The 57,671-nt window shown below is 39.5% G+C and carries 49 protein-coding genes (2 of these 49 cut by a window edge); 22 read left to right on the top strand and 27 right to left on the bottom strand.

What is annotated here, in order from left to right; genetic code table 11:
* A protein-coding gene (gene katE / locus ACINWC141_RS11120) for a catalase HPII (protein WP_081400112.1) crosses the window boundary here: on the bottom strand, positions 1 to 1,557 show its 5' portion. Its footprint begins 588 nt before the window's first position; only the first 1,557 of its 2,145 coding nucleotides appear in the window; the start codon lies at positions 1,555 to 1,557; its stop codon lies beyond the left edge, outside the window.
* A gap of 49 nt (positions 1,558 to 1,606) precedes the next feature.
* Positions 1,607 to 3,019 (bottom strand): iron-containing redox enzyme family protein, encoded by a 1,413-nt coding sequence (locus tag ACINWC141_RS11115; RefSeq protein WP_009391112.1) that lies wholly within the window; start codon positions 3,017 to 3,019, stop codon positions 1,607 to 1,609.
* Between the two features lie 314 nt (positions 3,020 to 3,333).
* Here ACINWC141_RS11115 and ACINWC141_RS11110 point away from each other — a divergent pair, with 314 nt between their 5' ends.
* The 3 genes from ACINWC141_RS11110 to ACINWC141_RS11100 all read left to right on the top strand — a co-directional run bounded on the left by ACINWC141_RS11110 (position 3,334) and on the right by ACINWC141_RS11100 (position 4,761).
* Positions 3,334 to 3,810: a CinA family protein gene (locus ACINWC141_RS11110; protein WP_009391128.1), complete on the top strand. Its 477-nt coding sequence runs from the start codon at positions 3,334 to 3,336 to the stop codon at positions 3,808 to 3,810.
* Between the two features lie 281 nt (positions 3,811 to 4,091).
* Complete coding sequence (locus tag ACINWC141_RS11105; RefSeq protein ID WP_009391048.1) at positions 4,092 to 4,328, top strand: hypothetical protein; 237 nt, start codon at positions 4,092 to 4,094, stop codon at positions 4,326 to 4,328.
* A gap of 115 nt (positions 4,329 to 4,443) precedes the next feature.
* Complete coding sequence (locus ACINWC141_RS11100) at positions 4,444 to 4,761, top strand: hypothetical protein (protein ID WP_009391023.1); 318 nt, start codon at positions 4,444 to 4,446, stop codon at positions 4,759 to 4,761.
* Positions 4,762 to 4,850: 89 nt separating this feature from the next.
* On the opposite strand, the gene ACINWC141_RS11095 is transcribed toward ACINWC141_RS11100, so the two are convergent.
* A complete protein-coding gene (locus ACINWC141_RS11095) occupies positions 4,851 to 5,279 on the bottom strand; it encodes a hypothetical protein (protein WP_034678372.1) in 429 nt (142 codons plus the stop codon).
* 265 nt (positions 5,280 to 5,544) lie between these two features.
* The gene (locus ACINWC141_RS20300) at positions 5,545 to 5,691 is read right to left on the bottom strand and encodes a hypothetical protein (RefSeq protein WP_009391121.1); all 147 of its coding nucleotides are present in this window, start codon (positions 5,689 to 5,691) and stop codon (positions 5,545 to 5,547) included.
* Positions 5,692 to 6,596: 905 nt separating this feature from the next.
* On the opposite strand from ACINWC141_RS20300, the gene ACINWC141_RS20505 reads away from it, so the two are divergent.
* Positions 6,597 to 6,899: a hypothetical protein gene (locus ACINWC141_RS20505; RefSeq protein WP_009391118.1), complete on the top strand. Its 303-nt coding sequence runs from the start codon at positions 6,597 to 6,599 to the stop codon at positions 6,897 to 6,899.
* Here the strand turns inward: ACINWC141_RS20505 and ACINWC141_RS11085 are convergent.
* On the bottom strand, positions 6,892 to 7,797 hold the full coding sequence (locus ACINWC141_RS11085) for a LysR family transcriptional regulator (protein ID WP_009391015.1): 906 nt from the start codon (positions 7,795 to 7,797) through the stop codon (positions 6,892 to 6,894). The two genes, ACINWC141_RS20505 and ACINWC141_RS11085, sit on opposite strands and share 8 nt — an antisense overlap.
* Positions 7,798 to 7,908: 111 nt before the next feature.
* On the opposite strand from ACINWC141_RS11085, the gene ACINWC141_RS11080 reads away from it, so the two are divergent.
* Positions 7,909 to 9,147 carry an SGNH/GDSL hydrolase family protein gene (locus tag ACINWC141_RS11080; protein ID WP_009391066.1) on the top strand — a complete coding sequence of 413 codons (1,239 nt, stop codon included), beginning with the start codon at positions 7,909 to 7,911 and terminating at the stop codon, positions 9,145 to 9,147.
* Positions 9,148 to 9,193: 46 nt separating this feature from the next.
* Here ACINWC141_RS11080 and ACINWC141_RS11075 read toward each other — a convergent pair whose 3' ends face one another.
* The 4 genes from ACINWC141_RS11075 to ACINWC141_RS11060 all read right to left on the bottom strand — a co-directional run bounded on the left by ACINWC141_RS11075 (position 9,194) and on the right by ACINWC141_RS11060 (position 13,886).
* Positions 9,194 to 10,477 (bottom strand): DcaP family trimeric outer membrane transporter, encoded by a 1,284-nt coding sequence (locus tag ACINWC141_RS11075; RefSeq protein WP_155757894.1) that lies wholly within the window; start codon positions 10,475 to 10,477, stop codon positions 9,194 to 9,196.
* Positions 10,478 to 10,720: 243 nt separating this feature from the next.
* Positions 10,721 to 11,392, bottom strand: a complete 672-nt coding sequence (locus ACINWC141_RS11070; protein ID WP_009391103.1) for a class I SAM-dependent methyltransferase — start codon at positions 11,390 to 11,392, stop codon at positions 10,721 to 10,723.
* Positions 11,393 to 11,463: 71 nt separating this feature from the next.
* Positions 11,464 to 13,158: an AMP-binding protein gene (locus tag ACINWC141_RS11065; protein WP_009391098.1), complete on the bottom strand. Its 1,695-nt coding sequence runs from the start codon at positions 13,156 to 13,158 to the stop codon at positions 11,464 to 11,466.
* Between the two features lie 110 nt (positions 13,159 to 13,268).
* Positions 13,269 to 13,886, bottom strand: a complete 618-nt coding sequence (locus ACINWC141_RS11060; protein ID WP_002114305.1) for a TetR/AcrR family transcriptional regulator — start codon at positions 13,884 to 13,886, stop codon at positions 13,269 to 13,271.
* Between the two features lie 144 nt (positions 13,887 to 14,030).
* Between ACINWC141_RS11060 and ACINWC141_RS11055 the strand changes: the two genes are divergently transcribed.
* From ACINWC141_RS11055 to ACINWC141_RS11035, 5 genes are read left to right on the top strand one after another with little or no spacing between them, the layout of a single operon-like run.
* Positions 14,031 to 15,203 (top strand): isovaleryl-CoA dehydrogenase, encoded by a 1,173-nt coding sequence (locus ACINWC141_RS11055; protein WP_009390963.1) that lies wholly within the window; start codon positions 14,031 to 14,033, stop codon positions 15,201 to 15,203.
* A gap of 24 nt (positions 15,204 to 15,227) precedes the next feature.
* Positions 15,228 to 16,829 carry a carboxyl transferase domain-containing protein gene (locus ACINWC141_RS11050; protein WP_009390945.1) on the top strand — a complete coding sequence of 534 codons (1,602 nt, stop codon included), beginning with the start codon at positions 15,228 to 15,230 and terminating at the stop codon, positions 16,827 to 16,829.
* A gap of 9 nt (positions 16,830 to 16,838) precedes the next feature.
* Positions 16,839 to 17,642 carry an enoyl-CoA hydratase/isomerase family protein gene (locus tag ACINWC141_RS11045; protein WP_009390947.1) on the top strand — a complete coding sequence of 268 codons (804 nt, stop codon included), beginning with the start codon at positions 16,839 to 16,841 and terminating at the stop codon, positions 17,640 to 17,642.
* Positions 17,643 to 17,653: 11 nt separating this feature from the next.
* The gene (locus ACINWC141_RS11040; RefSeq protein WP_009391124.1) at positions 17,654 to 19,645 is read left to right on the top strand and encodes an acetyl/propionyl/methylcrotonyl-CoA carboxylase subunit alpha; all 1,992 of its coding nucleotides are present in this window, start codon (positions 17,654 to 17,656) and stop codon (positions 19,643 to 19,645) included.
* Positions 19,642 to 20,544: a hydroxymethylglutaryl-CoA lyase gene (locus tag ACINWC141_RS11035; RefSeq protein ID WP_009391119.1), complete on the top strand. Its 903-nt coding sequence runs from the start codon at positions 19,642 to 19,644 to the stop codon at positions 20,542 to 20,544. Before ACINWC141_RS11040 ends, ACINWC141_RS11035 begins: the two co-directional genes overlap by 4 nt.
* A 251-nt stretch (positions 20,545 to 20,795) precedes the next feature.
* On the opposite strand, the gene ACINWC141_RS11030 is transcribed toward ACINWC141_RS11035, so the two are convergent.
* The gene (locus ACINWC141_RS11030; protein ID WP_009391016.1) at positions 20,796 to 21,737 is read right to left on the bottom strand and encodes a LysR family transcriptional regulator; all 942 of its coding nucleotides are present in this window, start codon (positions 21,735 to 21,737) and stop codon (positions 20,796 to 20,798) included.
* Positions 21,738 to 21,941: 204 nt separating this feature from the next.
* On the opposite strand from ACINWC141_RS11030, the gene ACINWC141_RS11025 reads away from it, so the two are divergent.
* Entirely contained in the window at positions 21,942 to 25,424 is a 3,483-nt protein-coding gene (locus ACINWC141_RS11025) for an indolepyruvate ferredoxin oxidoreductase family protein (protein WP_009390990.1), read from the top strand.
* A gap of 61 nt (positions 25,425 to 25,485) precedes the next feature.
* On the opposite strand, the gene ACINWC141_RS11020 is transcribed toward ACINWC141_RS11025, so the two are convergent.
* Positions 25,486 to 26,289 (bottom strand): thioesterase family protein, encoded by an 804-nt coding sequence (locus ACINWC141_RS11020; RefSeq protein ID WP_009390949.1) that lies wholly within the window; start codon positions 26,287 to 26,289, stop codon positions 25,486 to 25,488.
* Positions 26,290 to 26,485: 196 nt separating this feature from the next.
* Positions 26,486 to 28,288, bottom strand: a complete 1,803-nt coding sequence (locus ACINWC141_RS11015) for an acyl-CoA dehydrogenase C-terminal domain-containing protein (protein WP_009391067.1) — start codon at positions 28,286 to 28,288, stop codon at positions 26,486 to 26,488.
* Between the two features lie 305 nt (positions 28,289 to 28,593).
* Between ACINWC141_RS11015 and ACINWC141_RS11010 the strand changes: the two genes are divergently transcribed.
* Positions 28,594 to 29,043: a PaaI family thioesterase gene (locus ACINWC141_RS11010; RefSeq protein ID WP_079284144.1), complete on the top strand. Its 450-nt coding sequence runs from the start codon at positions 28,594 to 28,596 to the stop codon at positions 29,041 to 29,043.
* A 20-nt stretch (positions 29,044 to 29,063) separates the two neighbouring features.
* Here ACINWC141_RS11010 and ACINWC141_RS11005 read toward each other — a convergent pair whose 3' ends face one another.
* Genes ACINWC141_RS11005 through ACINWC141_RS10980 form a run of 6 tightly spaced genes read right to left on the bottom strand, consistent with a single transcriptional unit; the run spans position 29,064 to position 35,518 of the window.
* A complete protein-coding gene (locus ACINWC141_RS11005; protein ID WP_009391037.1) occupies positions 29,064 to 30,281 on the bottom strand; it encodes an MFS transporter in 1,218 nt (405 codons plus the stop codon).
* A gap of 18 nt (positions 30,282 to 30,299) precedes the next feature.
* Positions 30,300 to 31,616 carry an outer membrane trimeric porin-like protein DcaP gene (gene dcaP, locus ACINWC141_RS11000; protein ID WP_009391113.1) on the bottom strand — a complete coding sequence of 439 codons (1,317 nt, stop codon included), beginning with the start codon at positions 31,614 to 31,616 and terminating at the stop codon, positions 30,300 to 30,302.
* Between the two features lie 37 nt (positions 31,617 to 31,653).
* On the bottom strand, positions 31,654 to 32,307 hold the full coding sequence (locus tag ACINWC141_RS10995) for a 3-oxoacid CoA-transferase subunit B (protein ID WP_009391049.1): 654 nt from the start codon (positions 32,305 to 32,307) through the stop codon (positions 31,654 to 31,656).
* Positions 32,307 to 32,975: a 3-oxoacid CoA-transferase subunit A gene (locus tag ACINWC141_RS10990; protein ID WP_009391065.1), complete on the bottom strand. Its 669-nt coding sequence runs from the start codon at positions 32,973 to 32,975 to the stop codon at positions 32,307 to 32,309. The genes ACINWC141_RS10995 and ACINWC141_RS10990 overlap by 1 nt, the downstream gene beginning before the upstream one ends.
* 47 nt (positions 32,976 to 33,022) lie before the next feature.
* Positions 33,023 to 34,306 carry an MFS transporter gene (locus tag ACINWC141_RS10985; protein WP_204389116.1) on the bottom strand — a complete coding sequence of 428 codons (1,284 nt, stop codon included), beginning with the start codon at positions 34,304 to 34,306 and terminating at the stop codon, positions 33,023 to 33,025.
* A 57-nt stretch (positions 34,307 to 34,363) separates the two neighbouring features.
* Positions 34,364 to 35,518 carry an acyl-CoA dehydrogenase family protein gene (locus tag ACINWC141_RS10980; RefSeq protein ID WP_009391114.1) on the bottom strand — a complete coding sequence of 385 codons (1,155 nt, stop codon included), beginning with the start codon at positions 35,516 to 35,518 and terminating at the stop codon, positions 34,364 to 34,366.
* Between the two features lie 311 nt (positions 35,519 to 35,829).
* On the opposite strand from ACINWC141_RS10980, the gene ACINWC141_RS10975 reads away from it, so the two are divergent.
* From ACINWC141_RS10975 to ACINWC141_RS10945, 7 genes are all read left to right on the top strand, one after another.
* Positions 35,830 to 36,618, top strand: a complete 789-nt coding sequence (locus tag ACINWC141_RS10975) for an enoyl-CoA hydratase (protein WP_009391125.1) — start codon at positions 35,830 to 35,832, stop codon at positions 36,616 to 36,618.
* 29 nt (positions 36,619 to 36,647) lie between these two features.
* The gene (locus ACINWC141_RS10970; protein ID WP_009391122.1) at positions 36,648 to 37,409 is read left to right on the top strand and encodes an SDR family oxidoreductase; all 762 of its coding nucleotides are present in this window, start codon (positions 36,648 to 36,650) and stop codon (positions 37,407 to 37,409) included.
* A 61-nt stretch (positions 37,410 to 37,470) separates the two neighbouring features.
* Positions 37,471 to 38,994 carry a 3-hydroxyacyl-CoA dehydrogenase gene (locus tag ACINWC141_RS10965; protein ID WP_009391120.1) on the top strand — a complete coding sequence of 508 codons (1,524 nt, stop codon included), beginning with the start codon at positions 37,471 to 37,473 and terminating at the stop codon, positions 38,992 to 38,994.
* 14 nt (positions 38,995 to 39,008) lie between these two features.
* Positions 39,009 to 40,214, top strand: coding sequence for a 3-oxoadipyl-CoA thiolase (locus ACINWC141_RS10960; RefSeq protein ID WP_009390969.1), 1,206 nt, complete (start codon positions 39,009 to 39,011; stop codon positions 40,212 to 40,214).
* A gap of 111 nt (positions 40,215 to 40,325) precedes the next feature.
* A complete protein-coding gene (locus tag ACINWC141_RS10955; protein ID WP_009391028.1) occupies positions 40,326 to 41,168 on the top strand; it encodes an IclR family transcriptional regulator in 843 nt (280 codons plus the stop codon).
* Between the two features lie 64 nt (positions 41,169 to 41,232).
* Positions 41,233 to 42,405 carry an MFS transporter gene (locus tag ACINWC141_RS10950; RefSeq protein ID WP_081400111.1) on the top strand — a complete coding sequence of 391 codons (1,173 nt, stop codon included), beginning with the start codon at positions 41,233 to 41,235 and terminating at the stop codon, positions 42,403 to 42,405.
* A 261-nt stretch (positions 42,406 to 42,666) separates the two neighbouring features.
* The gene (locus tag ACINWC141_RS10945; protein WP_009391132.1) at positions 42,667 to 43,260 is read left to right on the top strand and encodes an RDD family protein; all 594 of its coding nucleotides are present in this window, start codon (positions 42,667 to 42,669) and stop codon (positions 43,258 to 43,260) included.
* A 122-nt stretch (positions 43,261 to 43,382) separates the two neighbouring features.
* Here the strand turns inward: ACINWC141_RS10945 and ACINWC141_RS10940 are convergent, their stop codons facing one another.
* On the bottom strand, positions 43,383 to 44,354 hold the full coding sequence (locus ACINWC141_RS10940; protein WP_009391063.1) for an NAD(P)H-dependent flavin oxidoreductase: 972 nt from the start codon (positions 44,352 to 44,354) through the stop codon (positions 43,383 to 43,385).
* A 288-nt stretch (positions 44,355 to 44,642) separates the two neighbouring features.
* Between ACINWC141_RS10940 and ACINWC141_RS10935 the strand changes: the two genes are divergently transcribed.
* Positions 44,643 to 45,452: an enoyl-CoA hydratase gene (locus tag ACINWC141_RS10935; protein ID WP_009390991.1), complete on the top strand. Its 810-nt coding sequence runs from the start codon at positions 44,643 to 44,645 to the stop codon at positions 45,450 to 45,452.
* A gap of 69 nt (positions 45,453 to 45,521) precedes the next feature.
* Here ACINWC141_RS10935 and ACINWC141_RS10930 read toward each other — a convergent pair whose 3' ends face one another.
* Both ACINWC141_RS10930 and ACINWC141_RS10925 read right to left on the bottom strand, forming a co-directional pair.
* Positions 45,522 to 46,367 (bottom strand): IclR family transcriptional regulator, encoded by an 846-nt coding sequence (locus ACINWC141_RS10930; protein WP_034678384.1) that lies wholly within the window; start codon positions 46,365 to 46,367, stop codon positions 45,522 to 45,524.
* A gap of 186 nt (positions 46,368 to 46,553) precedes the next feature.
* Positions 46,554 to 47,771 carry a CaiB/BaiF CoA transferase family protein gene (locus ACINWC141_RS10925; protein ID WP_009391126.1) on the bottom strand — a complete coding sequence of 406 codons (1,218 nt, stop codon included), beginning with the start codon at positions 47,769 to 47,771 and terminating at the stop codon, positions 46,554 to 46,556.
* A gap of 331 nt (positions 47,772 to 48,102) precedes the next feature.
* On the opposite strand from ACINWC141_RS10925, the gene ACINWC141_RS10920 reads away from it, so the two are divergent.
* Together ACINWC141_RS10920 and ACINWC141_RS10915 are read left to right on the top strand one after the other, a co-directional pair.
* Positions 48,103 to 49,254, top strand: coding sequence for an acyl-CoA dehydrogenase family protein (locus ACINWC141_RS10920; RefSeq protein ID WP_009391050.1), 1,152 nt, complete (start codon positions 48,103 to 48,105; stop codon positions 49,252 to 49,254).
* A gap of 61 nt (positions 49,255 to 49,315) precedes the next feature.
* Complete coding sequence (locus tag ACINWC141_RS10915) at positions 49,316 to 50,566, top strand: MFS transporter (protein WP_009391056.1); 1,251 nt, start codon at positions 49,316 to 49,318, stop codon at positions 50,564 to 50,566.
* 225 nt (positions 50,567 to 50,791) lie between these two features.
* Here ACINWC141_RS10915 and phnX read toward each other — a convergent pair whose 3' ends face one another.
* The 6 genes from phnX to ACINWC141_RS10885 all read right to left on the bottom strand — a co-directional run.
* The gene (gene phnX, locus ACINWC141_RS10910) at positions 50,792 to 51,607 is read right to left on the bottom strand and encodes a phosphonoacetaldehyde hydrolase (RefSeq protein WP_009391129.1); all 816 of its coding nucleotides are present in this window, start codon (positions 51,605 to 51,607) and stop codon (positions 50,792 to 50,794) included.
* Positions 51,608 to 51,643: 36 nt separating this feature from the next.
* Positions 51,644 to 52,831 (bottom strand): 2-aminoethylphosphonate--pyruvate transaminase, encoded by a 1,188-nt coding sequence (phnW, locus tag ACINWC141_RS10905; protein ID WP_009391018.1) that lies wholly within the window; start codon positions 52,829 to 52,831, stop codon positions 51,644 to 51,646.
* A gap of 26 nt (positions 52,832 to 52,857) precedes the next feature.
* A complete protein-coding gene (locus ACINWC141_RS10900; protein WP_009391039.1) occupies positions 52,858 to 54,012 on the bottom strand; it encodes a TIGR03364 family FAD-dependent oxidoreductase in 1,155 nt (384 codons plus the stop codon).
* A 105-nt stretch (positions 54,013 to 54,117) separates the two neighbouring features.
* On the bottom strand, positions 54,118 to 55,827 hold the full coding sequence (locus ACINWC141_RS10895) for a putative 2-aminoethylphosphonate ABC transporter permease subunit (RefSeq protein ID WP_009391068.1): 1,710 nt from the start codon (positions 55,825 to 55,827) through the stop codon (positions 54,118 to 54,120).
* Positions 55,821 to 57,023: an ABC transporter ATP-binding protein gene (locus ACINWC141_RS10890; RefSeq protein WP_009391131.1), complete on the bottom strand. Its 1,203-nt coding sequence runs from the start codon at positions 57,021 to 57,023 to the stop codon at positions 55,821 to 55,823. The genes ACINWC141_RS10895 and ACINWC141_RS10890 overlap by 7 nt, the downstream gene beginning before the upstream one ends.
* 21 nt (positions 57,024 to 57,044) lie before the next feature.
* On the bottom strand, positions 57,045 to 57,671 hold the 3' portion of the coding sequence (locus ACINWC141_RS10885; protein WP_009391053.1) for a putative 2-aminoethylphosphonate ABC transporter substrate-binding protein. The gene runs 411 nt beyond the window's last position; 627 of the gene's 1,038 nt are visible here — the last part of the coding sequence; the start codon falls outside the window, past its right edge; it ends in the stop codon at positions 57,045 to 57,047.

The raw sequence follows: 57,671 nt of genomic DNA, 5'->3' as shown, positions 1-57,671 counted from the left end.
GAGATCAATATTTGCCAAAATTTGTTGAACTTGACGCTCACGGATGTGTTTTCTTTGCACTTTACTCAATTCAAACGTATAGGCATCGACCACATGTTTTTGCTCATGAGGCGCAAGGCTCTTGTAATAAAGGCGCGGTTGTGAAAAATGATCAGAAAAAGTCTCACTTCTTTGACGAAGTTTAACTCCGCTAATCTTTTCAGGATAGCTTTCAAAGCCCCCATTTGAAGCAGCTGGTGGTGTTTCTGCTGGCCAATCGCCATCAATTGAATTTGGTTGATATGATGCCTGTCCTTTGTGAATCGTGTGCTGGTGAATACCATCACGTTGATTATTGTGGAATGGACATACAGGTTTATTGATCGGAATTTGATGGAAGTTCGGTCCACCCAAGCGACTTAATTGAGTATCGGTGTATGAAAATAGGCGTGCTTGTAAAAGTGGATCATTTGTAAAATCAATCCCTGGCACAATATGGCCCGGGCAGAAAGCCACCTGCTCTGTTTCTGCAAAGAAATTATCTACATTTCTATTCAAAACAAAACGGCCAATTGGTGTCACGGGAACCAGCTCTTCAGGAATAATTTTGGTTGGGTCCAGCAAATCGAAGTCAAAGTTCATTTCGTCGTCTTCTTCGACAATTTGAACTCCCAATTCCCATTCAGGATAAACCCCGTTCTCAATCGCTTCATAAAGATCGCGACGGTGGAAATCTGGATCTTTACCAGCAAGTTTTTGAGCTTCATCCCACACTAACGCACTTAAACCTTGTTTAGGCGTCCAGTGAAACTTCACAAAATGAGATTTGCCTTGAGCATTAATTAAACGGAAGGTATGCACGCCAAAACCTTGGATTGAGCGTAGGTTACGTGGGATAGCCCGATCTGACATGGCCCAAATTACCGCATGTGCTGACTCAGGTACTAATGACACAAAATCCCAAAACGTATCGTGTGCAGTTGCTCCAGTTGGCATTTCTGTATCTGGTTCAGGTTTTACTGCATGCACAAAGTCGGGAAACTTAATACCATCTTGCACAAAAAACACTGGTGCATTATTACCGACTAAATCGAAGTTACCTTCTTGGGTATAAAATTTAATCGCAAAGCCACGGATATCACGAACGGTATCGGCAGATCCACGTGGCCCTTGCACTGTCGAGAAACGTACAAAAATTGGCGTTTGAATGCTTGGGTCAGTTAAAAAGCCTGCTTTTGTTAAACGCTCATTTCCTTCATAGGCCTGAAAGTAACCATGAGCCCCTACACCACGCGCATGCACAATACGCTCAGGAATACGTTCGTGGTCAAAATGAGTAATCTTTTCTCTTAAAATGAAATCTTCTAGTAGCGTTGAACCACGAATACCTGCTCTTAAGCTATTTTCGTTGTCCGCTATTTTAACCCCTTGGTTAGTGGTTAATGCTTCATTGGTTGCATCATCTCTGACCGTGTCTAACTGTTCAGTCTTTTGAGTGGTATTGGCTTTATTTGCAGCATCAGCACCAGCCATTTCACTTGTTTTATTTGTTGATTTAACATTATCAGTCATGTTCATTACCTATGTTTTAAAGTTAAACGTGGGGTGAGTTAAAAAACTTCAATAATTAGTTTTTATTAAAAGAACTTAAATATGGGAAAAGGAGTTCAACATATTTACGTGTACTCCAAAGCCCAATGCTTTTATGATGACAATCTGGCCCCAAAAACGGAGTCAGCTTGCATATTTTTATAGCCAGATCATGTGATTTCTGCACGCGCTCTTGCAATGCATCAAGCTCGCCATCTGAGATATAGCTAAATAAATAATCTTGAATACGCTGGCTAGTATTTAATGCTCTGCTATATGCTAAGAAATTAGAAGAATGGTCATCGCCAGCAATCCAGTCATGAATAATCTGACGTTCTACAGGGTTAAATACCCCAAACATTTTTCCATTTTCTTCATTAATCATTCGCCAGAACACGCTCTGTTCAGGGTCTGTATTAAATTTAATCCATTTATGATCAATGAGGTGTGTAACCAGCCCTTTAACGTCTTCTGGATTTGATAACCATTGGTTAATCGTTTTACATCCAAACTGTCTAGTTTCGTTATGAATTAACTGGCCCACCAGTGCTTTTCTTTTTAAAATTTTAAGAACTAAATCTTCAAGATTTAAATTTTTAATAATTTTAGACGAGGATACACCGCGATTATTCAGCGCAAAACCACGCTTCAATTTACTCAAGAAAAGTTCTTTATCTCTATATTTATCATAAATATTTTCTATAACTTTAATTGCTTTATTTGCATGTCCGTTATCAATGTTATCGATAGTGATATGCAAATTAAAATATTTAGAATCAATACCTAGCTCTGCAAGCTCATAATTACTAATGAGTAGATGAAGGGGTAATTGCTCATAGCCTAGATTAAAGCCAACGATCTCGGGAATAAACTCAGGTGGAGCATAGCCAAGCGCAAGCTGAATCACGGCATTATGATAATAATCATCTTCTAAAAGCAGATCAAAACTATCAAGTCCCAAACTACGTAGCAAGTCATCATAAATACATACGTGGTTGGCCTTAGGTTCGCCTAAACCAAGCTCTTCCAAATAAGTGATAATGAGGTCATGAAAAATCGGATCATTCCAATAATGAACTGAACTATATAACCACGCACCATCTACTTTTTTAGTTGGAGAAACTTTAATTAAAAATTCAAACGCCTGGCCGACATTCTTAAAGTACTCTCTCTCACCTCCGCTTTGTCTGCGGTTTAAATAAGACTGAAATAGCTCACAATTTTCTTTATTATCGTTCTCGCACCATGCTTTAATCATATTTACATTTGAAAGAAAATCTATTTCATTTTGATCTAATTTATCTATTTCTTTAATCAAAAAATCTCTTGCTTTCTTTTCTTTTTCAAAACTAGAAATATCAGGATCAAGGAAAAAAACAAATAATTCGTAATAGTTTTGTTGATTATCTTGTATTAGGTTTAATAATCTTTCTTTCACTACAACAGGCATTTCTATTCTCCTTTAGTGAGATATAAATTACCATACTTTAATTAAACTATAATCCCATTATCCCTTTGTTATATTACGTTATTAAGAAACAACTATTTTAATTAAATCCCTTTAAATTCAATAACATAAGAATTAACACAACATTACATTCTCAACTTTAGAATAAATTAACCCTTGTTTCTATAAAAAATATATAAATTTTAAACTTAAATTACACTTGGATTACTTTAAAAAGTATAACTATCAAAAAATTAACAAAAAGAAATTAAAAATAATTTTATAACTAAATTAAAAAACAAGGAAGGAGAAAACAAATGTTTAATTCATGTTGCAAATTACTAGCTCAAGAAAAAATTAAAATTGCACTTTTTGAAAGTGCTTCAGCCGGCTACCTTGCCTATCGTTTTTCTTTAAGCCCTTATTCAGGGGATATTCTTATTGGAAGCTTAGTCAGTTATGACTTACGCGTCAAAGAAAACACACTTCACATCTCTTCGGAACTTATTGAAAAATATACAGCTGAATCTATGCAAGTCACGATAGAGATGATCAAAAAAGGCAAAGACCTCTTACATGCCGATCTGTATATTGCTTGCACAGGCCTCTTAAAAAAAGGAGGTTCTGAGACTAAAGAAAAACCTGTAGGCACTTTCTTTTATTCTATTTACTATAAAAATCAGTTCTATAATTTTAGACGCGTATTTAAAGGTCCACCCTGCCTTAAAATAAGACAACTTATTTACTATATTTCTCAAGATATCGAATATATAATATTAGATAATAAGAAATAGATATTCCTAAATATAAAATAACAAATACACATTTAGAAATGATCATAGTGTTTCTTTAACACCAATGTACTTAAATGTAATTTAATTAACTTTCATATTAATTATGTTTATTTATTAAAGAATGCATTTTATAAAAATCAATGTTTTATTTAATTTTAAAAGTTACAGTTAAATATGGGGTAACACCCTTGGGCTTCACATTATAGATTTTCATGCTTAAATAAACCTATCTGAAGCTCTCAGATAAAACACACATCATGAATGATATGAGGTAATTAAAGATGAGCACTACTAATAATCAAAGCAATCAACGTAATAATGAGCAGCAACAACAACAGCAACAGCAAAATGACAACCGTAATAATCAGCAACAGCCAAACGGCAACCAACAGCAAAATGATCAACAGCAACAAAACAATCAGCAACAACAGCAAAATGACAGCCGCCGTCAACAACAAGGCTCTAATCAAAAAGATTCAGGCCAACAAAACTCAAATAACAACAATCAGCAACGTTAATCCTTTGCTGACTTGAATGTCATTTGATGCGGTCATTCATTTTATTTAGGAAGGTGAATTCACCTTCCTAAATTTAACATAAGCATAAAATTAAATAATAGATGAGGAAAAACTGATGACAGATCAAAATAGTGATCACGCACGACTGCCAGCCGGCGACCATAATTATTCTGACACTTATTGGCGCGAAAGTTACCTTACTCGTCCTTATTATCAAGAAGCTCAGCTTACTACTCCAGATCTAGATTATGATCGAGATTTTTCAGCAGCCTATGAGTTAGGTCATCGTGCCCGTACCGAAGCAGAGCAAGGTACTCAATTTGAAGATGTTGAAGGCGGCCTAGAACAAAAGTGGGAAGAGCTTAAAGCTGAGTCTCGCTTAAAATGGGAACATGCTAAACAAGCCATTAAAGACGCTTGGAATGGAAGATAATTTCTTTTTATAAGATTTTCTATTCGTCAAAAACTATGAGCTTATTTCCTATTGGCCCTCGGAAATAAGCTCTTTTTATTCGTTCCTATTTAACTTTCTTTTTTCTTAAAATATTCAATAATCTCTTCTCCGTTATTTACAGGAGTTACTGAAGAAGGATAAGTTTCTTCATAAGCATAGGTAGGTAAAGCCACCTTGGCTCGAATTGGCGGTAATTTTTCTTGCCCGCCCGTTGTAATCCTCTCAATAAAACCTGCAAGCCATAATACGAATTCTTGAGTATTCTTACTCTTCGGAATAATACTTAAATCCAATTTAATTTTAGATTCCTGTAGAGGTTTAATAAGTAATTCAGCAAAATCAATATAATTGTATAAAAGCTTAAGCTTTGTCCCCTTAAGCTCATGTCTGAGTTCAATCATCAAATTGTTAAGATCTTCCATAGGCTCATCTGTGAAGCCTTTCTTTTCTTTAACATTTTGATATATTTTCTCAGCTATTCTTAAGTACTGGGGCATATCCTTACCTTTATAAAATTGTGATCACTAAAAGAATTTTGGATGAATATAAGTAATTTATTGTGTTTATTTTATTAATTTTTTGAAACTATAATCTTCTCTCGAAACAATTCAGTAACAACAAATTCATAGAAAGCCAATAACCCACTAATTTATTGATTAATTTTATATTTTCATATAATTATCTTTTTTATTATGTTACATATTTTATAGGAAATAAAGATAAGAAAACTCACCTAAAAGTGAGTTTTCTTAGATGAAATAATTATGAGTTTTTATTCATTTGTTGAGGAACAGTTGGATCATTAGAGCCATGTGTTCCATCATCATCTGTTGAATGTCGGTCTTGGCAAGCACTCATACCCAGTGCGATCGAAACTACCATACTCACTGCACAAAAAATTCTTAACATTGAGATCACCCTTATAATTTTTTAAGATGTAGGATTATGAATAACATTATCTTATGTTGCCCTACTGCTGTGGTTCTCTTAACTTTTGTAGGTTGTGCAAGCTTTTGTAAAAATCTAAATTAAATAAATGATTAAAAAATACCATTCTTGCAATTGATATTTTAATTAAATTTTGGCATTAGCTAATTATTTAAGATTGCCATATTCATAAAAGTAAAATTTCTCATCCTTTCTAAGTTTGTGTCTAATTAAGTCAATGATTGCAAACAATATATAAATAAACAATTAATAAATATTTGATATATAAACATTAAAAATTAATTATTAAGATTAGGTTTAATAATTAATCAGTCGTTTAAATTCCAAATAATACGTTATTTTATTAAAGAAAATTTAAAAATATTAATATTTGTTTATATAAACCAATATTTTATTTTTGCAATTGACCCGCTTTCATGCGCAGCTTATGATGCTTCGGCTGACCTATTTTGTCAGTCGGTTTTAGCAGATCGTCTACCTAAGTGCACTAAAAACACGTTTTTTGGTGTGGAGCCCCTCGTGCCTTTGACGGAGGAACGGGAGTGGGACACCTTCGGGTGTGCTGGTTTCTTAGGTATCAGTCTGCTAACCCTCTTTCGTTTCACCACCATAATTAATAGCAGTGATTGGGCGCAACTTCTTTTATCAAGGAGTCTCTAATGACTATTATTTTATACCATTTTGTTTTTATTACTCTTCATTATTTTATCGTCCAGCTTAAGACACTTTTAAAGAATTCCTCGCACCTTTTCACCTATCCGCACTTTTATCTTTACACAGAAAAAATCTCAAGATTTAACGTCAGTTAAAGATGAGAGTATCTATAAGCATAACTTAACGATAACAACAACCAACGAAGAGCAATAATGATGATTTTTTCATATCGTATTGTTTTAGTGTGCATCCTATTAATAAGTTCTATCAGTTTATTAGGTTGCAGACCTATTAGTAAAAACGAATTCAATACTCATTGTGTTTGGTCAGGCCATGCGCTCTCACAATGTAATTGTATTTATAACGCTTTAGAAGAACGTTATTCGCCACAATTTGTAGAAGATCTAGAAAAAGTAAGCTTACAAAATATTGATGCGAATATGAACTTTGTGGAAACAATGAATGAAACAATTCAACAATGTCAGTTAAGTGCAAGAAAAGACCACATTAACTGACATTTGCATGCTCCACCAAGAAATCTAAAAACACTCTTACACGTTTAGGAACATATTTATCATGACCGATCCAGACAGCATGAAATTCTTCAGAAGCATTAATATTCCAGTCTTCGAGAACTTTAATTAACTGCTTTTGTTCTAGTGCTTTTCGAACTTGAAATTCATTGAGCTGTGCAATACCCACATCGGAAAGTGCTAACTGTAAAATTGCTTCTCCATGATTTACTCTTAAAACTTGAGGAGGTACGAGTGCGATTTCTTGCCCCTCTTTTTTAAACAGCCATGTTTTATTCTGGCGCTGATAACTTACGTCTAAAAGTTGATGCTGGTGTAGTTCATGCGGATGCTTTGGACAGCCATACCGAACAATATATTCAGATGAACACACATAATGCTTTGTCGTACTTCCTAGTGAACGAGCAACCAAATTTGAGTTTTTTAATGGCCCAGTCCGAATTGCCACATCAATTCTTTGCTCAACTAAATTAATCACTTCATCACTCAAATGAGCCTCTAATTCAATTTGTGGATAGCGCTGATTAAATAAAGAAATACACGGCAACAAAAAATGCGTCCAATATGTAAGACTGGTATGTATTCTTATTCGTCCTTTAGGTGTGTGGTTTGCAGTAACAGATTGTTCGAGTTCATCTAGCTCACTGAGTATTTGAAGGCCTTGTTCATAAAACTGGCATCCTTCACTGGTGAGCTGAAATTGGCGTGTTGAACGGTTAAGTAACCTGACACCAAGTCTTTTTTCGAGCCGAGCAATTAATTTACTAACAGCAGACGGCGTCATGTCGCATGCTCTGGCTACAGCAGAAAAGCTTCCTAACTCAACTACTCGAATAAAAATTGCCAACTCGCCAGATCGATTAATATCAAAATAGGACATAACGAAATCTATTTATGAATCCAATTCACAAATCTTATTCCGCTTAGACCGCTATAACAAGCCACCAATTTGTTTCAAGATGACTCTAATTCGTTTTAAAGAGTTCATGAGATGAAACTTTATCAATCTACCCTGTTGTCATTCATTTTATTTTCTACAGGCGTTCAAGCAGAAGTACAAAAGAGTCAATGGATTACTAGTTGGTCTGCCAGCCCACAAAAAGTCTGGAATAAAGATTTTGTTTTCCCAACCCATATTCCCGAGCAGATATCTAACCAAACGATTAAACAGGTTAGTCAAATTAGTTTGGGAGGTGACGCAGTTAGACTGGTTTTCACAAATCAATATGGTGAACAACCGCTTTATATTGATAAAACTACTGTGGGGCTAGTCAAAGGACAAAGTCTTAAATTAAAGAGTACTTATCCAGTTTATTTTTCTGGAAAACTAAAAGCACAAATTTTACCAGGCAAACAATTGATTAGTGACCCAATTCATCTTTCTGTTCCAAATCATAGCCAATTAATGGTAAATAGCTTTATTCAAAAACCAACGACCTTTAAAACATTCCATTGGGATGCCAAACAAACCAGTTGGATTATTGCTGGCAATCAGACAGCAAATTTAAATGTTCCTACGAAAGCCCAGACAACAACAGCGAGATTATTACTGTCTGCAATAGAAGTAAAACCAAAACATAAAGCCCATGTTGTTGCAGTCATTGGAGACTCCATTACCGATGGGGCTACGGCAACTTTAGATGCAAATGCTCGATGGACTGATTTTTTAGCTAAACGACTATCCCCTCATCAGGCGGCTGTCATTAATAGTGGTATTTCGGGAAATCGATTACTTAACGATGGCATGGGCGACAGTGCTTTAAAACGCTTAAAAAGTGAGGTGTTTCAATATTCAGGTGTTAAAACTTTAATTGTGCTGGTTGGTATTAATGATATTTCATGGCCCGGTACAGCTTTTGCACCTAAACAACAAATACCTTCTTTTGAAGCCTTAACTGAGGGATATCAACGTGTTGTAAAAGAAGCTCACAAACAAGGTATTCAAGTGATTGGAGCAACGTTATTGCCATTTTCAGGTGCCTTACCCAATACACCTTTAGACAACTATTACCAACCCAATAAAGATGAATTACGTCAGCGCATTAATCAGTGGATGAGAACCAGCCATACCTTTGATGGCGTACTTGACCTTGATGAAGGCTTAAAAGATCCAAAACATCCTGATCGTTTGAATCCAATTTATGATTCTGGTGATCATTTACATCCAAATGATCGTGGCAATCAGCACATGGCAAATCTGGTTCATTTAGATCAAATGATTAAAAATTAATTGTACCCCCATCAGGTGAGCCTTCCGCCTGATGGGAATAGCTATTTTAGAAATCATAGCTCGCTATCATGTTGAAACGGTTATCAATGCCGTTGCGGCCATCGAAAGTTTCTCGTTCGCCATAAACATATTCCACACCAAAGGTAATGGGTTTGTATGGGTTATACATCGTATTTACCCAGCCCTGCCAAAGCTCTTTATTTTGGGTGGTGCTATTACGCTGTAACTCAGCAAAACGGTTATCATCTTTGGCTTTCATGTAACCATAAGCTAAAGTCGAGCGAATTTTTGGCGTAAATTGATGAGTGATACCCAAAGACACCGTATCAAATTCATTGCTATGCATATTGTTTTGATCATCTATTGCATAGCCACTATTACTCCATAGCAAGAAGCGCCCATCCCCTTTGACATGGTAATAATCAGCCTTGAGTAAAGTATCGGGGGTCATTTGGTATTTACCGCCGAAACCTACACCCCACGCCCACTCACTATCATCATTAGTTCTTTTTTCAGCAACAAAACTACGGCCCGATAACATCGAACCATTGGTAAATTTATGATTTAAGCGCCCTACCAAAGCAGGTAAACGCATTTTGTTATCTGGGTCTGTTGCCGCAGTATATTTCGGGTCTTCAACGGATACCGCAAAGCTTGTATTAGCAGTTAAATTATCGCTATAGCGAACCATGGGCGATCTAAGTAAAGCACTACCTACAAATGTACCTGCATCAACAGTTTCTGGGTAATATTCAGGTGCAATAAATGTTGACCAAGTTTGGCCGATGAGCCATTTATCAAAAGTTAAATAAGCATGGCGTATACGAAACTGATCACGAGTAGCTGCCCCAAAGAAGTCCATTTCCAGTTTTCCGCCTACATCGCCAGCGGCTGTGGGTGTCTTAAAATTTAAACCAAACCGCGTTACATAGACCGTACTGTGCAACTGGTCCTTTTGAGCAGATTCTTCTGGCGTATTTTCAAGTGGCACCCCACTAATATTGTTATACATCGTAGATGCTCCCTTAATTTGATAAGAAGCATCTGCTCGTATATATCCATATAAGTTAAATTCTGTACCAGATTTAGTTAATACTTGTTGTACAGATTGTGGAGTTTGAGCGACTACTGGCGTTGTTTGCTCTACTCTTTCTTGCGATAAAGATTTTTGAGCTTGTATATCTGCCTGTAGCATTGCCTTTAGCTCTTTTACCTCTTGGCGAAGTTGCTCTATTTCAGGGTTTACTTGACCCGCAAAAGTAGAAGACATAAGTAAAGATACACAAACTGCCAATAAGCTTTTTTGAACCGTTGTATTTAAAGCATTTATCATAAAACTTTCCTTTTTTGATCTTTAAATAGACTTAAAGATCTCGACATCCTTTTTGTTATTTACCTATTTAAATAGGTCCTTGAAAATTTGACTTCCTTTCTCAAGAAAGACCTTCCTTCATATTTTTAGCCCCATCCTCCCGAAAGCAGAAAAAACGACTTTTTAATTTTTCATTTTTTATATTCTCTTCCTCGTTGAGAATATTCGGTTTTAAATCCTTATTTATCTCCCCCAATACAATTATTTTTTTGCAATAAATCCCTGATAAGTCAAAATTTGTGTATAAGGCTGTACACTTTCAAAACCAGTTTTTTCTAAAAGTTTGATATACCCTTCAGTGGTTAGGCTAAAAAAATCTTGTGCCATACGCTCCAGCATTTTTTGGCATTGCTCTTCCGTTAAACCTTGTGCCAAACACACGTAACGTAAAGCTTGAAGCTGCTGCGGGTTTACACACGTCATTAAGTCATAGGTCAGCAAAACTGCTTTTTCTTTTAAGCGATCATAAATATCCTTAAAGAAAACAGGTTTTATGTCATCTGCAATGAAATGCGCCACAAGAATAGAAAGTGCAGCATCGAAACATAGTTCCAAAGGCAGTGCTGAAGTATCACCATGTACAAAAGCCACTTGAGACGATTTACCTAAAAGTTCAACCTGTTGCTGTGCTTTTTGCAGCATGGTCAAAGATGGATCAACGGCTGTAAATTTCCAGTTCGGATGTCGTTTAAGTAAATATTCGAGTTCATACCCCGTACCACAGCCCACAATTAAGATATGAGCATTTTGCGGTAATACCGATTGCAAAATGGCATCCACCTGTAGATGGATGACTTCATAACCCGGAATTAATTTACGAATATGTTCGTCATATCCTTCGACTACTTTAGGGCTATTAAAGTCTTTTGCCATTTTGTTTTATCCTCTATTTAAACTGCCTTTCACTTTATACTTTGCTTCACTTTGACCTGACTTTAGACTTCTTAGTCAAAGACATTGCCCGTTAAATTAAGTTCAGCTCGCATAATTTCTTGCAATTTAAACTTTTGTGCTTTGCCTGAAGCAGTCATTGGAAACTCATTAAAGAATCGGACATAACGCGGCACTTTATTATGAGAAATATGCTCTTTGCAGAATTGGCGAATGGCGTCTTCATCAATTTGATGATGTTCATGCAAAATAATACAGGCACAGAGTTCTTCACCATATCTTGCGTCTGGTAAGCCAATGACTTGGACATCGCTTACATCGGGATGAGTGTATAAGAAATCTTCAATTTCTTTTGGAAAGAGATTTTCCCCGCCGCGAATCACCACATCTTTAATACGGCCTTTAATTTTAATAAAACCGTCTTGATCCATTTCGGCAATATCACCCGTGTGCATCCATCCAGCAGCATCAATCACTTCACGGGTCTTTTCTTCTTCACCCCAATAACCCGCCATCACTGAATAACCGCGAACGCATAGCTCACCTAAAGTCCCTTGCGGAACAATCTGCCCTTCTAAATCGACAATTTTAATTTCAACATGCGGATGAACATGCCCAACTGTGCTTACCCGTTTATCAATCGAATCATTCACCGAACTTTGTACACTAACTGGCGAGGTTTCAGTCATACCATAGCAGATGGTGATTTCAGACATATGCATGCGGTCTATAACCCGCTGCATAATTTCACGTGGACAAGGACTACCTGCCATAATGCCTGTTCTTAAGCTCGACAGGTCAAACTCATTAAACTGTTCATGTTCTAAGGTGGCAATAAACATGGTTGGCACGCCATAAGCTGCCGTACAACGCTCTTGATGAATCGCTTTTAAAGTTTCTAAAGGATTAAATACCGCTGATGGATAGACCATGGTTGATCCATGCGTAACACACGCCAAATTTCCCATCACCATACCAAAACAATGAAACAATGGCACAGAAATACAGACTTTATCTTGAGGGGTTAAACGAATACCTTCACCCACAAAATAGCCATTATTTAAAATATTATGGTGGGTCAACATGGTCCCTTTTGGGTTACCTGTTGTACCAGAAGTAAACTGGATATTAATGGTTTCATCAAACTGAAGTTGCTTGGTTAATAGTTTTAATTGTTCTAACTGTTCTGATGTTGGCGTAGTGACTAAATCACTAAAGCGATGAATACCCGTATGTTGTTGGTCATCAATTTTAATGACAAATTTCAAATGTGGCAGTCGTGCTGAACTGAGCACTTTATCTGGACTGTTAGTTAATTCAGGGGCAATTTTTGTCAGTAATTCTTGGTAATCAGTGGTTTTGAATTGAGAAGCAATAATCAATCCTTTGCATGAGACTTTATTCAACACATATTCAAGTTCATGGCTTTTATAAGCTGTATTTAGATTGACTAAAATAATCCCTGCTTTAAAAGCTGCAAATTGGGTAACTGTCCATTCGACACAGTTAGGCGACCAGATGGCTAATCGATCTCCTTTTTTTAATCCCAATTTTAAAAGGCTACAAGCAAAAGCGTTTACTTCATCTTGTAAAGCTTTATAGGTTAATCGTCTGTTTTGATGGAAACTAACGATTGCTTCCTTTTCAGCATATTGCCGACAGGCCTGATCAAATTGTTCACCAATGGTCATACCCAATAAGGGCTGTGTGCTTGGTCCCGAGGCGTAGCTTAACCGTTCTTGTTGCATTGAATCATTCTCCTTGATTCTTCTAATTCTCTTCTTACCTGATCTAATTGTTGTTACTGCAACTATTTTTCTAAACCGCCTTCTTTGTGTTGTTTTATCCTTTATATGCCCTATTTCCTCTGCACAGCATCTACACAAAAGTCAGCAATCTGTTTTGAAAAATAGTCTTTGTGCGCATGATCAAACTTTGTATTTTGAGCTGGGTCTAGGGGTTCAACCACCACATAGGTCATGGCACCGACAACACAAAGTGCTGCTGTGTTTAAATCATCCAAGACAAACTCACCACTTGCATTTCCATCCGCAAGTATTTTTTTAATACTTTGTTTAATCAATTGCTTCACACGAAAACGCTCATGTTCAACTGTTGAATCGACAGGTTCAAACATGAGTGAATATGCAAGCTGAGGACTATTCAGTGCCCGTTTTACAAAGGTTGCCACAGCCTTATGTAATTTCTGCTTTGCCGATAAGTCACTTTCGGTAATTGAATCAATCACCAATAGTTCTGTATTAATAGCCTCGGACAAAACTTCAATCAGTACTTGGCTTTTATTATCAAAGTAGCGATAAACCAGACCACTTGATACGCCCGCTTGCTCTGCAATTGTTTGTATTTGCGCGTCTTTAAACCCTCCCTCTGAAATTAACTTTCTGGCTGAACTCAAAATCGACTTACGATTTTGCTCCATCCGCTCTTGCATTAAAGATGATCGTTTATAGCTCATAATTTATTCTCTAACAAATAAAATGAATTGTAAATCATTTTATGAATCTGTATTCACTTTTTTGAAAAATCATTGTATGGTACATATCAAATACCCACAAAATATTTTATGGACAACAAATATAACCAATAGGATGAAAATATCATGAACCTACGCAGCTTGAATTTCGGTCTAGATGAAACTTTAATTGCGCTCCAAGATTCAGTGGCAGCATTTTGTGCAAAGGAAATTGCGCCAATTGCTCAACAAGTTGATCAAGACAACAAATTCCCTGCACATCTCTGGAAAAAGTTCGGAGATATGGGCCTTTTGGGCATGACGGTTTCTGAAGAATATGGTGGTGCCGATATGGGTTATCTGGCTCATATTATTGCGATGCAAGAAATTTCCCGTGCTTCGGCATCTATTGGCCTGTCATACGGCGCTCATTCTAATTTATGTGTAAACCAAATTAACCGTAACGGTAACGAACAGCAAAAGCAGAAATATTTACCAAAACTGATTTCTGGTGAATATGTAGGTGCCCTTGCGATGTCTGAACCGAATGCGGGTTCTGATGTGGTGAGCATGAAATTACGTGCCGAACAGAAAGGTGATCACTTCGTTTTAAACGGTTCAAAAATGTGGATCACTAACGGCGGTGATGCAGATGTATTGGTGGTTTACGCTAAAACTGATCCGCAAGCTGGTGCGAAAGGCATGACTGCTTTTTTAGTTGAAAAAGGCATGAAAGGCTTTAGCCATGGTAATCATTTAGACAAACTCGGTATGCGTGGCTCTAACACTTACCCACTGTTTTTTGACAATGTAGAAGTGCCTGCTGAAAACGTACTCGGTGGTGTTGGTAACGGCACAAAAGTACTCATGAGTGGTTTGGACTATGAACGTGCAGTTTTAAGTGCTGGGCCTTTAGGCATTATGGATGCCTGTTTAGATGTTGTGATTCCATACTTGCATCAACGTGAACAGTTTGGTCAGGCTTTAGGTGAATTCCAGCTTATGCAAGGCAAACTTGCCGATATGTATTCAAATTGGTTGGCATGTAAAGCTCTCGTTTATGCTGTTGGTGCTGCATGTGATAAAGCTGACCATGACCGCAGTCTACGTAAAGATGCTGCAAGTGCCATTTTATATGCTGCCGAAAAAGCGACATGGATGGCAGGTGAAGCAATCCAAACTTTAGGCGGCAACGGTTATATCAATGAATTCCCTGCTGGTCGTTTATGGCGCGATGCCAAACTTTATGAAATTGGCGCTGGAACTTCTGAAATTCGCCGCATGCTGATTGGCCGCGAACTTTTCAATGAAACCAAATAATAATTATAAATAAGGACGCATCTTATGAACCAATTACAAAGCAAGATTAATGTTCGAAGTGAAGACTTCAAAACAAACCAGCAAGCCATGCAAACATTGGTCACAGATCTAAAACAAGTTGCCCAGCGTATTGCTTTAGGCGGTGGTGAAAATGCCCGTCAAAAACATTTGGCTCGAGGTAAACTTTTACCCCGTGAACGTATTGATCAACTGATTGATGTCGGCACGGCATTTTTAGAAATTGGTCAATTGGCAGCGTACAACGTTTATGAAGATGATGTTCCTGCCGCAGGTGTGATTGCAGGTATTGGTCAAGTCAACGGCATCACTTGCATGATCGTTGCCAACGATGCAACGGTTAAAGGCGGAACATATTATCCCCTTACGGTTAAAAAGCATTTACGCGCACAAGAAATTGCTGAACAAAATCACTTGCCTTGTATTTATTTGGTAGACTCAGGCGGTGCCTATTTACCAATGCAAGATGAAGTCTTCCCAGACCGCGATCACTTTGGGCGTATTTTCTATAATCAAGCGCGCATGTCGAGCTTAGGTATTGCCCAAATTGCTGTAGTGATGGGTAGCTGTACCGCAGGTGGTGCTTATGTTCCTGCCATGTCTGATGAGACCATCATTGTACGTAATCAAGGTACGATTTTCTTAGGTGGCCCTCCTCTGGTAAAAGCTGCAACTGGCGAAGTCGTCAGCAGTGAAGATTTAGGCGGTGGTGATGTTCACACACGTCTTTCGGGTGTGGCTGACCATTTAGCTGAAAATGATGAACATGCGATTGCGATTGCACGGAACATTGTTGCGAACTTAAATAAAAAGCCAAACGACTTAAATAAACAAGTTGATGAACCGCTATTTGATGCATCGGAACTGTATGGTGTGGTGCCAAGTGATGCGCGTAAACCTTTTGATGTGCGTGAAGTGATTGCCCGTATTGTAGACGGCTCTCGTTTTGATGAGTTTAAAGCACGTTTTGGTTCAACACTGATTACTGGTTTCGCTTCACTCTACGGTATGCCAGTCGGCATTATTGCCAATAACGGGATTTTATTTTCCGAGTCTGCACAAAAAGGTGCGCACTTTATTGAGCTATGTACACAGCGCAATATTCCATTGTTATTCCTACAAAACATTACGGGCTTTATGGTTGGTCGCCAGTATGAAAATGAAGGGATTGCAAAAAACGGCGCTAAATTGGTTATGGCAGTTGCAACCGCAAATGTACCAAAACTTACCCTAATTATTGGCGGTTCGTTTGGTGCAGGCAACTACGGGATGTGCGGACGTGCTTATTCACCACGCTTTTTATGGACATGGCCGAACTCTCGTATTTCAGTGATGGGCGGCGAGCAAGCAGCAAGCGTGCTGTCAACTTTAAAACGTGATCAGATTGAGCAAAAAGGTGCCGAGTGGTCAGCTCAACAAGAAGATGAATTTAAACAACCAATTCGTGAACAATACGAGCGCCAAGGCCATCCGTATTATGCTTCTGCCCGACTTTGGGATGACGGTGTAATCGACCCAGCTCAAACTCGCCAAGTACTTGGTTTAAGTCTTGCAGCTGCTATGAATGCCCCAATCCAGCCAACCAAATTTGGCGTGTTCCGCATGTAAGAGGTGTATATGAGCTATCAATTTTTACAACTCGAACAACAAGGTCAGGTTGCCTATGTTTGGCTGAACCGCCCTGAATTACACAACGCATTCAATACTACAGTCATTGAAGAGCTGCATGCTTGCTTTAAGCAAATCAATACACGTAATGATATTCGCGTTGTGGTTTTAGCAGGTCGCGGCAAAAGCTTTTCAGCAGGTGCCGACCTCAACTGGATGAAACAGGCAGGTCAAGCATCTTCAGCAGAAAATGAAGCAGATGCATTAAAACTTGCGCAAATGTTGGATGCACTTGCAACGCTAAAACAACCGACTATTGCTCGTGTACATGGTATTGCCTTTGGTGGCGGTATGGGCTTGGCGTCGGCATGTGATATTTGCATTGCCAGCACGGATGCCAAGTTTGCAACATCGGAGGTTCGTTTAGGGCTTGCTCCATCTACCATTAGTCCCTATGTAATTCGTGCAATTGGCGCAAGACAAGCCTCTCGTTACTTCTTAACTGCCGAGCGAATTTCAGCACGTGAAGCCAAACACATTGGTTTGGCACACGAAGTTGCAGATGCTGAAGACTTAGATAAAAAAGTTCAAGAAATTATTGATGCTCTATTACTTGGTGGCCCACATGCTCAAGCGGCCTCAAAACAACTGATCCAAATGGTGAGCAACCAGACTATGAGCAATGATTTGCTACAACAGACAGCTCATCATATTGCTCAAGTTCGTCAAGGTAGCGAGGCAAAAGAAGGTCTGAGTGCCTTTTTAAATAAACAGCAGCCTGCTTGGGTTTCTAACTCGAATAACAACAATTAAGGACGATCATCATGTTTGAAAAGATTTTAATTGCGAACCGTGGCGAAATTGCCTGCCGTGTAATTCGTACAGCTAAAAAATTAGGTATTAGAACGGTTGCCGTTTACTCCGATGCAGACGCAAACGCACAACATGTCAAACTTGCAGATGAAGCGGTTTATATTGGTCAGTCCCCTGCAACGCAAAGCTATTTACAGGTTGATCGTATTATTCAAGCAGCGATTGATACGGGCAGCCAAGCGGTTCACCCGGGCTACGGCTTCCTTTCTGAAAATGATCAGTTTGCACTCGCTTGTCAACAACACAACATTTGCTTTATTGGCCCACCAGTGGATGCCATTTTAGCGATGGGCTTAAAAGCGACCTCTAAAGCTTTAATGGAAAAAGCAGGTGTTCCTTTAACACCGGGTTATCACGGAACCAACCAAGATGCTGACTTTTTAAAACAGCAAGCAGACCGAATTGGCTATCCTGTTTTAATTAAAGCCAGTGCGGGCGGCGGTGGTAAAGGCATGAGTCTGGTTGAACGCAGTGAAGACTTTCTGCATGCCTTAGCCTCGTGTAAACGTGAAGCTAAATCGAGCTTTGGCAATGATGACGTCTTAATTGAGCGTTATGTGATTCAACCACGTCATATTGAAGTGCAAGTGTTTGGTGATACACATGGCAACTATGTGCATTTGTTTGAGCGTGATTGTTCAGTACAACGCCGTCACCAAAAAGTATTAGAAGAAGCCCCTGCTCCACAAATGCTAAGCGAGAAGCTCGATGCAATGCGTCAAGCGGCAATTGATGCTGCACGTGCGGTAAATTATGTCGGTGCTGGTACGGTTGAGTTTATTGTGGAACAAGATGGTACGGCGTATTTCATGGAAATGAATACCCGTCTACAAGTCGAACACCCTGTCACTGAAATGATTACAGGTGAAGACTTGGTAGAATGGCAACTTCGTGTGGCTTATGGCGAACCATTGCCTAAACTACAAAACGAATTGCAGATTCATGGACATGCACTCGAAGCACGTATTTACGCCGAAGAACCAGAAAAAGGCTTTTTACCTGCAATCGGAAAAATTGACTATTTACGTTACCCAACTCAAAACCAATATGTACGTGTAGACAGCGGTATTGTTGAAGGCGATGAAATCACGACGTATTACGACCCAATGATTGCCAAACTGATCGTATGGGGTAAAAACCGTGAAGCTGCGCTCATTCAAATGCAACACGCTTTAAGCCAATTCCATGTCGATGGTTTAGGCAACAATATTGCTTTCCTTGAAAAAATTGTTCGTAGCGAATCGTTTAAACAAGCCAAGCTTGATACTAACTTGATTCAACGTGAACAAAACTTCTTGTTTAGTCCTGAAGAAATTAAACCAGAACTAGTGGTAGCAGCGGCATTTATTGAGTTTTTAAGTAAACTTAATAACAACAGCTCAAGCCAAAAACAGCTTTGGCAAGCTCAACCTCTATGGCGTTTAAATATTGCTTATCAGCACACTATTAAACTGAATTATTTAAACCAAAATATTCAAATCAAGTTTGCCTCAAATGAAGGTGGCTTCACCGCAGAATATAACGGTCAAAGCTACCCGATTTCTGGTCAATTGATTGATGCGCATACGGCGTCTGTTCAAATTGGTGGAACTCAGCAAAAGCTGTCTTTTAACCAAAGTCAGCAAGGCATTACCTTGTTCCAAAATGGACAAAGTTATAAGTTTGCTTATATTCGCCAAGACTTCAATCAAGCAGATAGCCAAGCCGATGAAGGTCACTTAAAAGCACCAATGCCGGGTGTGGTCACTCAAGTTTTGGTGAGTGCAAATCATAGCGTTAAAAAAGACGATATTTTAATGACCCTTGAAGCAATGAAAATGGAATACACCATTCGTGCCCCTAAAGATGGGGTGATTGTAGATTCCTATTTCCAAGTCGGTGATCAAGTCAAAGCTGGCGATGAGCTTGTGGAATTTCAGCCTGCTCAGGAGGAAGTTGCATGAGTGAGTTTGTCAAAATCGTGGAGGTCGGTCCCAGAGATGGTCTCCAAAACGAAAAGCAGGCTTTAACCGTCGAACAGCGTTTAAACTTCATTAATGACCTGATTAATGCAGGTCTGAAATCAATTGAAGTCGGTTCATGCGTTTCGGCAAAGTGGGTACCGCAAATGGCTCAAAGTGACGAGCTGTTTAAGCTGTTACCCCAGACCACAGATGTGCAATTTAGCTTGCTCACCCCCAATATCAAAGGCTTTGAAACTGCTCAAGCAGTAGGATGCAAAGAAGTTGCGGTGTTTACCGCAGCTTCTGAGAGTTTTACTCGTAAAAATATTAACTGCTCTATTGACGAAAGCTTTGAAAAATTTAGCGATGTCATGAGCGCTGCAAAAGCACATAACATCCGTGTACGCGGTTATGTCTCTTGTATTGTCGATTGTCCCTATGAAGGCGCAATTGCCCCTGAGCAAGTCGTAAAAGTTGTTAAACGACTCTATGACATGGGGTGCTATGAAGTGTCTTTAGGTGAAACCATTGGCACAGCAACACCAGATCGCGTTCAAAAGGTTTGGCAAGCATGCCTCGCTGAACTGGACAGCAAGGTTTTGGCTGGGCATTTCCACAATACCTACGGCATGGCAATTGCCAATATTTACCAGTCTTTACAGCAAGGCATTCGTGTTTTTGATTCATCCCTTGCAGGTCTTGGCGGTTGTCCTTATGCCAAAGGTGCCTCGGGTAATGTATCGACCGAAGATCTGTTTTATTTGCTGTCACACATGGGCTTTGAAACTGGCATTGACTTAGAGAAACTGATGCAAGCCAGCCAAAATATTAGCAATGTATTAAACCGAAAAAGCTTGTCGAATTATGCAAATGCTTATTGGCAAACCCAATGTGCATAGTTATAAATTAAAATAGCTCAGCATCTGGTATAAGGCTTAATATTAGGCGGAGTACCAGATCATCATGTCTCATCTTTATCTCATTTCGTTCAGGAATTGGGACTAAATCCCTCATGCAATTTTTTTAAAATCTATTATTTATCTCTGTATCAACTGCCTCTCTCAACAGAAGCATTCTCTACCCTCTTTTTATTCTAATCCGTATTATTTTTCATCCCTTTTCTAGCTTAATCCTTAAAAAATTTATCTCATTATTTATAAAAATAAGATGCATCCATTTCAATTCTTGGAGAAATATATTCTTCCACCCAATCTAACCATGCACGTGTTTTGGCATCGATAAAATGGCGTGAAGGCAATAAGGTATAAACCCCGATATCGGGCGAACGCCACTCTGGCAAGATATGACATAATCTTCCATTCTGAACCGCATCTAAAGCTGAAAACATCGGCAATAACGCCACGCCCATATCTTGTTGCACCACATCTAACAATAACTCTGGGTTATCTGCAATAAGTTGCCCGCCAGTATCAATCTGGTAAGACTCACCCTTTGCATTTAACAAGTGCCAATCTGGTGTAATAGACGGGTTTACTAAGCGTAAACAGGCATGGTTTTTTAATTCTTCTGGGGACTTAGGTACTCCATGTTTTTCTAAATACGCAGGTGAAGCACATAAAACAGAAAAAATAGTGCCAATTCTGCGTGCAACAAACCGAGAGTCAGTTAATGATTCAGTGAGATACAGACTGACATCGACCCCTTTTGCCAATAGGTCTGGAACGTATTGTGAAGTCGTATATTCCACGGTTAGTTCAGGATAATGCTTACAAAACTCGGCCATTACTGGAAAAACATAATGATGCCCAAAGCTTCCCATGCTTAATACACGTAAACGTCCTTTGGGTTTAGATGCCGTTCCTGTTACTTCTGATTCTGCTTCATCCACCATTGAAATGACTTGGCGACAGCGCTCTGCATAAGTCGCACCAATATCGGTCAGTGCCTGCTGGCGCGTTGAGCGTTGTATTAATTTTGTACCTAAGCGTGTTTCTAGCTCGCTGATAAGACGTGAAACCTGTGCTGTGGTCAGATCCATCTGCTCAGCTGCTGCTGTGAAACTCCCGCTATCAATCACTTTCAGGAATGCATGCATTGCATGCAATAGTCCACCATCGAGATTTTTGCGCATAACGTAAATATGTTTTCCTAAATTACGGATTGTTGCACCAGTTTAGTTCAACCACAATGACTAAATGTACATACATTGGCACTAATTCTTTTTAAGAAGAGGAACCGATCTTTTTTTATTTCGTATGTCACTTGCTCCAAATATTCAACTGGATGTTGAAAAAAGAAAGTAGTCCGAGCTACTAAAAATTCTAAGGAGATATAAATGAATATAGCTACAAAAGTCACTCCAAATATTATTGCAACAAAGGATGTGTCACTTGAAGATAAATATGTAAGTGATAACGGTACAGCATATATGACCGGCATTCAGGCACTTGTTCGGTTGCCTCTTGCCCAAACTCGCCGTGACGCGATGAATGGTTATCATACTGCTGGTTTTATTTCTGGTTATCGCGGTTCTCCTGTTGGTAACTATGATAGTTTCCTTTGGCAAGTTCAAGGATTACTTAAATCCCATAATGTTGTATTTCAACCTGGTGTAAACGAAGACTTGGCTGCTACCGCAATTTGGGGTACCCAACAAGTTAACCTTTCAGGCCAAGGCAAATATGATGGAGTGTCTTCATGGTGGTATGGTAAAGGCCCGGGTGTTGACCGTTCAGGCGATGTACTCCGCCATGCTAACTTAGCTGGTACCTCTGAACGTGGTGGTGTCGTTGCTTTATTTGGTGATGACCACTCATGTAAATCTTCTACAATTCCTCACCAGTCTGAACATGTCATGATTGGTTGTGGCATTCCAATTTTCTACCCAACATCCGTTCAACAAATTTTAGACTTTGGTGTTCACGCCATTGCAGTTTCACGTTTTTCTGGCCTTTGGTCTTCAATGAAGCTCGTCAGTGAAATTGTAGAAACCTCTGCTTCTGTTCATGTCGACCTAGACCGTGTTACTCCGGTTATACCTGAAGATATTAATTTCCCTGCCGACGGCGTTAATATTCGTTGGCCAGACCACGGTATCCAACAAGAAGAACGTCTTTATAAATATCGCTTACCTGCTGTTTTGGCCTATGCCCGTGCCAACAAAATCAACACCGTTACATGGCCTTGTGAAAATGCCCGTGTCGGTATTGCCGCAAGTGGTAAAGGTTATTTAGATACGATTGAAGCCTTACGCATTTTAGGTATTGAAGATGAAACTGCCCAACAGCTTGGGCTACGTGTTTATCAAGTTGGATTGATTTGGCCTTTAGAACCTCAAGGTGTTCGTGAATTTGCCGAAGGTTTACAAGAGCTGATTGTTATTGAAGAAAAACGTCCAATTATTGAAACACAAATTAAAGATGAGCTGTACTCACTGCCTGATGACAAACGTCCTCGTGTGATTGGTAAAGCAACTGACGGCAAAGGCGAATGGAGTACTTCTATTGAAGAAGCACCGCTCATTGGTCACTATGAGTATCAGCCTGAACCTATTGCAAAAATGCTGGCTGCTCGCTTCTTAAAACTCGATATTCCAGAAAGCTTAAAAACACAAATTCAAAGCAGAATCGATTTACTGCTAAAAGCAGAGCAAGAATCAAAACGTGTTATTGATCTTGCAGAACGTAAACCTTATTTCTGTAGTGGTTGCCCTCATAACTCTTCAACCGTAGTTCCTGAAGGTAGCCGTGCATTAGGCGGTATCGGTTGTCACTATATTGCCGTTTCACTTGACCGCGGTACTGAAACGTTCTCTCAAATGGGCGGTGAAGGTGTAAGTTGGGTGGGTGCATCACCATTTACCAATGAAAAACATATTTTTGCCAACCTTGGTGACGGAACTTACTTCCACTCTGGTTACTTAGCAATTCGCCAATCTATCGCTGCAAAAACTAATATCACCTACAAAATCCTCTACAACGATGCAGTCGCTATGACAGGCGGTCAGCATGTAGATGGACATTTAAGCGTTGCACAGTTAACTCGTCAGCTTGCTGCTGAAGGGATTAAAAAACAAGTCATCGTGACGGATGAAGTTAAATTATTAAACGAAGAAGATGGCATTGCACCGGGTGTAGAAATTCGCCACCGTAATGAACTCGATACAGTTCAACGCGAGCTCCGTGAAGTTACAGGTGTAACCGCTTTAATTTATGTACAAACCTGTGCCAGTGAAAAACGCCGTCGCCGTAAACGCGATGTCTACCCTGACCCAGCTGAGCGTTTATACATTAACAGTGATATTTGTGAAGGCTGTGGCGACTGTTCGAAAAAATCAAACTGTTTATCTATCGAACCAGTAGAGACTGCCTTAGGTACTAAACGTCAAATTAACCAAAGTAGCTGTAATAAAGACTTCACTTGTGCTGAAGGTTTCTGCCCAAGTTTTGTGACTGTTCATACACGTGATATGAAACGTCCAGCTAAATTTGAAGGCATTGGCGCAGGCTGGCCAACATCCCCAATCATTCCTCAGTTATATGACGTGCCAAGTCGTATTATGGTCGGCGGTATTGGTGGTACGGGTGTTGTGACTATTGGTGCACTCCTTGGTATGGCAGCTCACCTAGAAGGCAAAGCAACTCGTGTTATGGACATGGCAGGTCTTGCTCAAAAAGGTGGTACGGTTTATTCATACGTTCAACTTGCAGCAAGTGATGAGCAAATTTCTTCTACTAAAATTCCAGCAGGTCAATGTGAATTATTGATTGGTGCCGATGCCGTCGTCGCTGGTGGTAGCGCTGCTTTATCTCGCTTAAAAGATGATGCTTTGGTTATTGTGAATGAAGACAGCACTCCTACTTCTGAGTTTATTAAATCTCGTGACTGGTATGCGCCTATTAGCGATTTAATTGATCGTCTTCGTGGTCGTGTTCGTCAAGGTCAACTGGTTTCTCTGCCAGCGGCTCGAATTGCAACTCAGCTCTTAGGTGATTCAATCTATACCAACCAGTTATTACTCGGTATGGCATGGCAATCTGGACGTATTCCATTACTGCGTGAAAGCATTGAAAAAGCAATTCGCTTAAATGGTACTGCTGTTGAAAAGAACCTCGAAGCTTTCCGTGTGGGTTGTCATCTTGCAAGTGACCCAACTTTAGCTGCACGCTTAGTTGCGGCAATGCCAAAAACTAAAACTCCGCAAACTTTGGCTGAACTTGTTGAAGATCGTTCTGCTCGTTTAACAGACTACTGGAATGAAGCTTATGCAGCTAAATACCGTACGCTTGTAGAATTGGCCGCTAAAAAACTACCAGAAGAGTTAACGGGTACGATTGCGACTCAGCTTTATAGAGTTATGGCTTATAAAGATGAATATGAAGTTGCACGTCTGTTAACAGGTAAGAGCTTCAAAGAATCGATTGAAACCCAATTCGGTAAAGGCTTACGTTTAACGTATCACCTTGCTCCACCAGCGTTACTCGGTGGTCTGAAAAATGTTCGTAAACGTGCGTTTGGTTACTGGATGCGCTTCCCAATGATGATGCTTGCGCGCTTACAATGGCTTCGTGAAACTTTCCTTGACCCATTTGCGCGTCAAGAAGAACGTCAACATGAACAAGCGTGGCGTGACCGTTACATCGCATTTGTTGAAGCACTCGTTGAAGCACCAGACAATCATAACCTGGCAGTCGCTGAGCAAATTGCAAAATTACCAGCAGAAGTTCGTGGTTATGGTCATATTAAAATGAAAGCAATGGATGCTGCAAAACAACGTTGGGATGAACTTACACCAACATTGCTCAAAGTCCGTAACTAAAAATTAAATCTCAAAATAAAAAAGTCATCCTTAGAGATGACTTTTTTATTGGCTCAAAAATTTATTTAGTCATTTTACGTAACGTTAAAATCTGTTCACTTCGACCAAATGGACCATACACATCATGTAAAACTGCACTGGTTAAACCAATACCATCTGAGCCATATTGCTGAACAGTTTCCAAACCTAGCCATTGACCTTTTGGATAACGGTGCATGTGGATTTGCAAATCAAGATTTGGAAAGCCCCACGTAAATTCACCTTCTTGTCTGGGTACAATTCCGTTTGCGGTATCTATCATGCCAATCAAATGTGCAAAATCTGTCGTCGGCAGCCCTTCCACGATTTCTTTATCATTATTGAGCCAAACAATACCTTTGCCCGCACGGTGCTGATCATCAGTTTTAGTCACTAGCGTTTGAATAAAACCACCCGGCCATCTTTTCATACCCGTCCATTCTGTAAAGGTATCGTGATGATGAATGGGCTGATCTTCAAGCCCAGCAATATCGGAACTATCTTGAATACACATGCGCCATGCTCTAGCCACAATGCAGGTTTTACCTTGTGCTTGCATTTCAGCTTCAATCAGTTCAATGGTTTTACCCGCACGAATCACATGCGTCTTAATCGTAAACTCACCAAATGCAATTAATCCAAAAATATCAAAACTAATTCGAGCAATTCGCATATCTTGTCGTGGTGAAAATTGCTCTAACTCTGCTGCGATGACACCACTTGCAGGTGCCATGTGCTGTTCATGAGGATTCCAAGCTCCTTGTGCATGAACAGTTGAGCAATAATGAGCAATAACTTCACCTTGAGGACCAATTGTTCTATTCAGTAATTGATAATAAGCATTCATGATTTTCTTTCCTTAGTCCTTGTCCAACATCAATATTTGATGAAAATTCACGTTTTAATGCTTATGTTAACCCTCTATTTCTTTGACTCAACTGGTTTTTCCTACCAAAAACTGATGAGTCTAAAATTACAAATTTAATCACTCGGTAAAATTCAATATATAAATCTTACCGAGTGATTCTAAAAATGACTATTCACTAAAATGCAAAAGCATCTTGATCAAGTTCCATCACTGATTCTGCGCCAGACTCAATAGAAGCAGCATGACTTTGCGTACGATGTAAAAGTTTTTGATAGAAAAACTTAGCTGTTGTTAACTTCGCTTTATAAAAAGCTTGCTCTTGTGTACCTGATTCTAATTTTTCATGGGCAACTTGTGCCATTCGCGCCCATAAATAAGCGAACACCACGTAACTAGAAAAATAAAGATAATCTACCGAAGCTGCGCCAACTTCTTCAGGGTTGTGCTTCGCTTTCTCTGCAATCGATTTGGTCAGTGACAACCATTGTTGCTTAAGCTCAGCTAATTTTTCTAGATAAGGTTTCAGCACTTCATTGGATTGGTGCTGGCTAATAAACTGATTAATTAAATCAGTCATGTTCTTTAAAAGTTTGCCTTCCGACTTGAGAACTTTACGTGCAAGCAGATCTAGAGACTGAATCTCGGTTGTTCCTTCATACAATGTTGAGATACGCGCATCACGTACAATTTGCTCCATGCCATGCTCAACAATAAAGCCGTGGCCGCCAAATACTTGAACGCCATGCTTTGCAGATTCATTGCCTGATTCTGTTAAAAAAGCTTTGGCAATTGGCGTTAAAAAAGCCAGTAATTCATCAGAGTGTTTTTGCTGTTCCTGATCATTTGAACTTTCTACAATATCAACATGCTGAGCCAGAAAATAAGCCAGTGCACGACCACCTTCAGAAAAAGCTTTTTGTGTCATTAGCATCGAGCGTACAGCTGGATGGACAATAATTGGATCGGCATTTTTGTCAGGATATTTAGGACCAGATAACGATCGCATGGCGAGTCGCTCTTTGGCATAACTTAATGCGCCTTGAAATGAAATTTCAGAAGCAGCAAGCCCTTGTACTGCCGTTCCAATGCGTGCGGTATTCATAAAGGTAAACATACAATTGAGCCCGCGATTTTCCGGGCCAATCAAATAACCTTTTGCGCCATCAAAATTAAGAACACAGGTGGCATTACCATGAATACCCATTTTATGTTCAATTGCGCTACACACGACTTTATTACGGTCTTCTAAATTACCTTCATCATCTACATTAAATTTAGGCACAATAAATAAAGAAATCCCTTTAGTCCCTGCGGGTGCCTGAGGCAAACGGGCTAAAACAATATGAATAATATTTTCAGAAAGATCATGCTCACCTGCCGAGATAAAAATCTTTTCACCCGTAATTGAGTAACTACCGTCCGGATTTGGTTCTGCTTTAGTTCTAATTAATCCAAGATCCGAACCCGCATGTGATTCAGTTAAACACATCGTTCCCGTCCAGATACCGCTAATGAGTTTAGTTAAAAACTTCTGTTTTTGTTGTTCAGTACCATGATGTTCAATGGTTCTCATTGCACCATGAGATAAACCCGGATACATAGCCCAAGCCCAATTAGAACCACATAACATTTCAGAAATAGCAATTCGCAGCAATGTCGGCAAGCCTTGCCCACCATATTCAGTGTCGGCGGTTAAAGAGGTAAATCCAAGCTCAGCATATTTTTGGTAGGCTTCTTTAAAACCTTTCGGGGTTGTGACTACGCCTTGATTTAAATGGCACCCTTCCTGATCCCCATTTTGATTTATGGGCGCCAATTCATTTTCACAAAAATCTGCTGCTGCCTCTAAGTATTGATCAATTAATTCTCGATTTACGCTTTCCTGATATTTGCTTAAACCTTGATAGTTCTGTTCTGTTTGAAGCATTTCATGCAGCACAAATTGCATATCGCGTAATGGAGCTTTGTATAAAGGCATATTTTTTTTCCTTTCACCTTACTGCCTGTGTCATGGGCAGATATGATTTTTCCTTAAAATGGACTTTTATTGTTTCAATCTCACCAAAATATCAAAAAATTTCTTATAACAAAATATATTTTCACCAATTTAATAAAATTATCGTAATTTAGCTATAGAGATAAAACATAAAGATATGTTTTTAAATACAAATATAAGATAGAAAGTAATTAGTTCCGTTTAACTAGAATAAATTTATATTTTGTATTGCAAAATTTTATTCCGTAAAAAATCAATTTATAGTATCTTGATTAGACTGCTTAATCATCCAAGGACGATTTATGGAAAGCCCGAAATACACAGGTCTTGAGTTTTTAACCGCTTTAAAAAATGGTGAAGTTTCTCCATCACCTATGGCTCACACCATACCGATGGAACTCGTTGAAGTATCCGAAGGTAAAGCAACTTATAAAGTTACTCCTCGCAAAGAACATAGAAATATACAAGGCGGTGTACACGGCGGCTTTTGTGCCACAGCTTTAGATACAGCAACTGGCAGCGCAGCTCACACTTTACTTGAACATGGCGTTGGCTATGGAACTATTGATTTAAATGTAAAAATGATCCGCCCCATGCAGGTTGATACATCTTACTATGCGACAGCCGAGTTGATTAATGCGGGCCGTAATATTATTAGTACCGAAGGTAAAATCGTAGATGAAAACGGCAAAGTCTATGCATTTGCCTCAGCAACCTTAATGATTATTCGCAAATAATAAAATTTTAAAGCTCCTGTTTATGGAGCTTTTTCTTGCTTTGTAATCTTGCCCATTTCATAAAAATCTAAGCGATCAATCATGAAACTTAACATTGCCATCGCTAAACCTAAAGCAGCACACGCCTCCCATCCCCAATCTTTCCAAGCATACACTGCAATAAAAGAACCCAAGGCAGCTCCACCAAAATATAGAGTCATATAAATTGAATTAATACGGGAACGCGCCTCGGCAGAAATTCGGTAGACCAGATTTTGGTTCAAAACATGAAATGCTGACAAACCGAAATAAGCCATAACAACCCCTACAGCGTAGGCCACCAAAGACTGCTGCGCAAAAAATAGTGGTATCCATGCACTTATTAATAGCCCCATGCAAATTACCGCAATTTTATTTTCAAGTCCTGCTGCAATTTTCTTACCTGCCCATGGGGTCGCAAATACGCCTGCCAAGCCAACAATTCCAAATAAGCCAATCTGGAAATCATTAAAGTGATAAGGCTCATTCGCCAAAATAAAAGTCATAGTAGTAAAAATGAGGGCTAAAATTCCAAAGCCAATTCCCCCTGCAAAACCACGGCGTAGTAAATGAGGCTGATGAACAGCTAATGAAAAGAGTGAACCATAAATCTGTAGAATACTGAGTTGGTGAGACTTACGCGCAATTGGCAACTTCACCCACATGACCCAAGCAAACACTAAAATGACAATTCCGCTAATTAAATAAACCGCATGCCAAGACCAAACTGTAGAAAGTAAGCCTGCAATAGAGCGCGCCAATAATATTCCCAAAAACAAACCACTCATGAGAGTACCTACAACTTGAGGGCTTTTTTTCGGGCTGGCTAAACCTGCGGCGAAAGGAACTAAAACTTGAGTCGCAATTGAAAAGAATGTGGCTAAAAAGGTAAAGCCATATAAAGCTGGCAAGGTTTGACTTAAGGATAGCCCTACTTGTGCAAGCCCCGTACAGCACATGAGCAAGCAAATATAACTGCGCTTTTCAAAAAAGTCGCCTAGGGGAACCAATATAAAAAGGCCAACTGCATATGACAGTTGGCTAATCACAATTGTTAAAGCAACTTGATCAGCATTGACTTTTAATGCTTCAGCAATTGAATAGATTAAGGGCTGGTTATAATAGTTTGAACCCGCACAAATTCCACATGTCATTGCCATGATAAAAATAAAGCTTTTTGACAGTATATTTTCTGCATTGGGCCCAACTATTTTTTCCATTTTTAATTACGCCCCATTTTAGAATTTATACATCGATACAAAGTTTACACGTGATACATCAGCGGTTCTGCCATCAAACACTTCTCGTTTGCCTTGATGATATTCCATACCAATATCCATTTGCTCAATTGGTGAATAAAAGACGTTAGCTGCGTAGTCCGTTAAGCGTTTATTGGCATCTGGGTTGAGTTTGGCATAAGCCGTGTCGTCATCATAATCAAACATTGAAGCCGATAAGTTTGCACGCCATTGCTCATTAAATTTATATGAATAACCAATATTGATGCTATTCAACTTATTCATAAGCAAATCTGTTTTGTCTTCGTTTAAAGAGAAATCACCCGCGGCATTTAAACTTGCTGAATTTGCCAATCCACTTTGGGTGGTGTACGGCATAAATTTTTGATCGCCGACAATATATTGATAATTTGCCTGCACCGATTGTTGTGGCGTGAGTTGATATTTTAAGCCGCCTCCTGCACCCCAACTTACTTTCTTCACCGTGGCAGTTGCGACATCTGTAGACTTTTCATTAATAAAGCCTTGCGCAAGTGCTGTTAAAGGACCTTTTTTAAAGGTATAGCGACCCGTTAAAGTTGGAAATGCCGAGACTCTCGAACCTGTATATTCCAAAGCTACTTTTAAATCATTATTGGCATCGATTTTCCAGTCATAGCGAATTTGAGGAGTCCGCGTATAAGAGGTTCCCACAAATTGGGTGTAATCGACAGCTTCGGTACGAGTTTCCATGTTAGACATGAGTGACCATGTTTGGCCAAAGGTCCAGTCTTTATAGGTAAAAAAAGCATGACGGATACGGAATTTACCATCTCCCGTTCCCATGTTAGAGCTATCAAAGAAATCGGCTTCAATATTTCCAGTCACTGCTTTATTTGGACTATTAAAATAAACACCGAGTCGGCTTGCATTAATCATGGCATCGGAACGTGCATGGTTTGAACGTTTTTCACTTTCAAAAGGTGTTCGGTACAAACTGCTGGTCGTTCTACCGCCCGAGTCTGGTGATGATTTAAAATCGACCGCCGCATCAATACGGGCAATACCGTAAACCTTTACATTATCGGTCCACGTCACCCATGAGGGAGCAACAGGCTTCTCTGTTACAGTCGCTTTAGTTTTTTCAATGTTCTCTTCAATCTTTACCTGTTTGACTTGTAAATTATTTTGAGTTTGTTTTTGAGCTGCAAGTTCTGCTTTTAATTTTTGCAGCTCGGTTTCTAGCAAATTAATTCTTTGTTCTGTGGTATCTGAAGAATTTGCAAAAATAGTCCCTGAAGCCGCAGCGCAAGCTGCAGCTAAAATTAATTTTTTCATCTTTTAATCCTTAAAGAAGCGTTTTTCCATGTGTAATTTAGGCTACACGTGCATCTATCAATTCACAGTCTGTGACTGCCTGTAATTCTTCGAAACTTAAGCCTTTGACCATTTCCGTGACATAAGCTTTTTGGTCTTTGAGTTCAATAATGCATAAATCTGTATAAATACGATCTACACACTGCTCACCCGTCATTGGATATGTAATTTCCTTTACAATTTTAGGCTCACCTTTTTTCGTGACATGTTCCATATAGACATAAATGGTTTTAGCACCGACCGCCAAATCCATGGCGCCGCCTACTGCTGGTACATCGTCTGCTTTGCCGGTATGCCAATTTGCCAAATCACCGTTTACAGCAACTTGGAATGCACCAATCACACAAATGTCCAGATGGCCACCACGCATAATGTCAAACGAGTCACCATGATGCATAAAGCATCCACCGTCTAACAAAGAGACAAGTTCTTTTCCGGCATTAACTAAATCTTGGTCTTCTTCGCCAGGTTGCGGCGGAGGACCAAAAGCCAAGACACCGTTTTCCGAATGTAAAAAGATTTCTTTGTCTTTTGGCAAAAATTTAGCAACGTTGGTCGGTAAGCCAATCCCTAAATTAACATAGGAACCTTCAGGAATGTCATTGGCAATGAGTTTGGCAATATCTTCACGAGAACGCTTTTGAACTGACATTAGATATCTCCTACTTTTACAACGTGCTGAACAAAAATTCCCGGTGTAATAATGCACTCAGGGTCAAGCGTTCCTAGCTCTACGGTGTCATTCACTTGAACAATCGTGGTCTTGGCGGCTTTTGCCATAATTGGCCCAAAATTACGGGCTGCTTTACGGTAAGTTAAATTGCCCCAACGATCTGCTTTATCGGCATAAATCAATGCAAAGTCAGCTTCAAGTGGATATTCAAGTACATAGTTTTTACCATTAATGGTTCGGGTTTCTTTGCCCTCGGCAACTTTGGTGCCATAACCAGTCGGCGTAAAAATAGCGCCTAACCCTGCTCCTGCGGCCTGAATACGACAAGCCAAATTCCCTTGTGGAACCAGTTCTAACTCGATTTTTCCCGCTCGATATAAGTCTTGAAAAACAGTTGATCCCGCAGATTTCGGAAATGAACAAATCATTTTTTTAACACAACCCGCAATAATCAGATTTGTTAAACCACGATCACCAGAAGCCGCATTATTATTTATAATGGTGAGTTCTTTTTTTCCTAAATCAATTAAGGCCTCAATTAATTCAGCAGGTTGCCCCGTCACACCAAACCCGCCTGTCATGATGGTTGCTCCATCAGGAATCGCTTTTAAAATCGGTTCAATGTCACTGGTGATTTTATTTATCATCTCACTTGTCCCTTTTCATCCTTAATTTAAGGTGACAGATTGATCTGTCACTCTGCCTTTTGCGGGTTAAATAGTCGGTCTTTAATAAATAACAATGGAATCACGCCACAGATAAAGTACGCAGCAGCCATCACCAAAAGCCCTAAGCCAATAGAACCGTTTTGAGATAGATAACCAATTGTTAATGGAGAGAAAATCGAAAGAACTTTACCAATGTTATAGGCTCCACCCACTGCCGAACCTCGAATTGAAGTCGGGAAACTTTCTGTCATATAGGTAGCATTAATTGCGTATGGAATACCGTAAAGGAAACCGAAGAACAGCATCATCCATAAAATGTTGGTTGGTGTATTTAAATAGACAATGACCGGAATAAACAGTGCTGTACCAATGGTTCCAAATGCAAATACGGCACGGCGCCCCAATTTATCTGCAACAATCCCTGCAATCACTTTGGCAAACATCATAATCAGGAAAGTACCGACCATATACATGGCCATTTCTTTAAACTTGATGCCAAGATCTGACTCTAAATAAGCGGGTAACCAGTTACTTACGCCGTAATAACCAAACTGCAATGCACCAGTACTGATAATCCACAGCACAAACATGGTGCCATGTTTCTTATCTCTTAAAATTTCAAGATATGGGTTTTGACGTTTTTTAGGCTGGCTACTTTGAGCGACTTCTAACGCTTTTAATTGACGCGCTTTTTTCCATGATTCAGGTTCAGGTACACAAAAGTGCATCAAAATTGACAACACCACAGGTGTAATTGCAATCCAGTATAAGAAACGCCAGCCATGTTCAGGAATAATATGTCCTGCCAATAAGGTGGCGAGCAAAGAACCCAAGGTATAACCTGTCATGAGAGTCGCCAAAACAGTCGAGCGATGTTTGGTTGGCACCATTTCTGACATTAAAATATTACAAGCAATATAGAGCGCACCTAAACCCATCGCTCCAAAAGTTCTTAAAACTGCAAATTGCATATAAGAATCAGTAAAACCCAGTGCGCTGGTTAAAACTGAAGAATAAGCAATAAAGAACACAATAATGCGGACCCGTCCAAAACGGTCACAAGCCCAACCACCAATCAGGCCACCAATTGCTGAACCTAAAAGTGTTAAGCTACCTAATGTTCCGGCTTGAAGGCCAGTTAAATGAAATTCTGTTTTAAGACTGGTCAGGCTCAATGCCAAAAAACCTAAGTCTGCCCCATCACATAACAATGTTAAAAAAGCGAATATAAATGCGGTAATCCAAATTTTTTTTGGTGTCTGGATAGCTTCACTGCTAGCCGTATTTTGTGCAACTGTTTCTGTTGTCATGTTCATATCCTCAGAAGGAACATGAGGCATCCAATGCCTCATGGCATTTGTTTTTTATTAGGTAGTAGCTTCCCTAATCATGTTTTTGGCAATAATAATTTGTTGAACTTGCGTGGTTCCTTCATATAAACGGAACAAACGGACATCGCGATAAAAACGCTCAATGGCATATTCACTGATGTAACCTGCACCACCGTGAATTTGTACACAGCGATCAGCAACGCGTCCGCACATTTCGGTTGCAAACATTTTGGCGCACGATGCTTCTGTACTAATGTTTTCACCATTATCACGGCGACGGGCTGCATCTAAAACCATACATTTAGCTGCATAAATCTCGGCTTTTGAGTCGGCGAGCATCGCTTGAATAAGCTGAAAATTAGCAATAGGCTGACCAAACTGTTTGCGCTCAATTGCATAATGAAGTGCGTCATTTAACATGCGTTCAGCAACACCCACGCTATATGCGCCAATGTGTAAACGCCCTTTATCAAGCACTTTCATCGCCGTTTTAAAACCCACACCTTCCACACCACCAATGAGTGCAGAGGCAGGCACACGGCAGTTATCAAAAATCACGTCGCACGTATGTGAACCCTTTTGCCCCATTTTTTGGTCAATTTTTCCCAATGTAACGCCCGGTGTATTCGCTTCAACTAAAAAAGCTGAAATGCCACCAGACCCTTTAATTTCAGGATTCGTTCGAGCCATTACAGTGAAAGTTGCAGCATGAGGTGCATTGGTAATAAAACGTTTGGTGCCGTTTAATACATAAAAATCGCCATCTTTTACTGCACTGGTTTTTAAAGATGCAGCATCAGAACCAGATTCAGGCTCAGTTAAACAAAATGAACCAATAATTTCGCCACTTGCATAACGCGGTAAATATTTTTGCTTTTGCTCTTCTGTGCCATCAATCAAAATTGCACTTGAGCCAATACCATTATTAGTACCAATTAAAGAACGAAAAGCTGGTGAAGTTTGCCCAAGTTCAAATGCAACTCTGACTTCTTCTTCCATGGTGATGCCTAGGCCACCATATTCTTCGGGAATTGTGAGGCCGAACAAACCTAGCTCACGCATTTGCTGCACAATGTCATCCGGAATTTTATCTTTCTCTACCACTTCGTTTTCACGAGGGATCAATTCATTTTTTACAAAATCTCGAATTGTTGAAAGTAATTGCTCCAACATCCCTTCATCACGGATCATCTGTGATCTCCCTTTTTATGTATTTCCATCGTACCCACCCGCCATCTCCAGCTTGTCTGGATACCATGTTTTAAATCTTGTTTACTGCGGATGTGTTTCATAGTACGAGAACGAAAATATAAATTTCAAGCTTTTTTGAAAATTAATTTCGTTAAACGAAATTTAAAAATGAGTCACCACGAAATATCAAAGACTTATAATTCAATTAAGCTTTTAATAGCTCTATCCAACCAAATAAGACTTGAAATAAATTCCAAAATAAGCATCATAAAAGGAATATAGTTTTGATATGCGAAACAAGGAATTCAAAAATGAGTGGAATAACAGGGAACAATTTCGTAGAAATCGACTTTTCTATTCAAAAAATAGCGATTGTAAAAATAAACAGACCTGAAGCTAAAAATGCACTCAATACAGAAGTTCGCAAACAATTAGCACAAGCTTTTACCGAATTAAGTTTTAACGATGACATCAATGCAGTTGTGCTCACAGGTGGTGAAGAAGTCTTTGCCGCAGGTGCAGATTTAAAAGAAATGGCAACCGCAACTTCAACAGAAATGCTATTGCGTCATACCGAACGTTATTGGAACGCAATTGCCCAGTGTCCTAAACCTGTGATTGCTGCTGTAAATGGTTATGCATTGGGTGGCGGATGTGAATTGGCAATGCATGCTGACATTATTATTGCGGGTAAAGGTGCGACTTTTGGTCAACCAGAAATTAAAGTCGGGTTAATGCCGGGTGCTGGTGGCACACAACGTTTGTTCCGTGCGGTTGGTAAATTTCATGCCATGCGCATGATTATGACAGGTGCCATGGTGAAAGCCGAAGAAGCTTATATCATTGGTCTTGTTTCACAAGTCACAGAAGACGACCAGACGATTCCAACTGCCATCCAAATGGCGCAAAGCCTCGCAAAAATGCCTCCTATTGCCCTGCAACAAATTAAAGAAGTTGCGCTGATGAGCGAAGACGTTCCATTAAATGCAGGCTTAACGTTAGAACGAAAAGCATTCCAGTTACTGTTTTCTACCGAAGATAAAAATGAAGGTGTTCAAGCTTTTATCGAGAAGCGTAAACCATCTTATCAAGGTAAATAATTTAAAAAGATAATAACAAAGGAATGAACATGACCAGAAAAGTATTGATTAGTGCAGGTGGTTCAGGGATTGGACGATGCATTGCCGAAGCATTTTTAAACAATAACGATGAAGTTTTCGTTTGTGATATTAGTGCTAAAAGTTTAGAACAGTTTCAGAAAGACTATCCAAAGCTGCATATCTACACATGTGATTTGGCTAATCATGAGCAAATTAAGCTGATGTTTAGCCAAGCAACTCAGAAACTTGGCGGTATTGATATTTTAGTCAATAACACAGGCATTTCAGGCCCGACCATTGCCGCAGATGAGCTAAGTTTTGAAGACTGGAATACGGTGATTAATTTAAACCTGAATAGCACTTTTTTAATTACCCAGTTAGCCATTCCCTATTTAAAGCAAGCACAGGCAGGCGTGATTATTAATATGTCGTCTATTGCCGGACGCTTAGGCTATCCATACCGATTAGCCTATTCCACCTCAAAATGGGGGCTGATCGGTTTTACCAAAACGCTGTCTATGGAACTCGGTGCCAACAATATTCGGGTTAACGCTATTCTTCCGGGTGCGGTAGATGGTGATCGGGTTCAACGCGTATTACAGGCCCGTGCCGATGTAGCGCATACCTCACTTGAAGAAGTGACTCAAAACGCACTGAAAAATCAGTCGCTCAAATATTTTGTCAATCCAAAGCATATTGCAGATTTATGTCTATTTTTAGCATCAGATAGTGGCCGCTCAATTTCAGGGCAAATCTTACCCATTGATGGTGATAAACAATGCTTAAGCTAAATCACCCAACCCTATTTTTCCGTTTAATTTCAAATATAGATTAATCATCAGGATGATCGACATGACTTATGATATTAAAAGCATGGCTGTGATTGGTGTAGGTGTTATGGGCAGTGGTATTGCTCAAATTGCTGCACAGTCAGGTCATACCACTTATTTATATGATGCCAAAGCAGGTGCAGCAGAACAGGCTAAAGAAAAACTGGCTGCTACATTTCAAAAGTTAGTCGACAAAAATAAAATTACACTTGAGCAAGCAGCAGCGGCAAATAACCATTTAATCGTTGCTCATCAAATTGAAGATTTAAAAAATTGTGACCTGATTGTAGAAGCAATTGTTGAACGTTTGGACGTTAAACAAAGTTTGATGCAACAGCTTGAAGACGTCGTTTCGGACAATACCATTTTAGCCTCAAACACTTCTTCTCTTTCTATTACAGCGATTGCTGCAAACTGCAAAAAGCCTGAGCGTGTTGTGGGTTATCACTTTTTTAACCCAGTTCCACTCATGAAAGTGGTCGAGGTGATTCGTGGTTTAAAAACTGACCCACTTATTATTGATGCCCTAAATGATCTATCTCGCGCATTTGGTCATCGCCCTGTTGTAGCGAAGGACACCCCTGGATTTATTATTAATCATGCGGGTCGGGCTTATGGAACCGAAGCGCTCAAAATTTTAAATGAAAACGTTTGTGACATTAGTGAAATTGATCGAATTTTACGTGACGGCGTTGGTTTTAGAATGGGTCCTTTTGAATTACTCGATTTAACTGGTCTTGATGTTTCTCATCCAGTTATGGAATCTATTTATCACCAGTACTATGAAGAAGCCCGCTACAAACCAAACCCACTGACCAAGCAAATGCTAGATGCCAAGCAACTTGGACGTAAGGTTAATCAAGGTTTTTATAACTATGAAACCGGTTCAAAAACAGGTGAACAACCTGCCAAGTTTGTAGAGCGTTTAGCGCAATATCCAAAAGTTTGGATTGCGGCAGATTTCCCTCAAGATAAAAAACAGCTCGAAGATTATTTAACTCAGCAAAATATTGCCTTAGACACTCATACTGAACCACAAACAGATAGCTTATGTTTACTCGCTTGTTATGGTGAAGATACAACTCAAGCGGCTACTCGCCTTGGGGTTAATCCAGAACAAGCTGTTGCTATAGACATGCTTTATGGCATTGCAAAGCATCGAACCTTAATGCCTTCACTTATTACCAAACCTGAATACCGACAAGCCGCTCACTCTATTTTTAATCTAGATGGAAATCTGGTGAGCATGATTAATGAAAGTATTGGCTTTGTTGCACAGCGCGTTTTAGCAATGGTGATTAATTTAGGCTGTGATATTGCCCAGCAAAATGTTGCCACTGTAGATGATATTAATGCCGCAGTACGTCTGGGCTTAGGTTATCCATTTGGTCCAATTGAATGGGGTGATCAAGTCAGCAGCGAAAAAATCTTACTCATTCTGAACCGTATAACAGCGCTTACGCATGACCCACGTTACCGCCCTAGCCCTTGGTTACAGCGCCGTGTCGCACTTCATTTACCTCTTACTTTTACTCACGAGTCTTGAAAAGGAATTTCTCAATGTTAAATGCATATATCTATGATGGTTTACGTAGTCCATTTGGCCGTCATGCAGGTGAACTTGCCTCAATTCGCCCTGATGATTTAGCAGCAACTGTCATTCAAAAACTACTAGAAAAAACTGGTGTTCCGGGTGCTGATATTGAAGATGTGATCTTAGGTGATACCAATCAAGCAGGTGAAGATAGTCGTAATGTGGCACGCAACGCGCTGTTACTTGCGGGTTTACCCGTCACTGTGCCGGGCCAGACAGTAAACCGCCTATGTGCTAGTGGTTTAGGTGCAGTAATTGACTCAGCACGTGCTATTACTTGTGGTGAAGGTGAACTTTATATCGCAGGTGGTGTAGAAAGTATGTCACGTGCTCCCTTTGTTATGGGTAAAGCCGAAAGCGCTTATAGCCGTGATGCAAAAATTTATGACACCACGATTGGCTCTCGTTTTCCAAATAAAAAAATTATTGCTCAGTACGGCGGCCATTCAATGCCTGAAACAGGTGATAACGTCGCAGCCGATTTTGGTATTAGCCGTGAGCAAGCAGACTTATTTGCAGCTCAATCACAAGCCAAATATCAGAAAGCCAAAGAAGAAGGTTTCTTTGCCGATGAAATTACCCCAATTGAGGTTTTTCAAGGCAAAAAATTGCCACCTAAACTCGTTTCAGAAGATGAACACCCTCGCCCAAGTTCAACTGTTGAAGCACTCACAAAGTTAAAACCACTATTTGAAGGTGGCGTGGTCACCGCCGGTAATGCCTCAGGTATTAATGATGGTGCAGCAGCCCTCTTGATTGGTTCAGAAGCAGCAGGTCAAAAATATGGCCTAAAACCAATGGCAAAAATCTTGTCAGCTGCGGCGGCTGGTATTGAACCACGCATTATGGGCGCAGGCCCGATTGAAGCCATTAAAAAAGCCGTTGCTCGTGCTGGGCTTACTTTAGATGACATGGATATTATTGAAATTAATGAAGCCTTTGCTTCACAGGTTTTATCTTGTTTAAAAGGCTTAAATGTTGATTTTAATGACCTACGTGTGAACCCAAACGGTGGTGCAATTGCCGTTGGTCATCCACTTGGTGCCTCTGGTGCTCGTCTTGCGTTAACAGTAGCTCGCGAGTTAATTCGCCGTAAGAAGAAATATGCCGTGGTGAGTCTCTGTATTGGTGTAGGTCAAGGTCTTGCGATGGTGATTGAAAACGTTTCATAACCATTGAACCAGATATCCATTCATCACAACAGCGCAGTGATGAATGGATTTATTTTGCATAGCGAAATATAATGGCAAAACTATTTTGCTTTAATTATATTTGAGGATCGAATGTCTCAAAACACGGAAACTGAAAAACCAATAAATTTTGATGAGATACGTTTAGATCCTATTTCGCATATACATCGGGAAAACAACCCGCAGTTTATTGCTTCTTTAGCGCGCGGTTTAGAACTTTTAAGATGCTTTTCTGCAAATAATCAAGTGCTTGGTAACCAAGAATTAGCAAAAATGACGGGTTTACCTAAACCGACCATTGCACGTATTACCAATACCCTTGTGTCATTAGGCTATTTAAAACAATTGCCTAACTCGACCAAATACACATTAGACATTGGTGTTTTATCTTTAGGATATGCAGCATTATCTAACATCTCAATCCGTAATATTGCTCATCAATATATGGAAGAGTTGAGTCAGTATGTTCAAGCGCCTGTGGCGATGGCAACACGTGACCGATTAAATATGGTGTATATCGATGTTGTGCAAATTGAAACTGCATTAAATATGCGTCGCCCAATTGGTTCAACGTTGCCACTGCATAGTAGTTCAATGGGACGAGCTTGCTTAGCTGCTACTCCTGAACGTGAGCGCAACTTTCTACTCGATGCACTGAAACAAAAGAACCCAGAAAACTGGCCAGCCATAAAACGCTCTTTAGAACGAGCTTTCCGTGATTACCAAGATTATGGATATTGTTTGTCTTTAGGCGAGTGGCATAAAGAAGTGAACTCAGTGGCTGTGCCTTTGGTCAGCTCCAAACATGGTCTTTATGTTTTTAACTGTGGTGCGCCAAGTTTTCATTTAAATCCGGAAAAACTCGAAGGTGAAATTGGACCACGTTTAATTCACATGGTGCACAATATTCAAGATGCTTTGAATGAAACGCACTAACAACCTTCTTTAAAACAGTCATGGTTGTGTTGATTAAAGTTCCACTTTCATTGTGACTATAGGCATGATGAAAAACGCACTCTATACCCCAACCATTATTTTAATGGCAGTTGCAGCAGGCATTTGTACGGGCGGAAATTATTTTAGCCAGCCGCTCATTCATTCAATTAGTCTAAGCCTAAATTTAACTGAAACCACTACAGCATGGGTGCCTACTTTAGCGCAGATCACCTATGCGTGTGGCTTACTCTTTTTAATGCCCTTAGGGGACATAATAGAAAAACGCAAGCTGCTCTTTATCTTTATGTTATTGGCTTCAAGCGGATTAATTATTAGCGGTTTTTCGCACAATATTTATCTTTTACTACTCGGCACCGTCATTACTGGTCTATTTTCAAGTTCAGCTCAACTGTTATTACCGCTTGCTGCAAGTTTGGTTCCGATTCAACAAAGCGGCCGTGTTGTTGGCTTTTTACTGAGTGGGCTGATGATGGGTGTTTTACTTGCCCGCTCCCTTTCAGGGCTGATGTCTACGCTTTTCGCTTGGAATATTATCTATCTGGTCAGTGGTTTTCTATTACTTGTTATTGCCTTTATTTTGCATCGTAATATCGGGTTATTTCCACCGACTAAATCTGAAAACTATGCGAAAACCATTCGCTCTCTTCCGCAGATTTTTATTCAAAATCGGCGTTTAAGAACCAGAACTTATATTGGTGGTTTTACATTTGCTTGTGTAAGTTTAACCTTTACCACCATGTCGTTGCTTCTGGCTCCAGCGCCCTATTTTTTTAGTGACTTTACCATTGGCCTTTTCGGTTTTGTTGGCGTGTTAGGAACGTTCGTTGCTAATTTTTCAGGCAAATTTATTGATCAGGGCTATATTCACAAAATTTCGATTTTTTGCGGCATTGGGCTTATTGTAAGTTGGATTCTTTTTTCACTTTTACCCTACCATTTCGCTTTTTACATTATTGCTTTACTTATTCTCTACGCTTCTCTTTCTGCGGTACATGTCACCAATCAGAGTATTGTATTTAAACTTAATCAAGAATTACGCTCACGGTTTAATGCGATTTATATGACAGGTTACTTTGCGGGTGGAGCTTTAGGCACAACGGCGGGAAGCTACGCTTGGAAACACTTCGGATGGACAGGTGTCTGTATTTTAGGTTTAATTTTTGCCGTTTTATGTCTTTATTATTGTGTGAGTGATGCAAAAAATCAGCACAATTAAAACTTGTGCTGATCTTATATAAAGTATGCTAATAGTTAATTAGAGGAGCTAGATTAAGTCCTATAAAAGCCCTAATAAACGTCCACGAATAATATCTTCTGCCTCTTTGACAATACGGCTGAATAAACTTAATATTCACTTTTTAAAAGAGTAAAATTTTCTTATTTTAGTATTTATAATCAACAAAAAAATAATAAAATATTGCTTAGACTAATTATTTAACATACCATTATTAATATTAAACTTTTAACAATTAAGTATATGTTCAACAAGAAAAAAATATATTTCTTACCAATCAAAATAGATAATGAAACAGTCTACGCTGGTTTTTGGAAGCGTCTTAGTGCTGCTATTATTGATATGCTAGTGATGATTCCTTTTATGGTAATAACTCATTTTACTCAGAGTATATCTATAATCAGCTCAATGATAACTTTAGTTATTATGGCTATACTGGGTATCACTTATACAATTTACTTTCACTATCGTTTTGGTGCAACGATAGGAAAAATGGTTGTTGGAATAAAAATTACACGTCCTGATGGTAGTAAAATAAGTCTTACACAAGCTGTATTAAGATCTTCAGTTGATATTGGCTTTTGTACTATTATGGTTATATCCCAATTAATCGCATTAAACTATGCTGATCCTGCAATATACCTAAATGCAGGGCCAATTGATCGAGCAAAATATATTCTAATTTTATATCCTGATTGGTATAGTGTTGTTAGCTCAGCGAGTGAATTATGGACTTGGAGTGAGTTTATCGTTTTACTTTTTAATAAGAGAAAAAGAGCTATTCATGACTTTATTGCTGGAACTATTGTAATTAAAAAACAATATTCAAAAAACTAATATAATAGAATATTCCATGTAATAGCTTAAATTTAATCAGTTATTAAATTTAAGCTATTACATTACTTACTATAAAGAAATCTTGCTCTATTATTAAGATTAATATAGATAATAATCTTACTTTATAACACCCCTAATAAACGCCCACGAATAATATCTTCTGCCTCTTTGACAATTCGGCTGACCAGTTCATCACATGTCGGAATATCATGAATCAAACTTGCGACTAATCCACATGACCATGCGCCCGCATTGACATCACCATCAATCATTACTTTTGGATAAACACCAGCAACTTCTTCAATAATATCTTCAAATTTAATGTTATCGCCGAGTGCTTTTTCTTTTGCCACGATTTTTTCTACAGCAGCATTATTCATGACACGTTCTGTGTTTCGTAAAGCACGCATAATTAAACGCGTATCTCGTTCGGTTGCATTCAAAATCGCCTGTTTTACATTTGCATGTACGGGAGCTTCCTGAGTCGCAATGAAGCGCGTTCCCATATTAATTCCATCTGCTCCCATCGCTAAAGCAGCAGCGAGGGATCGTCCATTTGCCATGCCACCTGAGGCAACAAACGGAATTTCCAGTGCATCGGCAGCTAAAGGCAATAAAATCATGTTTGGTACGTCATCTTCCCCAGGGTGGCCACCACACTCAAATCCATCTACAGAAACCGCATCGCACCCAATTTGCTGTGCTTTTAAGCTATGTCGAACCGAAGTACATTTGTGAATTACTTTAATACCAGCAGCTTTTAAATATGGCATGACTTGTTCAGGATTACGCCCTGCTGTTTCAACCACCTTTACGCCACCTTTAATGATTGCTTCTACGAAACCCGGATAATCAGGTGTATTTACTGTCGGTAAGAAAGTTAAATTTACACCAAAAGGTTTATCCGTCATTTCTCGGCAACGGGCAATTTCTTTTGCTAAGTTTTCAGGAGTTCGCTGAGTCAGACCCGTAATAATGCCTAACCCACCCGCGTTAGAAACCGCAGCCGCAAGCTCTGCAAAACCAACATAATGCATTCCGCCTTGAATAATCGGATGTTCAATTTCAAATAATTCTGTAATTTTGGTCTTCATATTATTTCTACTCACTGTTTTATAGCTAGCTTCTCATTTCCTTAGCAAGGCTAGATACTTATTTATTCATAAATCCTGTAAACATTTTTAAACTTCCATAAGCCTAAAATTTCACAATACAAAACTATATACCATAATATAAAACAAAATAATTGATAACGGAATTATTTTTAGATAGCATCACATTATTGAATTTAAAGTCTTAGCCAGAAATTTGCATGAAAATATTTGGTTTAAATCAACAATAAAGCAAATATTTTTCAAATAGTTAATTAAAAGGAATGAATGATGCAACAGGATGATAAGAGTCAAAATAAATTGATAACAGGCACAATTCAACAGCATTTAGATAAACATATATTAACGCTAACGATGAGCAATCCTGCCAAGAAGAATGCAATTAACTATGAAATGTATGCGACTCTAAGTCTGGCATTAGATGAGGCTGCAACCAATCAAGACGTTCATGTGGTTGTGCTCACAGGTGAAGGCTCTGCATTTACCAGTGGCAATGATGTCAACGCTTTCGAAACACGCGATACAACAAGTACTGAGCCGCCCTCTTCGATTGTTTTCTTAAAAAGTTTAGCAACGTTTCCAAAACCAATTATTGCCAAAGTAAATGGCGTGGCGATTGGTATTGGCAGTACCATGCTTCTACATTGTGACCTTGTATATGCAAGTCAAAACTCTATTTTTCAGTTTCCCTTTGTGAATTTGGGGCTTGTTCCCGAAGCTGGCTCAAGTTACATCCTGCCAAGACTATTAGGTTTCGCTCGGGCTTCAGAAATTATTTTACTCGGCGAGAAATTTTCGGCAGACCAAGCAAAAAACTATGGCTTAGTGAATGAAATATTTGAAGCAACAGAGCTTGATGAGGTGGTTGAAGTCGTGGCAACCAAATTAGCCCATAAACCAAGCCAAGCATTACAGCTCAGCAAAAAGTTATTAAGAGACATGCCAATTGATGATCTATTAAACCGTATTGATCATGAATCGACTATTTTCTCGCATTGTTTACAAAGCCCTGAATTTAAAGAAGCTCTAAGCGCTTTCCAAGAAAAAAGAAAACCGAACTTTCACAAGCAAGCGCCCTAAAAATACACCTCATAAAAAAGCCAACTTTGAAAATCAAAGTTGGCTTTTTTATGAGTGGATTCGATACGTTTAACTAATCTCGGTACGAATATTATTCACCATATGCGAAAGACGTGGTGCAATATCTTCTTCGAGTTTTTCACGGTTCATAATAAAACTTGGCCCGCCACAGTTGAACACTAATAAACCATGTTGTTCATGAATCAGTGGAACAGCAACCGAGTTCACATCTTTATGCCATTCACCGATTGAAAAACAATATCCAAAATCTTGATAGTCTTTAAATGCTTTGTCTAGATCACGGTTAATTTTAATCCAGTCTTCTTTATGCTTGCTACGAATGGCATCAAGCAAAAACTCTCGTTCATCTTCAGGCATTGCGGCCAAACAAGCACGTCCCATTGAACTTAAATGAATCGGTAAATAGGTTCCGACTTGACGGCGCATGGTCATATTGCCTTTACCTTGCACCACATCAAGGTAAATCATGTTCAGTCGATCGCGTGTTGCCATTGCAACAGCAGCGCCAGCATAGTCTGCTAAATTTTTCATATATGGATGAGCAATAGAGCGAATCGATACGTTAGACAGCATCGAATAACCAAACGCAAGAACACCCACTGAAAGCTGGAATTTGCTTGAGTTAGGCACTTGTTTGATATAACCCAAACGCGACAAGGTATGTGTAAGACGAGTAATGGTTGGTTTTGGCAAACCTGTCATTTGAGCAAGTTCTTGGTTACCCAAATGCTGATGCTTAGGCGTAAAACAACGTAATAGCTCTAAACCACGTGCTAATGCAGTAATAAATTGGCGATCATTTTCATCCTGCATGTCTTCAATCGGATGTAATAATTCATGTCTTAAAGGCGCTAATAATTTTTCTGTCTGTTCTGCATCTACTGCATCATTCATTGTCATACCAATCCACATTTTGTTTCGCACTGCGAAAATTATAATCTATTTTTTCTATAAATAGCAAAAGAGCAAACATCTAAGTCTGCATCAAAAAGATAACTTCATTTAACTCATTAAAGCGGAAGAGTAAATATTTTATTTTCTGATTTTAAATATAATTTTAACCTTCCGCTTTTAAGCCACTTACCCAATTACACCCTTGTCTTTGAGTTCGGCTAGCTTTTCTGAAGAAATCACTCGACCTAAAACCACTTGAGTATGTTCACCTAACAATGGCGGTGCGGTTTTGTACTCAACAGGTGTTCTAGAGAGTTTGATTGGAGAACCAATTACCTTCAATTTTTCACGTTGAGAATGGTTCATCTCGACCAACATTTCTCTGGCAATCACTTGTGGTTCTTGAAAAGCTTGTTCTAAATTATTAATCACACCTACCGGAACTTTAGCTGCATAAATCGCATCTACCCATTCATCGGCTGTTTTAGTTAAAAAGTGTGTTTGTAAAATTCCGATAATTTCATCACGATGCTTGATTCGGTCTGCATTTCGGGCAAAACGCGCATCATTGGGTAAATCGGGTAACCCAATACTTCGACAGAGTTGAATAAACTGAGTGTCATTTCCACACGCAATAATAAAATCACGATCAGAAGCTTTAAACACTTGATAAGGCACAATATTGGCATGTGCATTACCATAACGTTTAGGGATATTACCCGATGAAAGATAGTTCATTCCCTGATTTGCCATGGTGGCAATTTGAACATCAAGCAAGGCCATATCAATGTATTGACCTAGACCCGTCACATGACGGTTGAGTAAAGCCGCCTGTATGGCAATGGTAGAATAAAGTCCTGTGGCTAAATCGGAAAATGCGACACCTACTTTTTGTGGTCCGCCGCCTGGCAAATCATCGCGTTCACCCGTGACCGACATGAGGCCGCCCATGCCTTGAATAATAAAGTCATAACCCGGCTCTTCTGCTCTTGGACCATTTTGACCAAAACCTGTAATCGAGCAATACACCAGTTTAGGGTTAATGGCAGATAAAGACTCGTAGTCCAAACCGTATTTTTTCAAAGAACCCGCTTTATAGTTTTCAATGACAACATCGGTGTCTTGAATGAGAGCTTTAATCAATTCTTGGCCATCTGGGCTGGCAATATCAATGGCTACCGATAATTTATTGCGGTTAGTGGACTGATAATAAGCCGCTTCTTGAGTGTCCTGACCTGAGTCATCTTTCATCCAAGGTGGTCCCCAAGAACGAGTATCATCACCTACTTTCGGTCTTTCAATTTTGATTACTTCTGCACCCAAATCGGCAAGAATCTGTCCACACCAAGGTCCAGCCAATACCCGACTTAAGTCAAGCACCCGAATTCCATTTAAAGCACCCATCTTCATCCCACTATATTTTGTGACTCATTTCCTATAGGAAAACTTATCCATTTAAAATTTCGCACAGCGATATATATTTTTAATATACACAGCTATTTTTAAAAATCAAACGTTAATTTTTCACTGGAAATAATGATTTTTCATTAAAAAATATAGCTTAAGTAAATCAATAAATTAGCCAATCACATATCAATAACCACATACCGCAATGCGAAATTAATTTTCAAAATATATTGTTTTACGCTCATTCATTGATTACTATCGCTTCAAATATTGGTGATTTTACGAACATCACATTGATGTTTTTAGTATGTAGTAAAAGGACGAGACTATGATTCGTAATCAGGAAACCTTAGATCAACTTGTTGATATGATTCGACAATTTGTTGAAGGTGTATTAATTCCTCATGAGAATGAAGTCGCTGAAACGGATGAAATTCCTCAAAATATCGTTGAACAGATGAAAGCTTTGGGCCTATTTGGTCTAACCATTCCTGAAGAATACGAAGGTCTTGGACTGACGATGGAAGAAGAGGTCTATGTCGCTTTTGAATTAGGTCGCACCTCTCCTGCTTTTCGCTCTCTTATTGGGACCAATAATGGCATTGGCTCAAGTGGCCTGATTATTGATGGGACCGAAGCACAAAAATCATTTTTCTTGCCACGTTTAGCACGTGGTGAAGTGATCAGTTCTTTTTGCTTAACCGAACCGGACGCAGGTTCTGATGCTGCCTCTTTAAAAACCAGCGCTGTTAAAGATGGTGACTTTTATATTTTAAATGGTACCAAACGCTTTATTACCAATGCCCCGCATGCGGGCGTATTTACGGTTATGGCACGCACAAACTCTGATATTAAAGGTGCTGATGGTATTTCTGCTTTTATTGTTGATAGCCAAACTCCGGGTATTTCTCTTGGCAAACGCGATAAAAAGATGGGGCAAAAAGGCGCACATACCTGTGACGTCATTTTTGAAAATTGTCGTATTCCTGCCTCCGCACTCATTGGTGGTGTTGAAGGTGTTGGTTTTAAAACTGCTATGAAAGTGCTAGATAAAGGTCGCTTGCATATTGCTGCTTTGAGCGTCGGCGCAGCAACACGAATGCTAGACGACTCTTTAAATTACGCCATCGAACGTAAGCAATTTGGTCAACCCATTGCCGAATTTCAACTCATCCAAGCCATGCTTGCTGACTCAAAAGCCGAAATTTATGCCGCTAAATGTATGGTCTTAGACGCTGCACGCCTACGCGATGCAGGACAGAACGTTAGCACTGAAGCCTCATGCGCAAAAATGTTTGCGACCGAAATGTGTGGCCGTGTTGCTGATCGCTGCGTACAGATTCACGGCGGTGCGGGCTATATCAGTGAATATGCCATTGAACGTTTTTATCGAGATGTACGTTTATTCCGCCTCTATGAAGGCACCACCCAAATTCAACAAGTGATTATTGCCCGAAATATGATTCGCGATGCGTCTTAATCAAATTTAAAGCACTTTAAAACGACTTGAAGTGCTTTCAATCAAATGTAGGTAATGGATTATGGCTACAAATTACAAAGAAGGTCTTTCTCGTATACAGCCTCATACGTGGAAAATAGCATTTATTTTTGCATTTCTGGCACTTCTGGTTGATGGTGCAGATTTGATGATGCTGTCTTATAGCTTAAATAGTATTAAGGCAGATTTTGGTTTAAGTTCAGTACAAGCCGGTATGCTCGGTAGTTTTACTTTGGCTGGTATGGCCATTGGCGGAATTTTTGGAGGATGGGCGTGCGACAAATTTGGCCGCGTGCGCATTGTTGTTATTTCTATTCTCATTTTTTCACTGTTAACTTGCGGGCTTGGCTTTACCCAAAGTTTTCTTCAGTTTGGTATTTTAAGATTTTTTGCATCACTGGGTTTAGGCTCACTTTATATTGCCTGTAACACCCTCATGGCTGAATATGTACCGACTCGTTTTCGCACCACCGTTCTTGGAACCTTACAAGCTGGCTGGACCGTAGGCTATATTGTTGCAACTTTACTTGCAGGCTGGATTATTCCTGATCATGGCTGGCGCATGCTGTTTTATGTTGCGATTATCCCAGTCATTATTGCTGTTCTCATGCATATTCTTGTGCCAGAACCTTTAGCTTGGCAACAGTCTCGCCTACAGCAACCTAGTCTTACTCAAAATAATGAAAAAACGTCAGCATTTAAGCTTATTTTTCAAGATAAACGAAACCGCAATATGTTTATTTTATGGGCGTTAACGGCAGGCTTTTTACAGTTTGGCTACTATGGTGTAAATAACTGGATGCCGTCATACCTTGAAAGTGAACTCGGTATGAAATTTAAGGAAATGACGGCCTATATGGTGGGCACCTATACCGCCATGATTTTAGGTAAAGTCCTTGCAGGCATGATGGCCGATAAATTAGGGCGCCGTTTTACCTATGCCTTTGGTGCTATTGGCACTGCTATTTTCCTACCACTCATCGTTTTTTATAACTCACCAAGCAACATTCTATATTTACTGGTGACCTTTGGCTTCTTATACGGTATTCCTTATGGCGTAAACGCAACTTATATGACTGAAAGTTTTGCGACAGCCATCCGTGGTACAGCGATTGGCGGTGCTTACAATGTGGGTCGTTTAGGCGCTGCTTTGGCACCTGCAACGATTGGCTTCTTAGCATCAGGCGGTTCTATTGGTTTAGGTTTTTTGGTCATGGGGTTTGCATACTTGATTTGCGGCGTGATACCGGCCCTATTTATTAAAGAAAAATTATATGACCCACAAAAGTCGTAAAGAATTCCATCACAAAACATCACATAGGTCATATGCCTATATGCGGTGATGGTTCTAACGATCTAAACATGTGTTCTAGATTGTTAGAAAGAAATAAGGAGCGACCTCACAAGGCTGCTCCTTATTTCCAAATATGTAGAGTTTATCTACTCTTCATTTTAATTTTTTAGGTAAGCTTAGTTCCCAAGGGAGCTAAGCTTAAAAAATATTTGCCGAGATATTTGTTTAAGGTCGTTCGCCCTGCCCTAAACGACGTTCAATATCATCTAGTACATTTGGTAAATCAGCGACACTATCAATCACATAGTGAGCACCCGATGCATTCATTTTTTGGTAAGCCTTATCTTTTAGAATGATCTGCTCATCAGCCGATAATGCATTCCACTCGTCAAAGCTTAAACCGACTTCGTTACCGCTAACTGCAAGACCCACCGTCCAGCATCCAGCATTTAAACCTTCATCAATACCCACCACAGTATCATCCACTTTCACAACAGTTTTAATGTCGGATACGTCGAGTTGAATTAGGTTTTTCCATAACATTTCAGGATATGGACGACCAAATTTCACGTCGCTGGCAGTCACAATACAGTCTGGTCGGTAGCCTTGATCGGCAGCATCTTTAACCAAACGACCAATCATCATTGATGCATAACCTGTGTTACTACCAATTTTTGCACCACGCTTTTTAATATTTTCAAAAGTCGCCAATGCACCCGGAATTAAAGCCGAACATGTTGGAATCGATTTTAATTGATAAGGAATAAAGTCTTTATATAAACGGTCAATATCTGCTTCAGTTACCGCCTGACCATATACGTCCTGCCATGCAGCTGCTACACGCGGCATTTTTAAAACAGCAGCAATATGGTCACGTTTTTCTAAACCCATCGGAGCACGAGCTTCTTCAACCGTAATTTCAACTTTATTGTCTTTAAATAACGCCATAAAAGCCAAAATTGGTGCACGTGAACCAAAATCTACAGTTGTGCCAGCCCAGTCAAAAACAACAGCTTGAATTTGTGTATTGTTGGTCGTCATGATGTATTCCCTTTAATTCAAATATTTTAATAAAAGTTATACTGTTACAGCTTGATTTAGATAGCTTTCGCAGTAATTGGTAATGGCAGCAAGAAGCCCTTCAATGTCATGAACATAAACTTCGCCAATATTGCCAATTCGAAAACAGTTAAGGTCAGTGACTTTGCCCGGATAAATCACATAGCCTGATTTTTTTAGCGTTTCATAAAATGATTGGAAGCTAAATGTTTCAACTGTCGGGTAAAGAAATGTCGTGATAATTGGTGATTGGGGTGCTTGATTGCCTAATACCAATTCAAAACCAAGCTGCTGCATACCTTGCGATAAGGTTTGTTGGTTCTGTAGATAACGTTGATAACGTGCAACAACTCCGCCTTCTGCCTCAAGCTCAAGCAATGCTTGATAAAATGCACGTACCACATGGGTTGGAGAGGTAAAACGCCATTTACCGTTATGTTGCTCCATCGTGTTCCACTGGTCATACAAATCGAGGCTGACCGAACGTGCCAAACCTTTACATGCTTCTAGGCAGTCACGCTTCGCCAAAATAAAACCAAAGCCCGGAACACCTTGAATACATTTATTTGCACTTGAAATCAGAAAATCAATTTCAAGCTCAGCGATATCCATTGGCACACCGCCAAATGAACTCATGGCATCTACAATCCAGATTTTTCCTGCTGCTTTAACTAAACGGCCTATCTCTTGAATCGAATTTAAAATACCTGTGGTGGTTTCACAGTGCACACAAGCAACGTGGCTAATGGTTTTATCTTCTAAAACGCGTTCAATTTCTTGTAAATCGGGTGTCTGAGTTTCTAAATAATTCAGCTCGATCACTTCAATATTTAAGCAACGCGCCATTTGCACCATGCGTGCACCATATGCGCCGTTATTGATAATCAAGATTTTGCCATCGCGTGGAATAGCTGAACCAAGCACAGACTCCACAGCGAAACTGCCACTGCCTTGCATTAACACAGCGGTATATTTTTCAGGTTGACTGGTTGCTAAGTTGACTAGACGAGAGCGAATATCTTGTACCAGCGAATTATATTCTTGGTCCCACGTACACCAGTCTTTTTGCATGGCACGGCGGACCGTAGCAGAAGTTGATAATGGACCTGGAGTTAGTAGCAAATACTTGTTCTCTAAATCCATATCGAGTTGGGGTTGCATGTTCATAAGGTTGCTCATTTCTTTCGCGTTAATTTCAATATACATCAATCTGGTTTAAACCAGATGACAAACTAGTAAATATTTTGTTCTAATACTTCTTTCATAAACCCAGCCCCTGTGGTCATGCCTTTGCCAGCAATCGCACTCACCAGAAAGATGTTTTTCTCAGCTTGAGTAACACAGGCCAACTCATGTTCATGAGTCAGGTAATAACCATTCCAGCGTTTTTGAATTGGAGGTAAAGTCAGCCCTAAGTTTTCGTGACAGTAAGCTTGGATAAACTCATTAATATCTTCACGCTGCTCGAACTGTGGCGCTTCATTAATCGAATGATATTCGTGGCTATCGCCCACAATCAGTTCGCCAAATTCGTTTTGTTTAATCAGAATATGGATACCGAATTCTTTAATGAATCCCTGTTGTGATGCTTTAACTAGCTCATGATGACTTGGGCAAATTTCAAAGGCTGGATAACGTGAAATAGATAAGCCTGAGTAAAGAGAAGCATTTAATTTTTGTTGAAATGGTTGAGTCAGCGCCATTTGTAGGCCACAACGTTTCAGGTTCAAGCTTTGTAAAAGATCGGGATATAAAACATCGATGATTTCACCGTAACAAATCAAAACTTTATTTGCCCGATAAGTCGCGCCATTTGCTAAGCGAACTTGACAACTTTCCTGTTGATATTGGGTTTGAACAACACAGGCATTAGTATAAATCTCTATGCCTTTTCTTTCGGCATATGCCAATAGTCGCTGCCCAATCACATGCGGTTCGACCGAATAGTCTTCTTGAAAAACCAAACCGCCTTGAAACTTTTGCTGCGGGTTTAAATAAGAAAATTGGGTGACCAGCTCATCATGGCTTCGTAAATGAACTGGAATTTGGTAATTATTTGCACGCTCGGCAAACTCATTTAAAACCTGCCATTCAAGTGGCGTATTGGCGAGATAGACACCTTGTCTTTGCTCAAATGAAATATCGGTTTCAGCCTGAATACGCTGATAAAAAGAACGCGTTTCAAGTGCGTACTTTCGCCACTGTTGCTCTGGATGGGTTAATGTAGAGGTTCCAACCATGCCAAAATTACGGCGAGTTGCCCCCACAGGTTTAGCATTTTTCTCGAAGATACAGACTTTTAAGCCTTGCTCTTGCGCCTGTATGGCAGCGGACAAACCTAAAATACCGGCACCGACAACAATTAAATCAAACTGTACGTGATTCATAAGACTTCCAATTTGCGAAATTGAGGATGAATAAACCCTTACCTTGTTGAACAAAGCATTTCGTTTCAGTCGTTTAAATAAAAATTGTGTTTAGCTAAACATCACTTAGTGGGAGCTTTCGCGCCATTGTTGGCTTCTTGCCTTAATTTTTCGGGTAAATAACCAATGAATGAGTTTTACAACGCATGAGGTGGTTAAAATTAAAATGCTCATGGCAACAGCAGCAACCGTGTCTCCTGCATCATCCATATTTAGAACAGCTACCGCCGCTAAACTGGTGTCTGGTGAATAGAGGAAAATAGCAGCCGACACAGTGGTCATCGCGTTGACAAAAACATAGACCGACACATCACACAGCGCTGGAAAACACATAGGCAAGTACACTTTCCAAAAGGTTTTCCACTTCGATGTGCCTAGAGTTTGTGCTGCCTGATCGAGTTGTAGCGGAATCTGTTTAATGGCATTGGTTAAAGTCAGATGTGGCACGGTGTAATAATGCACGATGGTTGAAATCACCAAAATGGTCATGGTTCCATACAGAACATTTAGCGGATTACTCTGCTGGTTAAAAAACAAAATATAAGCAATACCCAAGACCAATCCTGGCACAGCGAGTGGCAGTAAAACCAAAGCTTGCACATAGTTTTTAATCAGTGGATGTGCTTTAAAACGTTCGGTTAATAGCGCCACCATAAAAATCAGTACTGTTCCAAAAACCGTACTAAAGAGTGCCATTCGAACCGAGTTAAAGTACGCGGACCAACCACCACCATCGACATATTCAAAACTGTAATGTGCCAAGGTCAAAGACAAATCATAAGGCCAAGACTGAATAAATGAAGCCAGCACAGCCGTAAAGATAATCAGTAAAATCGCACCTGAAACCAAACCACAAAATAGGCTCAAAACCATTTCAAGTTTTTTATTCGATGCAGAGACATAAGGTTTAGCCTGAAAAGCTTGAAAACGCGCATGGCGTTTGCTTTGTATACGATCAAAAATGAATACAAACACTGCTGGTAGCAATAATAAGATGGAAATGACCGCACCCATACTCATGTTTTGCTGACCAATAATCTGTTTATAGACATCAAGCGCCATCATGTTAAATGAACCGCCAATGACTTTTGGAATACCAAAATCAGTCAGTACATAGATAAAGGCCACCAGACTTGCGCTGATGAGTCCATACCGAATTGCAGGTAGCGTGACATGATAATGCGTCTTCCAGATATTTTTACCCAGCGACAAAGACGCCTCAATTAAACGCTGATCGACACTTCGAAAAGACACCATCATCAACATTAAAATTGCTGGAAATAGCCAAAAGCAGTAACTGATTAAAATACCGATTGGGCCATAAATTTGTATATCGCCCAGTAAAGGTTTAAACACACCTTGCTTACCAAATAAATAAACCAATGCCAAAGAAGGCAAAAGTGACGGTGCTAAAATCGGTAAGAAAGCGACCACTTTAAAGAAGCCTTTGCCTTTTATATTCACATTGGTGAGGGCAAAAGCATAAATACTGGCAAGAAATACTGTAATGACAGTAGCAGCACAAGCAATCCACACCGAGTTAAATACGGAGCTGAGTAAAGCTGGGCTTGCAAAATAATTATAAAAATTTTCAAGGCCAACAAATTTTTGATTTTCATCAAAAAAAGCTGTTTCAAACAGCATCATTAAAGGAGCAATAATCGCTAAAGTCAAAGCGATTGCGACCATAGCTAAAGCAATATTTGATCTTAATGAATATTCAGTTTTTCGACGCGGCTGTGTTTTTAAAACCGCTGAAGCAGCTTCATTTAACATAGTGCGTACCCTTGTTCATCAAAGACATGAATGAGTTGATTAGGCACTTTTATAAACATCAGTTCTTGCAAAGTTTTGAACTTGGTATTTTCAATTTCAATTTGCAAAAGGTGTTTTGCCTGCTCAATTCCATCGATATGAATAGCGCAAAACAAACGGCGTTTCGCACCTAAAAATTCAGTGCTTAATACTTTAACTGGTAAATACAACGACTCTTTATCACTCCCAAAATCATCAACCAACTCGACAGCTTCCGGTCTAAAACCCATGCTGTAGTTTTGCCCTGCTTTAAGTTTTTGCTGCTCCAAATTTAGAGGAATAAAACCCAAAACCTCGAGCTGATTCGGTACTGAACAAGTGGCGGTCAAAAAGTTCATGGTACCAATAAACTTGGCAACGAATTGGGTTTGTGGCTTGTAGTAAATATTATGCGGCGTATCAATCTGCTCAATAACGCCATGATTCATCACCACAACACGGTCAGAAATGCTTAATGCTTCTTCTTGATCGTGTGTGACCATAATGGTTGGCAAATTAAGCTGTGATTGAATCGAACGGATCTTTTGTCTCAGGTTCAGACGTACCTGAGCATCGAGAGCAGAAAGCGGTTCGTCTAGCAGTAAAATATCAGGTTTTGGTGCAATTGCACGAGCAAGCGCAACACGTTGCTGCTGCCCGCCAGACAATTGATTTGGATATTTTTTAGCAATATCGGGTAATTCAATCAGTTCTAATAACTGCTGAACCCTTTGGCTACGCTGTGCTTTATCCCACTTCTTTTTGTCTAAGCCAAAAGCAATATTTTCTTCGACATTTAAATTTGGAAATAACGCATAGTTCTGAAACACAATTCCACAGTGACGCTTTTCAGCACTGAGCAAGGTAATGTCTGTGCCCTTTTTTATGACTTTTCCATAATCAGGTTTTTCTAGACCCGCAATAATGCGTAGCAATGTGGTTTTACCGCACCCTGAAGGCCCCAAAAAGCTAACGAACTCGCCTGCTTTAAGGTCTAAATTAATATGACTTAGGGCCTGAAAGTGTTGGAACTTTTTTTGTATATCCACCACTTCTAAAACCGAAGGGCCATGTTCAGGATATTTATAGGTCGTTAATGTCGACAATAAATGCCCTGCTAACTCGCCCTTTTGGTTTTGACCCAGCAGCGATGATTGCAATGACGAAGGAATTTGCATAATAAGGCCTTATCCACAAGATCACTTTTCAAAACGCTTTGACCATTCAGCCAAAATACGTTCACGCTGCTCGGCTGACCAATAAAAATCATTTTTTACGAGCATTTGAGGAAGATTTTTCGGGAAGCTCATCGTCGTATTTTCAATGCCTTTATAGGCCACCATTGAAAAGTTATGGGCATAGGCTTCATTTGCCGCTTTGCTTACCGACCAATTTATAAATTTCTGTGCACTACTTAGCTTCTTCGTTCCTTTTACAATTGCTGAGGCTTCCATTTCCCAGCCTAAACCTTCAGTTGGATAAACCACTTCTAAAGGTGCACCTTCTGCTTTTAATTTAAATGCCGGATAACCGAAAGAAACTCCAATTGGAATTTCACCCTGTGCTGCCATCTTGCAAGGTTTTGAACCCGAGTGAGGATATTGTGAAATGTTTTTATTTAAAGCCTGCATATAGTCCCACGCCTGCTTTTCATCCCAAATTTGCATCCAAGCCGTAACATCTAAATACCCTGTTCCGCTCGAAGCTGGATTTGGCATCACAATTAAGCTTTTATAAATTGGATTGGTTAAATCTTTCCAAGTTTTTGGAACCGGTAATTTACGTTTTTCTAATTCGACTTTATTCACACAAATTGCAGATTCCCA

It is taken from the genome of Acinetobacter sp. WC-141, from assembly GCF_000313935.1.
Lineage (GTDB): Bacteria > Pseudomonadota > Gammaproteobacteria > Pseudomonadales > Moraxellaceae > Acinetobacter.
Note: the sequence above shows the minus strand (reverse complement) of the source record. Positions and strands in the feature narration are given on the sequence as shown.

Bases quoted from the DNA above. Each gene is read 5' to 3' on its own strand.
- ACINWC141_RS11115 (WP_009391112.1), bottom strand. From the start codon at position 3,019: ATGCCTGTTGTAGTGAAAGAAAGATTATTAAACCTAATACAAGATAAT.
- ACINWC141_RS11110 (WP_009391128.1), top strand. From the start codon at position 3,334: ATGTTTAATTCATGTTGCAAATTACTAGCTCAAGAAAAAATTAAAATT.
- ACINWC141_RS11105 (WP_009391048.1), top strand. From the start codon at position 4,092: ATGAGCACTACTAATAATCAAAGCAATCAACGTAATAATGAGCAGCAA.
- ACINWC141_RS11100 (WP_009391023.1), top strand. From the start codon at position 4,444: ATGACAGATCAAAATAGTGATCACGCACGACTGCCAGCCGGCGACCAT.
- ACINWC141_RS11095 (WP_034678372.1), bottom strand. From the start codon at position 5,279: ATGCCCCAGTACTTAAGAATAGCTGAGAAAATATATCAAAATGTTAAA.
- ACINWC141_RS20300 (WP_009391121.1), bottom strand. From the start codon at position 5,691: ATGTTAAGAATTTTTTGTGCAGTGAGTATGGTAGTTTCGATCGCACTG.
- ACINWC141_RS20505 (WP_009391118.1), top strand. From the start codon at position 6,597: ATGATGATTTTTTCATATCGTATTGTTTTAGTGTGCATCCTATTAATA.
- ACINWC141_RS11085 (WP_009391015.1), bottom strand. From the start codon at position 7,797: ATGTCCTATTTTGATATTAATCGATCTGGCGAGTTGGCAATTTTTATT.
- ACINWC141_RS11080 (WP_009391066.1), top strand. From the start codon at position 7,909: ATGAAACTTTATCAATCTACCCTGTTGTCATTCATTTTATTTTCTACA.
- ACINWC141_RS11070 (WP_009391103.1), bottom strand. From the start codon at position 11,392: ATGGCAAAAGACTTTAATAGCCCTAAAGTAGTCGAAGGATATGACGAA.
- ACINWC141_RS11065 (WP_009391098.1), bottom strand. From the start codon at position 13,158: ATGCAACAAGAACGGTTAAGCTACGCCTCGGGACCAAGCACACAGCCC.
- ACINWC141_RS11060 (WP_002114305.1), bottom strand. From the start codon at position 13,886: ATGAGCTATAAACGATCATCTTTAATGCAAGAGCGGATGGAGCAAAAT.
- ACINWC141_RS11055 (WP_009390963.1), top strand. From the start codon at position 14,031: ATGAACCTACGCAGCTTGAATTTCGGTCTAGATGAAACTTTAATTGCG.
- ACINWC141_RS11050 (WP_009390945.1), top strand. From the start codon at position 15,228: ATGAACCAATTACAAAGCAAGATTAATGTTCGAAGTGAAGACTTCAAA.
- ACINWC141_RS11045 (WP_009390947.1), top strand. From the start codon at position 16,839: ATGAGCTATCAATTTTTACAACTCGAACAACAAGGTCAGGTTGCCTAT.
- ACINWC141_RS11040 (WP_009391124.1), top strand. From the start codon at position 17,654: ATGTTTGAAAAGATTTTAATTGCGAACCGTGGCGAAATTGCCTGCCGT.
- ACINWC141_RS11035 (WP_009391119.1), top strand. From the start codon at position 19,642: ATGAGTGAGTTTGTCAAAATCGTGGAGGTCGGTCCCAGAGATGGTCTC.
- ACINWC141_RS11030 (WP_009391016.1), bottom strand. From the start codon at position 21,737: ATGCGCAAAAATCTCGATGGTGGACTATTGCATGCAATGCATGCATTC.
- ACINWC141_RS11025 (WP_009390990.1), top strand. From the start codon at position 21,942: ATGAATATAGCTACAAAAGTCACTCCAAATATTATTGCAACAAAGGAT.
- ACINWC141_RS11020 (WP_009390949.1), bottom strand. From the start codon at position 26,289: ATGAATGCTTATTATCAATTACTGAATAGAACAATTGGTCCTCAAGGT.
- ACINWC141_RS11015 (WP_009391067.1), bottom strand. From the start codon at position 28,288: ATGCCTTTATACAAAGCTCCATTACGCGATATGCAATTTGTGCTGCAT.
- ACINWC141_RS11005 (WP_009391037.1), bottom strand. From the start codon at position 30,281: ATGGAAAAAATAGTTGGGCCCAATGCAGAAAATATACTGTCAAAAAGC.
- dcaP (WP_009391113.1), bottom strand. From the start codon at position 31,616: ATGAAAAAATTAATTTTAGCTGCAGCTTGCGCTGCGGCTTCAGGGACT.
- ACINWC141_RS10995 (WP_009391049.1), bottom strand. From the start codon at position 32,307: ATGTCAGTTCAAAAGCGTTCTCGTGAAGATATTGCCAAACTCATTGCC.
- ACINWC141_RS10990 (WP_009391065.1), bottom strand. From the start codon at position 32,975: ATGATAAATAAAATCACCAGTGACATTGAACCGATTTTAAAAGCGATT.
- ACINWC141_RS10985 (WP_204389116.1), bottom strand. From the start codon at position 34,306: ATGACAACAGAAACAGTTGCACAAAATACGGCTAGCAGTGAAGCTATC.
- ACINWC141_RS10980 (WP_009391114.1), bottom strand. From the start codon at position 35,518: ATGATCCGTGATGAAGGGATGTTGGAGCAATTACTTTCAACAATTCGA.
- ACINWC141_RS10975 (WP_009391125.1), top strand. From the start codon at position 35,830: ATGAGTGGAATAACAGGGAACAATTTCGTAGAAATCGACTTTTCTATT.
- ACINWC141_RS10970 (WP_009391122.1), top strand. From the start codon at position 36,648: ATGACCAGAAAAGTATTGATTAGTGCAGGTGGTTCAGGGATTGGACGA.
- ACINWC141_RS10965 (WP_009391120.1), top strand. From the start codon at position 37,471: ATGACTTATGATATTAAAAGCATGGCTGTGATTGGTGTAGGTGTTATG.
- ACINWC141_RS10960 (WP_009390969.1), top strand. From the start codon at position 39,009: ATGTTAAATGCATATATCTATGATGGTTTACGTAGTCCATTTGGCCGT.
- ACINWC141_RS10955 (WP_009391028.1), top strand. From the start codon at position 40,326: ATGTCTCAAAACACGGAAACTGAAAAACCAATAAATTTTGATGAGATA.
- ACINWC141_RS10950 (WP_081400111.1), top strand. From the start codon at position 41,233: ATGATGAAAAACGCACTCTATACCCCAACCATTATTTTAATGGCAGTT.
- ACINWC141_RS10945 (WP_009391132.1), top strand. From the start codon at position 42,667: ATGTTCAACAAGAAAAAAATATATTTCTTACCAATCAAAATAGATAAT.
- ACINWC141_RS10940 (WP_009391063.1), bottom strand. From the start codon at position 44,354: ATGAAGACCAAAATTACAGAATTATTTGAAATTGAACATCCGATTATT.
- ACINWC141_RS10935 (WP_009390991.1), top strand. From the start codon at position 44,643: ATGCAACAGGATGATAAGAGTCAAAATAAATTGATAACAGGCACAATT.
- ACINWC141_RS10930 (WP_034678384.1), bottom strand. From the start codon at position 46,367: ATGAATGATGCAGTAGATGCAGAACAGACAGAAAAATTATTAGCGCCT.
- ACINWC141_RS10925 (WP_009391126.1), bottom strand. From the start codon at position 47,771: ATGGGTGCTTTAAATGGAATTCGGGTGCTTGACTTAAGTCGGGTATTG.
- ACINWC141_RS10920 (WP_009391050.1), top strand. From the start codon at position 48,103: ATGATTCGTAATCAGGAAACCTTAGATCAACTTGTTGATATGATTCGA.
- ACINWC141_RS10915 (WP_009391056.1), top strand. From the start codon at position 49,316: ATGGCTACAAATTACAAAGAAGGTCTTTCTCGTATACAGCCTCATACG.
- phnX (WP_009391129.1), bottom strand. From the start codon at position 51,607: ATGACGACCAACAATACACAAATTCAAGCTGTTGTTTTTGACTGGGCT.
- phnW (WP_009391018.1), bottom strand. From the start codon at position 52,831: ATGTATATTGAAATTAACGCGAAAGAAATGAGCAACCTTATGAACATG.
- ACINWC141_RS10900 (WP_009391039.1), bottom strand. From the start codon at position 54,012: ATGAATCACGTACAGTTTGATTTAATTGTTGTCGGTGCCGGTATTTTA.
- ACINWC141_RS10895 (WP_009391068.1), bottom strand. From the start codon at position 55,827: ATGTTAAATGAAGCTGCTTCAGCGGTTTTAAAAACACAGCCGCGTCGA.
- ACINWC141_RS10890 (WP_009391131.1), bottom strand. From the start codon at position 57,023: ATGCAAATTCCTTCGTCATTGCAATCATCGCTGCTGGGTCAAAACCAA.